Origin of the sequence: Sphaerotilus sp. (genome assembly GCF_013299175.1) — a bacterium.
Classification (GTDB): Bacteria; Pseudomonadota; Gammaproteobacteria; order Burkholderiales; family Burkholderiaceae_C; genus Sphaerotilus.
In genome coordinates this window covers 1-41,560 of record NZ_JAAFKF010000025.1, presented here as the reverse complement: position 1 = coordinate 41,560, position 41,560 = coordinate 1, and the positions used below count along the sequence as shown (strand labels likewise).

Sequence of the window (41,560 nt, the reverse complement as noted above, 5' to 3'; positions counted from 1 at the left end):
CACAGCCGGTAAGCGAGAATCCCCCCGTTGCCAAGGCCAGACCTCACCCACCGCCCCCGGAGCCGCCTCATGGGACACCCCGCCCGCCACCCCACGATGACCGCCGCCGACTACCTCACCTGGGAAGCCGCCCAACCCGAGCGCCATGAATTCATCGACGGCGAAGTCTGGGCGATGGCCGGTGCGGAGGATCGGCATGTGAGCATCGCCGGCAACGTCTACGTGGCGCTGCGCCAGCACCTGCGCGGCACCCCCTGCCGCACCTTCATCAGCGACATGAAGCTCCAGGCATCGACTGCCAACAGCTACTTCTACCCCGACGTGTTCGTCACCTGCAGCGACGCCGACCGCACCCGCCCGCTCATCAAGCGCGACCCCACGCTGGTGATCGAAGTCCTGTCCCACGGCACCGCCGCCTACGACCGGGGCGCCAAGTTCGCCCACTACCGCCAGATGCCGACGCTGGCCGAATTCGCCCTCATCGACCCGGACACCCGCACCGCCGACGTGTACCGGCGCGGTGCGGACGGGCTGTGGGTGCTGCATCCCTTCGCGCCGGGTCAGGGCATCGGCCTGGCCAGCGTGGACCTGCGCATCGCGGACACCGACCTGTATGCCGACCTCGACTGACGCCGCCCACCCCCCCTTCCGCCTCGACCGCACCCGCCAGGCCACCCCCCAGGTCTTCGAGCGCCTGCGCGAGCAGATCCTGACGCTGGTGCTCGCCCCCGGCACGGTGCTGTCCCGCGCCGATCTGGCCGCCTCGTTCGGCGTGAGCCAGACGCCCGTGCGCGAAGCCCTCATCAAGCTGGGCGAGGAAGGGCTGGTGGACATCTTCCCGCAGCACGCCACCGTCGTCAGCCGCATCGGCCTGAACGCGGTGCGGCAGGCGCATTTCCTGCGGCGCGCCATCGAGCTGGAAGTCGTCGCCACGCTGGCCGCGCAGGACGCCGACACCGTGGCCGCACTGACGCCCAAGCTGCACACGCTGATCGCCCAGCAGCAGCAGGCGATGCAGGCCGAGGACGGGCCGCAGTTCGTGCGCGCCGACCGGGCCTTCCACGCCGCGATGCTGGCCGCAGCCGGCGTGGCGGAACTGGCCGACCTGATCCACCAGCGCAGCGGGCAGGTGGACCGGCTGCGGCTGCTGCACCTGCCGGCCCGAGGCAAGATGCAGGCGATCCTGGCCGACCACCGCCGCATCGTCGCCGCCATCGCTGCCCACGACGCGCCCGCCGCCCAGCAAGCCCTGCGCGACCACCTCAGCGGCACGCTCCTCGTCGCCGACGCGATCCGCCAGCGCCACCCCGGCTACATCACCGACTAGCGTTGCGTCAAGCATCGATGGACGGTTGGCGCGACCCGAACCCCCACCCCAACCCTCCCCCGCTGGGGGAGGGAGCAAGACCAGATCGCCAAGCCTCTGTTCTCCTCCCCCCAGCGGGGGGAGGTCGGGAGGGGGGCTTCGGGGTCAGCAGACGTATCAACCCACTTGAGCAGCAGATCAACCTTCAAAGACCCATCAGCCGCACCAGCCGCGCGCTTTCATCATGAAGAAAAAAATGCCCCCCAGGTAATTCCTGCAAGTGGAACTGCGCGTGCGTCGTGCAGGCCCAAGCCTGCATGCGGGCGACGCTGGTGGACGGATCATCCCGACCATGGACCGCCAGTACCGGGCAGGACAGGATGGGTGCGGACGGTGCGGGTCGGTAGTCATCCACCATCCCGAAGTCGGCCCGCAACATCGGCAGCAGCAACTGCATCAGCTCGGGCTGGTTCAGCACGGCCGCCGAGGTGCCGCCCATGCGGCCCAGCAGCGCCAGGAAAGCCGGGTCGTCGAGCGTGGCGACCGGCGGCGCGGTGGCCGGCAGGTGGGGTCCGGATCGCCCCGACACGACCAACTGCTGCAATCCCCAGGCCGGTGGCAGACGCAGTGCCGCCTCATACGCCAGCAGCGCCCCCATGGAATGCCCGAAGAACACGGTCGGTCGCCATGGCAGCCGCTGCAGCCGTGACACGAGCTGGTCGGCCGCTTGCGTGAGCTGGCGCAGCGGCGGCACCAGCACCCGGTTTTCCCGGCCCGGCAACTGGACCGCCAGCAGCTCCACATCGGCCGACAGGTGCTCGGCCCATCGCTTGTAGAGGCTGGCCCCGCCGCCGGCGTAGGGGAAGCACACCAGGCGCCGGCGAGGGATTTCGGGCCGGGTGTGCGTGACCAGACAGACGCCCCGGTCATCGCCGCCAGATCTGGCCCCTTGGGGAATCGTCAGCATGTTGTCGGCACTCCTTGGCCTGAAGCGGCCCACCGGGCCAGCTCGACGAGATCCAGGACATGGTGCTGAACCACCAGTGGTTCGGACCCGCTGTATGCAAGCGCCAGCGCCAGCGCATGCGCGTCAAGGCACCACTGCCGCAGTTGAATGCGGGGGTCTTGCCGCCATGGTCCCGATGGGCTGGGACTGGAGACCCGCCACAGGATCGGCGCTTCCTCGTGCAGCTCGATGCCAAACGATTGGAGATCCCGTGACAGACCCTCCCCGCAAGCCTTGACCACCGCTTCCTTCAAGGTCCATAGCCGCATGAACGTCCAGGCCATCGGCCCGCCCGTCACCGCGAGCTGCGCCTGTTCGGCCAAGGTCAGCACGTCGCGGGCCAAGGCCAACAGGTCCAGCTCGTCGCCCCGGTCAAGCGGCTCGACATCCACCCCCACTGCCCCTTGCGCGGACACCGCGATGCAGACCATGGAGCGGCAGTGCGACAGGTTGAACTGCGGACCCGGACCTTGCAGCGCAGGCTTGCCGAAGGAACCAGACTCGAAGTGCAGCGCATCGACCGGCCGCCCGACCACCTCGCCCAGCCTCAGGCGCAGCAAGGCGTGCGCAGCGGCATAGGCCACCCGATCCTCCGCAAGGCGAAAACGATCGGCCTGGGCCTGCTCCTGCCTGGAGAGCACCGCCCAGACCGGTGCCTTGATCACATCCCCCGGTCTCAGGGACAGGCGCCAGACCTCGCAGGCAGGGGACTCGGTGCCCATGGTTCGATTCAACGCAGGGGGGCCGATGCGGGCAACGCGGCTTCGGCGAGGCTGTTGGCCGACCGGGCGGCAGAAGCCGCCGGCGCCGGCACGGGAACGCCTGCCGCACGCGCGCCAGTGTCGGGTGCCGCATCGCCCGCCACCGAGGCGGCCTTGGCCACCTTGGCGGCCTTGGCCGGCGAAGACGCAGGCTGAGGTGGCGCCAGTCGAGGCGGGACGCGCGATGGATCAGCCGCGGGTCGGCTGCTGCTGCTGCCCTGGTCACCCGCCTCCATGCCGTCCAGCGCATTGGTGTTGAGGATCATCGGCATGCTGCCACCCGTGCCGGAACCCGCCCCTGTGCCCGTCCCCAGCACCACCAGCTTCGCGTTGGGTGACTGCGCCAGCGCCTGGGTGTTGACCACGCTCGCCTCGATGCCCTTCCATTTCAGATAGGACTCCGACAGGCCCTGGTTCACGACTTCCTGGAAATTGCGGATGCCCAGCGCCTCGACCATCTTGCGCTCGACTTCCTTCTGCTCGGCGACGATGCGGAAGTTGTACTCCTCCACCAGCGCACGCGCGGTGTTCTTGCGCACATAGGCTTCCTGCACCGCGGGCGGAAAGCGGACTTCCTTGATGAGCAAGGCGTCCAGGGTGACCCAGTCAATGCCTTTTTCTTCGTCAGGGGTCTCGGCGCTCGGAGGCCGGTAACCGGCGGTGAGGCGGTTGATCGCGCTGAAGCGACCCATCTCGGCCGTGATGCCGGTGTACACGTTCCTTTCGAACGTCAGGCGCTCCGGCGAGTGCAGCTCCTCGGAGCGAAACAGCGAAATCTTGTCGCGCACGACCGATTCGATGACACGGGCCACCACCTTGTCCCTGTAATCCGGGCCGATGCCCTTGTGGACCATGCCGGCCGCCGTCGGCACCAGGTAGAACGCCCAGGCCAGATCGACTTCGACCTTCAGGCCATCGGCACTCAGGGCGGACACCTGCTGGTCCCCGCTCTGCAGCCGGGTGTCATACAGGAATAACTGGTTCCACGGCATCACCACGACCGTCCCTTCCGTCACGAGGGTGTTGGTGTCCGTGCCGCCTTCGAAGCGTTTCCAGATCACGCCCACCGAACCCGCCGGGATGGTGTGGACCGCGATCGGGATCATGAGCACGATGCCCAGCACCGTGGCCAGGCCGATGATCCACATGTCCTGGAACCAGGCACGAAGCTGGTTCCCCAAAAACCGGGGATAGGCCAGGAGTCCCCGCCCGATCCGGCGACAGGCCGCGGTGATTCGATTGGGATGCGTAGGTATCGACATGGGCAAACTTCACAAGGTGACCGTGCCACCCGCCACATGGATGCGACGGTCGGCCAGATGGAAATAGGCATCGTCGTGCGTGATGGCCACGACGGTGCGGCCCTCGGCACGGATAACAGGCAGCAGCTCCAGATAAAACTGCTTGCGGAAGGTCGGATCCTGGTCGGCCGCCCACTCGTCGAGGATCAGCAGCGGTCGCTGTTCGGCCAGTGCGGCAAACAGCGCCAGGCGCTTGCGCTGGCCCGTGGACAGCGACACCGAGGAGAATCGGCCGTCCTCGATGCGGACCTTGTCCTGGATCTGCAGCCGCTCCAGCCATTGGCGGCACCATTCGGGGTCGAGGTGCTTCACGCCGTGGAGCTGGCTGAACAGATAGAAGTCCGCGAACACGGCCGACATGAGGGACCGGTACTGCACCGTGCAATCCGGCCACACCGTCCGGCCGTCCACGCTGACACCACCGTCCGTGGGCCGGTACAGCCCGGCCAGAACCTTGAGCAGCGTGGATTTTCCGGAACCGTTGTCCCCGGTGATGAAAATCAGCTCCCCTTTGCGCACGACGAGCGAAACGGGGCCGATGCCGAAATCCCGCCCTTGGCCGCCGTAGCGGAAACGCACGTCGTCCAGACGGATTTCGGCAAAATCCTTCATCCCTGCCTGAGGCGCCTCGAACGCCTCCTCAGGACAAGGTGCATGCACGGTCTTGACCGAGTCGAACAGCTTCTCCAGTTCGACCAGGTTCTCGGCCGACACGTTGGCGAGGGCGATCTGCGGCACCGCGCCGAGCACACCGAACAGCGGACTGGTGAGGAACATCACGGCCGTGACGCTCTGGCTCACGGATTCGCTGAACGCCGACCGGACCCATGGCATCAAGAACACGATCGTCCCCAGCAAGCCGAACATCGCCAGACTGGACAGCACGAAGTCGCGGGACAGCGCCTGGTGCGCCACAAGCTTGTACGCCGTCGCCTCTGCCGAGGCGGTCACGGCCGCGGTTCGGGCATCACGGGCCTTGTCATCCGACAGCTTGAGTTCCTTGAATCCGGCCACCAGCGCCATGACGTGGGCCTGCATGTCGGCCGAGCGGGCACGCGCACTGTCCAGCGCATCCCCGACCACCTGGGAATGCGCCAAGTAGGCCCACCCCGCCAGCGCCGACACGATGAAGGTCAGCACCAGCGCGGTCGGCGAGATGAGCGCCAGATAGACCGAGGCGAACACCACCATCATCAGGGACTGGCCCGCGAACGCGATCGGGGCGGCCGATTGCGAAATGATCTGGGTGTCCGTGGACAGGGCGGCGTTGATGCGCGCCGTGCCCACGCGCTCGGCATCGCGCAGCTCTACCGCCTGGAGTCCCTCCACCAGACGAACGCGCACCCGGTGGACGGCATGCTCGACGATGGGACCACTCAGGCCCAGTGCCTTGAGCTGCGCGATGCAGAACACGACCAGCGCCACCATGAACTGCAGAACACTCCAGAACCCGCCCTCCCCCTGTGTCAGCGCACTGGGAGCGGCGGCGGCCTGCATGACGAGGTAGAAGCAATACGTGCTGCCCAGACCGGCCAAGGCGGAAAACTGGAAAAAACGGGTGACCGACTTGCGATCGCCGTGTGTCAACAGAGAGAACAGGATCACTTGGCGACCTCTTGGCGATGCCACCGGGACGGCTTGGGCTTGGGCTCACGCACCAACCGGCGGGCACGGAAAAAGAAGAACAGCACCAGAAACGCCAGGACGGGCGTGACGATGAGCGACAGCATCAGGCTGCGGAAAAACCCCAGCCGTGTCCGCCGCCCCAGATAGGCGACGGCCAGCGCGAGGTAGACATACGCCGTGATCAGGTACATGGAAAGCATGTGTTGCCCCTGGGAGTACAGGTACAAATACAGGTACAGGTACAGGTGGTGGCCTGCACACCGCTCATGGGGTGGTCTCGGCTTCGGTGTCCTGCATCGGGATCTGGCCCGAATCGGAGAACACCACCCGGTCGTGGCACTCCGACCGGTCACGCCACAGGCAGACCGAGACGGATGCGCGTGCCGTGATGTTGTCGCAGGTGTCCGTGGACAGCCGGTAGAAACCGGTCACCACCGTGTCGCCCGGATCGACGTTGAACCGCGTGTGGGTGTTGCCGACCTTTTTGGCAACACCGTTGAGGGTCTGGGTGTATTCGGCCGCGATCATGACGATGCTGATGCTCTTGCTGGCCTGGTTGAACACCGAGATTTCAGGCGAGCAGTAGCGGTCACGTCCCTGCCCGAACACATAGGCACGCCGCACGGAAACGATGATGGAGCTGGGGGGAATGCGCATCGCCTTGACAGACGAGGCCGCATGCGCCGGGGCGGGCACCGAGGCGGCAGCCGCCAATGCGACGGCTTTGAACCCCAGCCCGCCTCCCAGCAGCAGAACCTGGATCGGAAGGGGGCAGGAAGAGAAGATTTTGGCGAGCAATCGGAGAATCATGGACAGGTCAGGGTTGGGTGTTTTCGAGCGGTGGCAACGTCGGCACAACGCACAGCAGCAGACTCACCATTCGTCATCGGACAAGGGCATGCAGGCATGCGCTGCAGCAGGTGGGTGGGTTTGCACAGGCGGCGCGAGCCATTCCGACAAAACCTGATCCGGGGCCTGGACCACCGCCGCGGCCAGTTCAGTCATCGCCCGCGCCATGCGCAAGGCGGTGGATTCGTCGAACAGGTCCAGTGCGTACTCCAGGTGCAGGTCCAGCACCTCCTCCCCCTCGACCATGTACATCAGGTCGTATTTGGCACTGACGCTGCGGTCGTGGACCAGGTGGGTCTGTGCGTCCACCAGGTCCAGGTGCATCGGCGCGAGGTTCTGGAGGATCAGCACCACATCGAACAGTGGTTGCCGTCCGGGCAGGCGCGCAGGGTCCAGCGCCTCCACGAGTTCGTCGAACGGGTAGTCCTGGTGCTGGAGCGCCTCGCGGGCCGTACCGCCCATCTGCCGCACCAGCGTGCGCATCGAGTCCGACGGGTCGATGCGGACGCGCAGGGGCAGCATGTTGACGTAGAACCCGATCTGGTTCTCCAGCCGGTGGTCCTCGCGCCCGGCCACGGCGGTGCCCAGGATCAGGTCACGGCTGCCCGAGAGTCCGTGGAGCTGGGCCATGGTCAGTGCCGCCATCACGGCAAACAGCGTCACGCCCTCCTGCCGGGCCAGCGCGTGCAGCCGCTGGCTGGTCTGCGCCCCGAAAGACTGCACCACCATCCCGCCACGCCCGCTCAGGCGCTCCGGTCTCGGGCGGTCACAGGGCAGCGCCAGAACCGGCAGGTCGTCGGCATCGAACCGTGACAACCAGTAGCGGCGATGGGCCGGCGGGATGGCTCGGCATTGCCAGTGGGCGTGATCGGCGTACTGCAGCGTCAGTGAGGGCAGTCCGCTGCGGCGCACGAGATCCGCCGATCCACCCTCACGGCCCCCGGCCCGGGCGGCGGCGTACAGCACCGCCAGATCGGAGAACATCACGTTGGCGGACCAGCCATCGAAGGCCGCATGGTGGACGTTGATGACGAGCAGGTGGCGCCAGCCGTCGGACGCCTTCGTCTCGCGGGTGCTCAGCAAGCGCATGCGCAGCGGCAGCTCGGACTCCAGCAGGAAGGGCCGGTTCAGCTCCTCGGCCAGAACCGCTTCTTCCTGGTGCTCCTGGTGCTCCTGGCGTTCGGTGTCGGTGGTCTCGCATTGCAGCGCAAACCCACCCTCGCCCGGAAGGATGTCCTGCACCAGACTGCCCGCCCGCATGACCAGCCGCGTGCGCAGCACTTCATGCCGCCACACCACGGCCCGACAGGCTGCAGCCAGCGCCGGCACATCCAGTGCCCCAGTGATGCGCAGTCCCGCCACCATGTTGAACGCCACCAGATCTGGCTGGCGGGCCTGCAGCAGCCAGAGCCGGCGCTGGCCCGCCGAGGCCGGCAGATCCTGCGTGCGCGACACGGTGGGGAGGGTGCCTTTGGCCGTGACGTCAGGGGCGGCCCCATCGGCGATGGCCGCCAGATCCGCCACCGTCGCGCTGGCGAAGAGGTCGCGCAACGACAACGCCACCCCGAGACGCTCGCGCACACGGGCCAGCACCTGGACCGCTTTCAGGCTGTGCCCGCCGAGGGCGAAGAAATTGTCACGGGGCCGAACCTCGGCCACCTGCAAGACCTCGCCCAGCAGCGCACACAGCACCTGCACCGTCGGGGAGAGGGTCACGGGATTCGGCCCGGCATCGTCCTGCAGCGCGCGCATGGGCTGCGCATGAAGCGCCGCACGGTCCAGCTTGCCACCCTGCGTGACCGGCAGGTGATCGATGCACTGGTAACGTGCCGGCACCATGTGGGCCGGCAGCCGGTGGACGAGCTGCGCCACGACCTCCGCCCGTGTCAGGGCCGCACCCGGGGCCGCGACGATCCAGGCCAGCAGGCACTCGCCCTCGGGCGTGTGTTCCAGGGTCACGGCGGCGTCCACCACATCGAAGCAGTGCCGCAGCGCATCCTCGATCTCGTCGGGTTCGATCCGGAATCCGCGCAGCTTGACCTGTCGATCGGCCCGGCCCAGGAATTCAAGCTGCGCATCAGGTCGCCACCGGGCCAGATCCCCGGTGCGGTACCAGCGTTGCCCATCGGCCGTGGTCACGAACTTCTGGTCCGACAGCGCGGGCTGGTGCAGGTAACCGCGCGCCAGCGATGCGCCGCCCAGCCACAGCTCCCCGGCTTCACCCGCAGGGGCATCGCTCCCGTCGGGCCGCACGACACGCGCCCGCCGCCGACCGACCGGCTGGCCGATGGGGATGCGGGTCTGCCCGGCGGCCTGGGGGGCGATCCACGCGGCCGTCGGCGTGATGGTGGCCTCGGTCGGGCCGTAGGCATTGACCAGACGGGCACAGTACAGCGGCAGGGCGTACCAGCCGGCCACCCGCGCCGGGGTCATGTCCTCTCCGCCCACCAGCAGCGTCTTGAGCATCAGCCCCCGAACCGTGTCGGCGTCGCGCTGCCCCAGCGCGATCAGCTCGCCCCAGAACACGGGCGGCAGGTCGAGGATGTTCAGGTCGAGGTCACGCCAGCGTTGCACGAGTGCCTCGGGCGAGTAGCGTTCCTGATCGGCCACATGCAGGGCCGCGCCATTGAGCAGCGGCAGCAGCATCTGCTCGATCACCGCATCCACCCCGGCCGAGGCAAACACCAGGCTGCGGTCCCCGGGGGTGATGCCCACGATCGGCGTCATGCCCGCCAGATGATCGGCCAGGGCGCCCTGCTCGACCATCACGCCCTTGGGCTGGCCGGTCGAGCCGGAGGTGTAGACGATGTACGCCAAGTCGGTGGGCCGGCAGGTCGGTAGCGCCACCGATGCGGTCGGCCCAGGGGCGGCGTCCAGCCTCAGCAGCGAGAGGGCGCCATCCTGCGTCCACTGCCCTGCCCGTTCGGCGTGCTCGGCATCGGTCACGAGCCAGGTGCAGCGTGCATCCCGCAACAGGAACGACAGCCGCTCATCCGGGTAAGCCGCATCCAGCAGCAGCACGGCGGCCCCCGCCTTCATGACGCCCAGCGTGGCCACCGGCAGGTGCCAGGACCGCCCGACCAGCACCGCGACCACCTCCTCGCGCCCAGCCACCGCCCCGACGCCGTCCTGCACGAGACGCCGGGCCAGGCCATCCACCGCCAGACCCAGCGCCTCGTAGCTCAGGCCAGACGGCCCCAGCACGGCCACCGCCTGCGGCTGACGGCGCCGCCAGACCTCGAATGCCGCCACCACACCGGCCGACGCATCGGGCACGACCAGATCGGCCGGCCGGGCCAGTGTGGAAAGGCACTGGCCGGGGTCGGTGCAGGCAGCACCCAGCAGCGCATCGACCTCCCGCAACCAGCCTTCGATGATGGCCGCATCCCAGAGTGCCGTGCGGTACTGCATCCGCAGCTCCAGCCCCTGCGGATGCTCCACGCCGGAGAGCGTCAATTCGAACTGGCTGACGGGCAATTCGACCTCGTGGACCCGGCAGCCGGCCTGATCGACCCAGGTGTCGATGTCCTGCCAGTCGTCCATGGTGAGCATGACCTCGAACAGCGGATTGCCCCCCACCGACCGGGGCAACTGCAGCCGCTCGGCCAGGACGTTGAACGGCATCTCGGCATGCTCGAAAGCGTCCAGCACGGTCTGTCGTGTCTGGTCGAGCAGATCGAAGAACGACGCCTCCGGCACCAGTGTGTCGCGCAGCGGCAGCGTGTTGACGAAAAACCCGATCTGATCGGCCAGTGCGGGGTGGTCCCGACCGGCGTGCAAGGTGCCGATCACGGCATCACGCTGGCCCGTCCGCGCCCAGAGCCACAGGCGCCAGGCGGCCACCAGCACCATGAAACCCGTGAGACCTCGGCTCGCGCACAGGGTCTGCATCGCCGCCACGGCCCGCGACGACAGCGGGTGCGTGCAACTGCGCCCGGCATCGCGGGCGGACGTCGGCGCATTCCACGCCTGTCGCGGCCGGCAGGTCGGCAACTGCAGCACGGCGGGGGCATCGGCCAGCCGGTCGGACCAGTAGGCCAGCGACAAGGCGTTGGCCGCGACCCGGGCGTTGTGCCATGCAGCGTAGTCGCCGTACTGGACCTCCAGCGCAGGCAGGGCCGGCGCGCCTCCACCGGTCTCTTCCTGCTGCAGCAACGCGAGGAAATCCCGCACCCAGACCGCGATCGACCAGTTGTCACCGATCGCATGGTGCAGACCCACGACCAGCGCATCCCCGGTGTCCAGGCGCAGCAAGGCACAGCGCCACAGCGGCGGTGTCTCCAGATCGAAGGGCGTCCCCACGACCTGTTGCGCCACCGCATCCATCCGGGCCGGAGCATCCGCCAGGCCGCGCAGGTCATGCACCGGCAACGCGGGCACGAGCGCCTGCGCCACCTGCATCCAAGGCGCGGCATCGCGTTCCACGAGGGTGCTGCGCAGCGATTCGTGCCGCTCGGCCAGACGCTCGAACGTGGTGATCAGCCCCGACGGTGACAGCGGGCGGGTGCGCCTGAGCACGAACCCCATGTTGTACGCCTGCTGCCCGGGATTGAGCTGCTCCAGCAGCCACAGGCGACGCTGGGCATGGGATGGCGCCGACCACTCGGCGGGCACCCGGCGCGGGATGGGGTCCATCTCGTGTGCGGACGCCAGCAGCTCGGCCAGGGCCGCGATGGTGGGGGCCCTGAAAAAAGCCCCGACCGGAACGCTCTTGCCGAAATCCCGGGCGATGCTGTTCACCAGCGCCACCGCCTTGAGGCTGTGACCACCGAGCACGAAGAAATCGTCCGTGACCCCGGGCGGCGCCGACAGGCCCAGCACCTGCGCCCACAGCCCCGCCAGACGAGTCTCCAGCGCATTGCGTGGGGCGACCTTCGCCTGGGCCGGTTGCCGCATGGACGCATCGGCCCGCAGCGCCGCACCGTCTGGCCGACCGCCGCGGTCCAGCGGCAGGGCGGTCAGCTCGACATACGCTGCCGGGCAGGCATGCCCGGCCAGCAGCGGACGCACATGGCCATCGAGCACCGCCGGCCTCAACCCCTGGGCGATGTGCGGGACCACGAACGCGGTGAGTGCCCCGGTCTCCACCAAGGCCACGGCCTGGCGCACCGAGGGATGGGATTGCAGGGCCTGCTCCACGGCGTCCAGGTCCACCCAGCCGTCGGCCAGGCGCAGGTAACGGTCGGCGAGGCCCAGCACCTGCACACGCCCGTCCGCCTCGACATGGGCCAGCGACCCGGTGTCTTCGAACCCTGTCGAGGGCCCTTGGCGCCACAGCCGGGCCGGAATACCGACCGCGGCATCGCCACCCAGGCCATCGAGCAACCGAAGCCCGGGCTGCGCCACCACCCCTGTCAGCGGTCCCAGCGTCAGGGTGGCGATCGGTGCGTCTGGTTGGTCCAGGGCATGCCCCAGCAAGTGCAGCCACCCGTCCAGCCACAACCCCGCCCGCGCCGGCGAGGCCAGCCCCGCATGACAGTCGAAGTCCAGGAGCACCTCGCCATTGAGTTCCAGCAGGTTGAGGAACAGCTCGGTCTTCACATGCGTCAGCGGCAGCGGCAGCGGCAGCAGACGCAGCCCGTCGAAGTCGAGTCGAACACCCGGGTCGATGTTGAACAGCACGGACACCGGGGACACCGATCCCGACCCGTCGGCAAAGAGTCCGGCGGCGGTCGAGCGGGCTTGGGCCAAGGACTCGCTGACGGCGCGCAGGACATAGTGGAAGGTCGGATCGGCCCCGAGATCGACCTCCAGCGGCATCACGGCAGACGCCATGCCCACCATGACCGGCATCTCGGCAAAGCTGTGCCCGGCGAACGGCAGCCCGATGCGCAAGCGGCGCTGTCCCGACAAGCGGCCGAGCAAGACGACGAAGCTGCCGAGGAGGACCACCACGGGCGACACCCCCAGCGTCCGGGCACACCGCCGCACGCGGGCGAAAAACCCGTCGGCCGTTCCCTCGGCCTGTCCCGGCAGACGCGGGCTGCGCCGATGCAAGCGGAAACCCTGGAATCCCTCGCCCACCGGGCCACTGGCGTCGCCGGGCAGGATCAGGCGAGAGGCGTCACGCACCGGCGTGGCACCGCGGGCCTGCGGCGGCTGTCGATCCAGCCAGTCGGCATAGTCCTTGAACGAGCGGGCCGGCGGCAGCGCCGGTGTCGCCCCCTGACGCAATGCGTTGTACACCGTGGCCAATTCAGCCAGCACCAGGCCCAGCGACCAGCCATCTGCCACCAGGTGGTGGACCGCGATCACCAGCACATGGCGGTCCTGCGGACCCCGGTACAAGGTGGCCCGCGCCAGTGGCCCGTGCGCGGGATCGATGGCTTTTGCAAGCTCCACGCGCAGCAGGGCCTGGTCATCCAGTGGCCCGCCCGTGCCATCGACCACGGCCCACGGCGGCATGGCCGAAGAAACCCGAATGGCATCATCGGCCATCGACTCCACCCGAAGTGCATCGTGGCGACGGGCCAGGAAGCTCCACGCCTGCCCCAGCGCCGCGACATCCGTCCAGCCTTCCAGCGCAAAGGCCAGACACTCCGTGTAAGCCAGACCCGCTTGCGCGTCCTTGGCCAGCAGGAACAGCATCTCGCGCTGACCCCGTACCGGCGCCACCACGCCCTCGTAGAGGATCTGTTCCGGCAGCGCCGTCGGCATCGACCAACCGGCCCCAGGCGTGACCCGTTCATATCTCCTTGCGACCAGGGACAGTTGCTGCTCGAAAACAGCCGCCATCGTGTCAATCTGGGACGCCATGGTTCGGATCGCAGCCAAGGAAATATCGGACATATTGGTTCTATTTAATAGATCGGGCACTTTGAGCATGAACAAGCGTCGCCGCTTTATTTCACATGCTCGCTATCGAGCAACCGATCGGAAACGCTGCGTATGACCGCCATCTTGACATCCAATGGCATCGGCACGAAATTAATGTCATCCGCGATCTGATCACCGTGACCAGCCGCCCATTCAAAGAATGCCAAGGCCTGCTGCATATGGACAGCGGTGTTGTTGTTTTTATGTCGGTGACGCACGATGACGTAGGATGGGCTGGCAATCGGCCAAGCTGATGGATCGGGTGCATCGGTCGTGGTGTTGTCCATTGCCCCCTGCCAGGGGAAGCCGCGGGCAGCGGCCTGGAACGATCCGAAATCAGGCGCGACAAAATGCCCTGTCTTGTTCTGCAACTGCACATAGGTCAGGCGATTTTTTCGTACAGTGGCATAGTCTACAAAAGCGATCGAATTCGGGTGCTGAATTAACTGCGCCAGCGTACTGTCCAGCCCGTTGACCGCCAATCCAACCGGAAATTTGACATCCGGACCCACGCCGATTCTTGATTTCCACTCCGGATTGGACCGAGAAAGATAATGACTCAGCAGATACGTCATCCCCGAAGAATCTTGGCGGGTGAGGACGGTGATGGGGGCGGCGGGCAGAAAGACATCCGGATTGAGCTGGCGAATGGCGGGATCGGTCCAGCGGGTGATCTTGCCCGTGCAGATGCCCACCAGCACCGCGCTGCTCAGCCGCAGCCGCCCGGGCCGCACGTCCGCCATGTTCACCACGGGCACCACGCCACTCATGACGACGGGAAACTGCAGCAACCCGTGTGCCTCGAGTTCCTCCTCTTTCAGCGGACGGTTGCTGGCCGCGAACGTCGCCAATCCTTTCTTGACGCTGTCCAAGCCTGCTGTGGTGCCGATGTCGGTGTAGTCTATCGTCACGCCAGTCTGCTTCTGGTAGATGGCGGCCCATTTCAGGTACAAGGCCAGCGGAAACGATGAGCCTTTTCCCTGGATCGTCTGAGCATGCCCGACCGACAGCGCGACGACAAAATTTAGCATCAGGGCAAACAGGAATTTCATGTCATGTGGCCATCACAGAATGGTCGTGAATTTTGACAATATTTTGACAATTGATACTGGGCGGTGTGAACAACGGCTCAGGGGTAGCCGCCCCTGAGCCAGCCGTCAACCATGCATGACCACATGGGATGGTCAACGGCCACAGGTGTCCGAATAACCTAGGTCACGCCGCAGGTGCAGACTTGGACTTGGCCTTTTCGAATTCCGCAGTGAAATAATCGCGCGTCTTCTTGGGGTCAAAATTCAGGAAAGTGCCACCCGCCTCGAAGTGCGTCACGAACACGCGACCGATCGCGTACGTCGCCGCAGCGAACGCGCCCGGCGCGGCGGCGAAGCCCACATAGGTACCGATGATGGGAACCACCTTGACGAGGGATCCCAGGCTGGCACCGGCACTGCTGGCCAGAACGGTTCCCAGCATGGCCGATACCGTGCTCTTGACACCGGTTTCCATGAAGGGAATGTCGTACATCTTGCCCAGCTTGGACAGCATGCGCAACTGCAGCACCAGCAGCGCAGCGAGGTCCACCGACGGGACCGGGATCATGCCAGCACTGGCGGCCCAGGGCACGTAGCTGGAGACCAGCGCCATCGCGTGTTGATCACGGCGCAGCTCGGGATGCGCGGAAACCGCCGCAGGTGCGGCTTCGACCTCCGGAATCACCGCCTGCACTTCAATCGTTTCATTGCTCATGGATTCACCTCGTTAAAAGATCAGGAATTGCTCAGGACCATCGACCGCCAATGGTCGTGGTCCAGGGCCCGGGCCGGGGTCAGGGCCGGAAGAGACATGGACCCACAAATCAAATTCATCCTCAGTCCAGGTCGAGGAGTTCATCCAGGTCCTCGTCGGACATCTGGTAGGTGAAGGATGGCCCCGAGGGGACGGACACGCTGCCGGGGGTGAGTGCCTGCACCACGGCCCGCAGCAACTGCCGTGCGTCGGATGGCGCCACGGAGGCAGGATCAAACGTCAGCGAAAACTCGAGCTGCCCATCGGCGACCAGGCACAGCACATCCATCGCATGCGGGCTGCGAGTGTCCGCACCGATCGGCTCGCCTGCCGGGGACCAATCCACCGGGAATTGGCCAGCACCGGCGGCACCGGCATCGACAACGCCCAAATAATTGAACCCCATGTCCGCTTGACGCCGACTGCGGCTCGGGGCCATGTCAGGAAGCTGATCCAGCAGGCTGTAAGTCCAGCCGCCATCCGGAATGGCCGCCCGGCTGGCGCGCACTCCAGCGGCCACCGTGACCAGGTCTTGCCCGTGGGGCGCCTCCAGCCGCAGGGTCGCGTAGGTCGTGAACCAGCCGACGGTGCGGGAAAGATCCAAGGATGGCGCCATGTCCGAGAACCGTTCAGGCCACTGACGGCCATGCGATTCCAGCGTCACCAGCGTGCCACCACGGTTCAGACCGTCGCGCAGCGCGATGGCCAGCCCCGCCAGCAGCAGATTCTCCAGCCCCCCCCCTTCGACCGCCGCCGCACGGTGCATCAAGGCCCGGGTCGCGCCGGCCTCCAGTTTGTCTGACAGCGTCACCATGTCGCCCGCACGGCGCGCGCACGCCACGGCCAGCGGTGGTGGCGCCGCACTCAGGCCGGACAGGTAAGCACGCATGGCCGACAGGTCGGCGTCCTGCACCACACGGCCCAGAAAGGCGCCGTAATCGAGCACCGAGGAGCCCTTGAACGGAAGCACCACCGCCGCCCCCTGTCGCGTGGCTTCGTAGGCCGACTCGAAATCTTCCGCCAGGATGTCCCACGACACCCGGTCAACGACCAGATGGTGGGCCGCCAGCAGCAGATGGTCTTGCACCGGGCCGTGCATCAACAGGGCACCGAAAAGGGGCGCCCCGCTGTCGAGCCGGAAACCAGCATGCAGCCGCAGCACGGCGGCCTCGGCACCCGCCGCGTCGGACGGGTCGAGCGTGACCTCCAGGAATGCCGGGCCACCGTCCGCCGTCGTGATGACAGGCACCACCTGCTGCGGAAAGCCCGGCAGTTGCAGGCGCAGGCCGTCATGGTGTCGCCACAGCGCCTGCAGGGCCTGGCGCAGTGCCGCAGTGTCCCAGCGACCGGCATGCTGCAGCCCGATGGCCTGATTGAAATGGTGCGGTGCCTCCTCCGACAGCCGCAGGAACCACTGCTGGATGGGCGTGAGCGGGGCAGCGCCGGACACCTCGCCCTGCTCGGCCAGGGTGTCCAGCGGCCGCAACTCGGACGCCAGCGCGGCAATCGTCGGGTGCTGGAAGATGTCCTGGATCTCGGCGCGCAGCTTCAGGCGGCGCAGCCGTGACACGATCTGGATCGCACGGATCGAGTCCCCCCCCAGCATGAAGAAATCCTCGTCGAGTCCGATCGGGTCACGCCCCAGCACGGCTTGCCACACATGGCGCAGCATCCGCTCCACAGGCGTTTCCATCCGCGTCACGGCAGAGGCGGCGGTGGCCGTCGGGCTGGGCAGCGCCTTGCGGTCCACCTTGCCGCTGACGGTCAAGGGCAATTGCGCCAGCTCCACGACATAGGCGGGCACCGCATACGCCGGCAGCCGTCGCGCCAGCGCAGCGCGTATGTCCTGCACGCCACTGCGCGAAGCGCGGGGAACACCCTCGGCCTCGAACAAGCGGGCCATGAAGGGGGTGGCGCGGTGGCCATCGCCAAAGTGCAGGCTGTTGGCGTAGAACTCGAACGAGCGCCCCGATGCGCACTGGACAAAGCCGTTGAGGTGGAAATCGGGGTTGAAGCCGTTGTGCGCCAGGGTGCGGTGGACCGCAAGCTGCAGGCGGTCGCCCGGCTCGAAGGTCACCTCCCCCAGATCCAGCGGGATATACACCGGCAGCCAGCTCGCCGGATTTTCAAGGATGTCCACCACATGGTCGGCATCGACATGCAGTTGCAGCCAGGCCAGCAGCCCCGTGACCGGGCCGGGCCGTTCGATGACCAGCTCGTCCATGTGCGTGGCCTCCAGCGCCATGGGCTGCGTGTAGTCGAGGTCTTCCAGCACGCCGACGGTGGACACGATGGCCCGGGCCGGCAGGTTCTTCACGCACAGGCGCAGGTCGAAGGGGCGACCGATGTCGGAAAAGATGCGCTCGACGTAATGCGCCGCCACCTCCGGGAAGCCCCAGTCGAAACTGCCTGCGGGCAGGTTCACGGCCGCCAGGCGGGTCACGCTGCGCTGGGGCAGCATCGCCGCCGGGTTCTTCAGCAGCCGCCGTGCATGGTTGATGATGTCGGCAGCACCTTCCGAGCCACCGATGGCCCCCACGATTTCCGAGATGCACACGTCGGCCAGCTCGGGCAGCGCGATGGTGCGGGCATCGCCATGCAGGACCGTGATGCGGTCGGCCAGCCCCAGCCGCTCCACCGTCTGGCGGGCCTTCTCTGCGGTGGACTCCAGCAGATCGACGGCATAGACGCGGGCCGCCCCGGCTTCGATGGCCAGCCGGGACAGGATGGCGAAGGGTCCGGTGCCGATGTCGAGCACCACCTTGCCCTTCAGGTGCGCCGAGAAGGCACCGCTGTAGCGGCGGTTGCGCTCCACGTCGTTGGCCATGCTCGAATAGACCACGTCGTCGTAGACATAGAACTCGGCCACCGAGGGCCACAGCTCCACGCGCGGCGCGCTGCTGTAGTAGGCCGCCAGCGCCAGCGAACCGTCTGCACGCGCCACCGGCACCACCACGCCATCGGCCACGTCGGCACAGCCACGCAGGGCGTGCTCGACCTCCATCGGCTCGATGCGGAAGCCCGAGATCTTGACCTGGTCATCATCGCGGCCCAAGAAATCGAGCGCGCCATCCTCCAGCCAGCAGACGCGGTCCCCGCTGCGGTAGGTTCGCGTGCCCGACGCCGCGTCGGTGCCGAAGCGCAACCGGGTCAGGGCCTCCTCGCCGTGGTATCCCCGCGCGACACCCGCCCCGACAATGACCAGTTCGCCCGGGACACCGACGGGCACCCACTGTCCCTGGGCGTCCACGACCTGACACGCCGTGTTGGGCAGCGGACGGCCGATGGGCAGGCGGACACGCGCCCCGTCCTGCGGTGACACACGCTGCAGCGTGGCGCACACCGAGGTCTCGGTCGGACCATAGGCGTTGAAGGCGGCCAGGGTGCCGGCGTAATGGCAGAGTTCCCGGACGGCCGCCGCCTCGCCAGCCGTGATCAGCACGCGCAGCGTGGGCAGCGGCATGCCGTCCAGCGTGCGCAGGAAAGCCGACGGCAGGGTCACCACCGTCGTGCCGGTGCTCGCCAGTGCCTGCGCGAAATGCTCGGCCGATTCAAGGGCCGCGGGCTCCGGTTGCACGACGGCCGCCCCGGCCAGCAGGGCCATGAAGAGGTTGGCCAGCGAAGCATCGAACGCGGGCGAGGCGAACTGCAGCACCCGGTCCTGCGGCGTGATGCCGAAGGCTTCGATCTGGCCCAGCACCATGTTGACGAAGCCACCGTGCTCGCACAGCACCCCCTTGGGTTCGCCCGTGGAGCCGGACGTGAAGATCATGTAGGCGGCATCGCCCGGCGCCGGAGGCACCAGCGGCAGGGGTGGTGTCGCCGGCGTCGGGGCGTCGAGCAGGGCGAGCACGTCGCACACCGGTGTCCCGCAGTCGGGCACCTGGGCGGCCTGTGCGGGATCGTCGGCCAGCACGAGGCGGCTGCCCGATTTGGCCACCAGCATCCGGACCCGGTCCACCGGATACGCGGGGTCCAGCGGCACGTAGACCGCCCCCGCCTTCAGGATGCCCAGCAGCGCCACCAGCGACGCCCGCGAACGCATGGCCCACACCCCGACCCGGTCGCCGGGTGCCACGGCCATCCGGTCACGCAGGACCAACGCCAGGGCATCGCTGTCCGCCTGCAACTCGGCGTGGCTCCAGGTTCGGCCATGCGCCACCACGGCCGGGCGGGCGGCGTACACCCGCACGATCGCGTCATGCCAGGCCGTGATGCCCATGGGGGCGCGTGGCTGCACCGGACCACAGGAGAAACCCTGCAGCCGCTGCCACTCGGCCGGCGGGATCAGCGCCAGCTCGCCCACCGGCGTGTGCGGGGCCAGTGTCACCGCGTCGGCAAGCGTCTCGAAATGGGCGCACGACCGCTCGATGCGGGAACCCTCGAACAGATCGCTGTTGTAGTTGAGGTCCAGCACCAGGTGCCCGTCCTCGATCTGGAAGTGGAACACCAGATCGAAGCGACTGAAATTCCAGGCGTTCTCCGAACCGCAAGGACGCACCGTGGTGGACTCCAGCACCAAGGCCACAGGCTCGAAGGCATCGACCACGACCATCACGTCGAACAGCGGCGAACGGCTCATGTCCCGCGCCAGGCTCAGCCCGTCCACCAGCAGGTCAAAGGCATAGCCCTGGTGCGTCAGCGCGTCACGCACCGTGCGGCCGACCTCGTCGAGCAAGGTGGCGAATGGCTGGGCTGCGTCGAGGTGGTCGCGCAAGGCCAGCACATTGACCAGGTAGCCGATCTGGCCCTGCAGATCCGCATGCTCGCGGCCCGCCACGGGCGTGCCCACGACGATGTCCTGCTGCCCGGTGTAGCGGAACAGTTGGACCTTGACCAGCGCCTCCAGCAGCACGAACAGCGTGCAGCCTCGGTCCTGCGCCAGGGCCTGCAGGGCGGTCGTGGTCCGCTCCGACAGGCGGCGCCGGCAGGTGCTGCCTCGGAAGGTCTGGGTGGCGGGTCGGGGGCGGTCGGTGGGCAGGTCCAGGGCCAGGGGCACCGTGGCGAACTGCTGCAGCCAATAGGTGCGGTCCCGGTCGATCTGGCCGGTCTGCAGCCGATCCGACTGCCACGCCACCACATCGCGCTGCTGCAGGGACAACGGCGTCCAGTCGGGTCCGGCCCCCAAGCGCCGGGCGGCATAGGCTTGCGCCAACTCTGCGGCGAGCACCGACAACGACCACACGTCGCTGACGATGTGGTGAATGTTGAACAGCAGGCGCTGGCGTGATTCGCCGTCCGGCGCGGCCGGCAGCCTCACCACCACCACCCGCAGCAGCGGCCCGTGCGCCAGATCAAAGGCATGGCCGTCGTTGCGCGCCAGCAGCCGATCGGACTCCCGCTCGGCGGCGGCGGGCAGGTGCCCGCGCAGGTCCACCACCGTCAGCGGGGCGTCCACCGCGGTCAGCACCCGCTGGTGTGCATGGCCTTCGACCTCGATGAACACCGTGCGCAGCGATTCGTGGCGACCGATGACATCCTGCAGCGCCGCGCGCAGTGCCACGATGTCCACCTCGCCAGCCACCTCGTAGGCCGTCGGCAGGTTGTAGGCCGTGGGGGCGATGCCCATGCGGTCCAGGCGCCAGAGCCGGTCTTGCGCGGGCGACGCCGGGTAGCTGGCCTGATCCGGCACCCGTGCGATGGCCGCAGCCAGGGCGGGGGTGGCCGAGGCGCCCGACAAGCGGTCGATGTGCGCGGCCAGTGCGCGGATGGTGCTCAGGGCGTAGAAGTCGCGCAGGCTGACCTCGACGCCACAGCCCTGGTAGAGCTTCATCAAGGCGCGGATGGCGCGCAGCGAATCACCCCCCAGCGTCTGGAAATCGGTGGTGACGCCCACCTCCTGCAGGTCGAGCAGCTCCGCCCATATCGCCGTGAGCGTGTGCTCGGTCGGCGTGCTGGCGGCGACGAAGCCACCGGCCTCGTAGTACACCTCGCTGGGTTTGGGCAGGGCCTTGCGGTTGACCTTGCCGCTGACCGTGGTGGGCAGGGCCGGCAACCGCACCACGCGGTGGGGCTGCATCGCGGCCGGCAGGTGCTGGTCCAGGTGATGGCGGAGCAGCTCCGGCGCCACCGCGTCGGTCATCCCGTCCTGCAGGACGTAGTAGCCCACCAGCAGCGCCCGCTGGTCGGACAGCACATGCACGGCGCATGCGCACTGCGCGACGCCGGGCACCTGGCGCAGCACCGACTCGATCTCGGCCAGCTCGATGCGGACCCCGTTGAGCTTGACCTGCCCGTCCTGGCGACCCAGGCACTGGACGGTGCCGTCCGGCAACACCCGCCCCAGATCTCCCGTCCGGTAGATCACGTCGGCAGGGTCCTGGCCCAGCGGATTGCGCACGAAGGCGGCGGCGGTGAGGTCGGGATCGTGGAGGTAGCCCAGCGAGCGGTAGGGCGTGGCGATGCAGATCTCGCCGATCTCGCCGGGCAGGCAGGCTTGCGCATCGCGCAGGACATGCACCACCGTGTTGGGCAGCGGCCGGCCGATCGGCAGCACGGATCGGTCTTCCTCGGCCAATGCCCCGACCCGCAGGAACAGCTTGGCCAGCGTGGTCTCGGACGGGCCGTAGAGGTTGAGCACCTGGGTGTCCATGCCGGCCAGACGGCGCCAGGTGGTCACGTCGGAGGCCAGCAGCGGCTCTCCGGCGACCAGCAGGTGGCGCAAGGCGGGGAAGGCAGGCGATGGCCCGTCACCCCCGGGAGCGGCATCGGCCATCGCGCGGTTGAGCAGCCGCAGCACGGTCGGCACGCAATGCACCAAGCTCACGCGCTGCTCGCGCAACCACGCCACCAGACGGTGCGGCTGGGTCCGGATGTCCTGCGACGGCCAGCAGACCGTTCCGCCGCACATCAGCGGCACCAGCACGTCACGCAGGCTCACGTCGAAAGTGATCGGCGCCAGCCAGGCGCCACGCACCTCGTGGTCCAGCCCCAGTTCGCCCATCTCCCAGCGCAGGAAGTGGCTCAGGCCCCGGTGCTGGCCCAGGATGGCCTTGGGCTCGCCGGTCGATCCCGAGGTGAACATCACGTAGCACGGGTCGGCAGGACCGATGGCGATCCCCGGCCCCTGCCCTGCAGACTCCGCGGCCCAGTCGGCCGGCGTGAGGCAGCGCAGCGCCGATCCGTCCACGCCGTCCAGTCCGTCCAGCAGGGGCTGGTGCTCCGCCAGGGTGATGACGAAGCGACACCGCGCCCGGGCGAGGTAGGCACGCAGCCGTGCCGGCGGCAGGTCGATCGGCAGCGGCAGGAAGGCTGCGCCGGCCTTGGAGACCCCCAGCAGCCCGGCCACATAGTCGGCCCCGGCCGGCAGCAACAGGCCAACCACCTCGCGCTGACGCGCAGGCATGCCGTTGCGCAGGAGTGCATGGGCGATACGATTCGACTCCTGGCTCAGCCAGGCATACGTGAACGCCCGGTCAGCGGTGTCGATGGCCGAGCGGTCTGCATGGAGACTGGCCTGAAGCTCGAACTGTTCAAAAAAGACGGGACGTTGCATGGACATGCGAAATTAAAAATGAGTGAACGGGCAGGCCATCACCAGGCGTCGGCGTCACACGCCAGTGCCGCTGACAGGTCGTCGGACCACCCTTGTGGATCTGGTGCAGGGGCAGGGGCAGGTGCTGGTGCTGGTGCGGGAACCCGGAGCTGGAACAAATCCACGAACAGGTTGAAGGTCAGCACGACCATCAGCACGTCGTCATCGAAGGTCTGGTTCGGCTCGGCTCCGGGCACCAGCCCCTGGCGCTGCAACTGCGCCACGGCGGCGGGATCGAAGACACCATCGCGTGCGATGCGCTGTGGCGACAGCAGCGCCTGCACCTGCGGCGTGGCCTGACGCGCCAGGCTGCTGCTGCTGGGCGCCACGAAGCTGAATTTCTGGCGGTCCACGATGGCACCGGGCAGGTAGCGCCGTGCCAACTGCTTGAGCACATGCTTCTCCTCGCCCTCATGCACCATGAGGTGCGGGGGAATGCGGCTGGCCACCTCGATGACCTGCACGTCCAGGAAGGGGTAGCGCGCCTCCACGCCGTTGACATAACTCACCCGGTCGCCATGGTCCGCCAGCAGGTGGTCCGCCATGCGCAGCTTGAAATCCAGGTACGAGCGTTGATGGAAGGGGTGGCGTCCGCGCAGCCGGCTGGTGTCCACCAGGCCGCTCTTCAGGCAGTCGATGTCCGCGAAACTGCCGTGGCGGGGGGTGGCGTAGAGGGCACGCTTGGTTTCCCGGAAGGCGTGGTACGGCTTCTCGTAGAAGAGCTTGCCATCGCCCCACAGGCGCTCGCGCATCTGGCGCTCCAGGATGTCGGCCAGCTCGTCGGCTTCGTCGGCCGACCGGGACTCCTGGCGCAGCATGTCCAGCCGGTAACCGACATAACCGCCGAAGAGTTCGTCCGCCCCCTCCCCCGTCAGCACGACCTTGACCCCCGCATCACGCGCCAGACGCGACAGCGCCAGCGTGCAGGCGTTGTACGACTCGCGCAGCGGGGCCTCGGCACAGCGGACGATGTCGGCCAAGCGGGACTCGATGTCGCCCGGGCGCATGCACATGGCGTGGTGCCGGCTGCCCAGCGCCTGCACCATCATCTGCTGGTAATGGCTTTCGTCGATGCGCGCGTCATCGAAGGTGATCGAGAACGTGTGGCGGCGCTCGCCCGGGGTCAGCGTCCGGGTCATCGCCGCGATCAGCGAGCTGTCGAGTCCGCCGCTGAGGTAGTTGCCCACCGGGACATCGGCCTGCAAGCGGTAGCGGATGGACTGCGTCAAGGCGGCGTCGAGTTCATCGACGCAGTCCTCCAGGCGCCTGCCATGGTCGATGTCGTCGGCCAGCGGGTAGTCCAAGTCCCAATAACGCAGCGACCGCCGGCTGCCATCCGCCTCGAAGACCATCACCGTGCCCGGCGGCAGGCTCTCGATGCCCCGGATCAGCGTCTGCGGACTGACCAGTCCCGGAAAGGTCAGGATCTGGTCGAGACCGCGCAGGTCCACCTCCCGCGACACGCCGGGGTGTGCCAGCAGCGCCTTGATTTCGGAACCAAACACCACGCCCGCCTCGGTCTGCGCGAAGAACAGCGGGGCGATGCCGATCTGGTCGCGCCCGAGCACGAGCCGGTGCCGGACCTGGTCATAGACGGCGAAGGCGAACTGGCCATTGATCCGGCGGGCGAAGTCAAGGCCGAAGGTCTGGTAGAGCGCGGGAATGATCTCGGTGTCCGAGCGCGAGACGAAGCGGTGTCCGGCCGCCTCCAGCGCGCGGCGCAGGGCCACATGGTTGTAGACCTCGCCGTTGCACACCGAGACCACTGTCGCATCCTGGCTGCGCACGGGCTGGTGGCCGGCCGCCAGATCGACGATGGACAGCCGCCGGAAACCCAGCCCGACACCGGGGGCCAGGAAGCGCCCGTGGTCGTCCGGCCCGCGGTGCCGCACCGCCTCGGTCATGGCGTCGAGCACGGACGGCGCCATCGGCGTGGTCCGATCGGGTGTGTAGATGCCTGCAATGCCGCACATGGTGGTTCAGCGCACCGTGTCGCGGTCCAGCGCCGGCAGGTAGCCGCCAACCCGCATCTCGCGCACGCCCTGGCACACGGCCTGGACCAGGAAGTCAATGTCCTCGTCACTGTGCGCGGTGGACAGGAAACAGTTGCGGCCCTCCCAGACGAACACGCCTTGCCGGAGCAGGTGGTAGTTGAGCACCTCGGTGTCCTCGGCGAACTCGAATCGGAACAGCGAGCTGAAATGCACGCAGCGGATGGGCGCCTGTTCCTGCTCGAACACGGTGTTGAGCCGTGCGGCCAGGGCAGCCGTGCGGGCGTTGAGCCGCTCCTGCAACGCGGGGCCGGCGTCGCGCAGATGGGTCAGCACGGCGGCCGCGGCGGCCATGCTCAAGGGGTGGCTGTTGAAGGTGCCGGCCACGAAGGCCGTGCGGGCACTGGGCACGCTGTCGTCGCCGTACTGCCAGGCCCCGCCGTCGATGGCGTCCAGGAAACGCGCCTTGCCCGCCACCACGCCGATGGGCAGCCCACCGCCGACGACCTTGCCGTAGGTGCAGATGTCGGCCTGTATCCCGAAGTGGTGCTGCGCCCCGCCCGGGTGGACCCGGAACCCCATGATCATCTCGTCGAAGACCAGGGCCGTGCCGCTGGCGGCCGTGATCTGGCGCAGCTCGTGCAGGAACTCGGTCGGCTGGATCGCCGGATCGCGGCTCTGGACGGGTTCCACCAGCACGGCCGCCAGCTCGTGCGCCATGCCGCGGATCACCTCCAGCGACCGGGCATCCCCGTAGCGGAGCACCACCACGTCCTCCACCATGCCTGCTGGCGTGCCATCGGCCAGCGGATAGGTCCGGGGCTGTCCGTCATCGACCCAGCCCATGGCCAGGAAGCCGTCGAAGGTGCCGTGGTAGGCGTTGGTGAAGATGACAATGCGCGTGCGTTGCGTCACCGCACGGGCCAGCCGGGCCGCCACCATCACGGCCTCGCTGCCCGTGGTGAAGAAGCCGACCCGCTCTGCACCGGTCATGTCGGCGATGAGCTGTGCCACGCGCAGCGCATGCGGCGTCTGGGGGCCGAGCGGGGCGCCCCGCTGCAGCTCCTCGGTCACCGCCTCGCGCACAAACGACGGGTTGTGGCCCAGCAGCGTGGCCCCGAAGCCCATGGTGATGTCCACGTAGCGGTGGCCATCGACATCCCAGACATGGGCGCCGTCGGCGCGGTCCACATGCAGCGGATAGGTCAGCTCCTTCCACTCGGGGCGGAAACCGATCACCGCGCGCGGATTGGCGTAGACCGTGCGCCCCTCGGTGGCGAGCCGCTTGGAGCCGGCGGTGCGGGCGTTGTAATCGGCCGCCAGGCGGCGGACGTGCGCCAGCTTGTCCGCCCCCCAGTTCGCCTTCTGGCTCGGGATTTTCTTGTACAGGCCCTTGATCTCGCGGGTTGGCGGCCTGTCGATCGGATCAACCGCCTTGGCCGTGGTGGCCACTGGCGCGGCGACCACAGGGGCGCGGGCCGGGGTGCGCACGGGCGCCGCCACGGGGGAGTCCGTGCCCGTGGCGCCGAGTCCTTGCAGCACCTCGAGCTGCTGCCGGAACAGGTTGCCGAGCGCGTCGATCTGCCGCGCCAGCAGGGCCTCGACATCGCCACCCGGCATCGGCAGGGTCACGGCGGCAGGTGCCACAGGCAGGCGGTCAGGAGCGACCGAGGCGGTGGGCACGACCGGCGGCGGCGCGCGCAATGGTGAATCGGCTGGCAGACGCTCCATGACCAGCGCGCTCAGGTCGTTGAGCGTGGTGCCGTGCTCGAACACGTCCTGGAGCTTGATGTCCACGCCGAAGTCCTTGCACAGCGCCAGTTGCAACTGCAGCACCAGCAGCGAGTCGAGTCCCAGGGCAAACCAGTTGGCGTCGGGCGTGATGTCCTCGTCCTGGAGTCCGGCCACGTTGCGCACCAGCTTGCGCAGGGCCGTCTGCACCGTCGCATGGGGTGCTGGCACTGGGGCCGGGGCCGGGGCCGCGGAGAAGGACGAGAACGCGGAAGGGGACACCCCCATGCCGGCAGGCAGGTGGGAAGTCTCCGGGCGGACAGTGGGCAGCATCGGAGTCAAACCTTGAAAGGGATAAGAGGGCACGTCGGCGAAGCGGCCGGGGCGGTGGCAGAACACGGCCGTCCAGTCCACGTCGCCGCCGAGGTCATGGACCCGACCCAGGCTGGTGCGCACGGGGTGAAGCATGTGCGCGGCGCCGTCGGCACACGTCAGCCAGGGGGTGTCGGGCAGGTGCAGGGCGGCCAGCGTGGCGAGCACCGGGCGCGTGCCCAGCTCGATGTGGATCGCCCCCGGCAGGGACAGGCCGAGCAGGGCATCGTGGTAGCGCACAGGCTCGCGGGCATGGCGGGACCAGAAGCCAGGTGGTGACAACAGCGCCGCATCCACCCGCTCGCCGGTCACGCCCGAGTGCAGCGCGATGCCCGGTTCGATCGGTTGCAGCCGCTGTGCCGCCACGTCCAGCTCCGCCAGGATCGGGTCCATCATGGCCGAATGGAAGGCGCGCGTGACATCCAGCCGCGAGTGCCGAAGTCCGCGCGCCGCCAGCATGTCCGCCGCCGTGGCCACGGCCTGCGGTGTGCCGGACAGGGTGAGCGCGCGCGGGCCATTGATCGCCGCGATGGACAAGTCCGCGCCACAGGCTTGCAGCACGTCCCGGACCTCGGCCACGCCGCAAGCGACGGCCAGCATCGCCCCCGTGGGCAACCGCTGCATCAACGCCCCGCGTTCGGCCGCGAACCGCAGGGCGGCTTCGGGCGTGATCGCGCCGGCGACAGCGGCTGCCGTGATTTCCCCGACCGAGTGACCCAGGACCGCCTGTGGCTGGATGCCCCATGAGCGCCACAACGCCGCCAAGGCCAGCCCGCAGGCCACGACCACCGCTTGCGTGACCCCGGTTTCGGCCAATTCCTCGCTGGTACCGTCTTGCAGCAGGTCCAGCAGCGGACGAGGCAGGTACGTGTCCAGCACCTGCTGTGCCTGTTCCAGGGCGGCCCGGAAGACCGGTTCGCGGTCGATCAGGTCGCGCACGGCCCCTGCCTGCTGCGAACCCTGTCCCGGAAAGACGAACACCACGGGGGGCGCCGTGCCCGTGGTCGGGCGTCGTGCCGGGGCGATGCGTTCGAGGGCCTGCGCCACGTCCGCCGCGTCCCGACCGACCACGCTCTGGCGCACCGGCCAGCGGGTGCGGTGGCAGGCGACGGTGCGCGCCAGATCGTCGAGCCGGTCGGGATGGGCGCGCAGCCAGGCAGCGTGCCGGTGCGCCATGGCGACCAGCGCCCCTTCGGTTCGGGCCGACAGCGCCACCAGCACGGACTCACCTGTGTGAGCTGTGTGAGCTGTGTGGTCACGCTCGGGCATGGCCGACGGCGGCGATCGCTGCAGCAGGACAGGCGCCGCTTCCAGCAGCAAGTGGACGTTGGTGCCGCTCATCCCGAAGGCGCTCAGGCCGGCGCGCCGTGGCTGGTCCGGCGATCTGGACGGCCAGGGCATCACCTGGTCCACCACCCGCACGGGCACCGTGTCCCACGGGATCATCGGATTGGGTTGCCGCTGGTGCAGCGTCGGGGGCAGCGTGCCGTGTTCCAGCGCCGCCACCACCTTGCACAGCGAGGCCATGCCGGCGGCCGCCTCCAGGTGGGCCACGTTGGTCTTGACCGACCCGACCCACAGGGGATGCCCATCGCCATGTCCGCTGCCATAGGCCGCCGCCAGCGCCATGACCTCCACCGGGTCGCCCAGGGCCGTGCCGGTGCCGTGGCACTCCACGTAGTCGATGTCGCCTGGGGCCAGTCCCGCATCGCGCAGCGCGGCGCGGATCACCTTCTCCTGCGCCCGGCCGTTCGGCGCCGTCAGTCCGTTGGAAGCCCCATCATGGTTCATGGCGCTGCCCTTGATGACGGCCCGGATCGGGTCACCGTCACGGAGGGCGTCCTCCAGCCGCTTGAGCACGACGCTCGCACATCCTTCGCCGCGCGCATACCCGTCGGCCGCCGCGTCGAAGGTCCGGCAGCGCCCATCCGGCGACAGCGCGTTCATGCGCGACAGGCCCACCTGCATCTCGGGACTGAGGATCAGGTTCACGGCACTGGCCAGCGCCAGGTCACACTCGCCGGCCCGCAGCGACCGCACGGCCCCATGCACGGCCGACAGCGCCGAGGAACAGGCCGTGTCGAGCGCCACATTCGGCCCTTCGAACCCATAGAAGAACGACAGCCGGCCCGAAGCGATGCTGGTGGCGCTGCCGGAAAAGGCATAGGGACCGATGTCCGCCAGGCGCGCGCCGCGGGCTTCGGCCTGGGCATAGTCGGAGCCGCTGATGCCGGTGAACACCCCCGTGTCCGATCCCTTGAGCCGCAGGGGGTCGAGTCCCGCACTTTCCAGGGCTTCCCAACTGACGCTCAGCAGGAGCCGCTGCTGCGGGTCCAGCCGCTCGGCCTCGACGGGCGTGAGGCGGAAGAAGCGGTGATCGAAGCGGTCCAGTCCCTGGAGATAGGCGCCACGGTCGGTGGTAGCGGAGGCATTGAGGGCGGGATTCCAGCGGTCGGCCGGAAACGGCCCGGTGGTGTCCGTGGACTCGACCAGCAGCGTCCAGAAGGCTTCCGGCGTGTCGGCCTCACCCGGGAAGCGACAGCCCAGACCGATGATGGCGATGTCCCTGCCCTTGCTGTCCTTGGAATGCACGGCCAGAGGAGGTACGACGGGGTCCGGCACCGGCACCAGTGAAGCGCCTCGCTGCGTCAGCAGGTGTTCGGCCAAACGGTCCACGCTGGCGTGGTCGAACATCATCGACACCGGCCACTGCTGCTGCAACGCGAGGTTGAGACGGTTGAGGAATTCCACGACCCGCAGCGACCCGAAACCCAGCTCCATCAGCGGCGCTTGCGCCGTCTCGGGATCGGTCCAGTCGGCCCAGGGCGCCAGCCGAGCGGCTTCGGCGACCAGGGCTGCCCGGAATGCCACCCGCTCGCCGCGGTCCCATGCCTGGCGCAACCGGCCGCGTGCCATGTGGTCACGCGAGGCTTGCACGTCCGCGTCGAACGTCCCCGCCTGGAATTGCTGGGCCAGCAGGAAACGCCGCAGCTTGCCGCTGGTGGTCTTGGGAATCTGCTGCACCGGCAGACAGTGGTCCACCGGCACGCCCATGTGCTGCAGCACATGGTCGCGCACGCGGTCGGCCAGTTCCAGGAACGCCTCGCCCTCGACACGGGTGCGCACGAAGATCGCCAGACCTTCCCGGTCCTGCTCCGGCAGCGGGATCGCGCAGGCCAGCACCATGTTGAGGTCCAGCGGCGGCACCTGCGCAGCGATGTTCTCGATGTCGTGCGGGTAGTAGTTCGCCCCGTTGATGATCACCAGGTCCTTGCGCCGTCCGGTGATGTAGAGGTGTCCGTCGCTGATGAAGCCCAGGTCACCGGTGTCCAGCCACCCCTCGGCGCTGATCGTGGCCTGGTTGAGTTCGGGCATGCCGTGGTAGCCGAGCGTGACACACGCCCCGCGGGTCTCGACGGTGCCGATGACCCCGTCGTCCACGGGCTGGCGATGGGCGTCGGTGATGCGCAGCTCGACGTTGTCGCTGGCCGGGCCGACGTTGGCACACTCGATGGCATCGGGATGGCCGAACTCCAGGCGTGCCAGCCGGGTGCCGGGCGCCAGACGGTAGCGATCGAGCACGATCGACTCGAAGGGCACTTCGGGTCGGTTGAGCGTGACCATCAGGGTCGCCTCGGCCAGCCCGTAGCCCGGGGTCGCGGCCAGAGGCGACAAACCATAGCGGTGCAGGGCCTGGAAGAAGCTGCGCGACAGGCCGCACGAGATCGGCTCAGCCCCGTTGATGACCAGACGCAACGCGCGGAGATCCCAGGCGTAGTCCTGGTCCGCCCGGAATCGCTTGAGAAAATGCTGGTAGGCGTAATTGGGACCGGCCGACACCGTCGCACCGAGTTCCGAGGCTTTCTGCATCCACATCAGCGGGTGACGCATGAACACCATCGTGGGGATCAGCGCCTGCTCGATCCCGAAGAGCACCGGCAGGACATGGCAGAAGACGATGCCGAAATCATGGGTCAGCGGCATCCAGTTGAGCATCAGATCGCGGTCGGCCGCCAACTGGCACCGCTGGACAAAACCCGAGGTGTTGGCCAACAGGTTCCGGCTGGTGATCCGCACCCCCTTGGGCTGGCCCGTGGAACCCGACGAGAACTGCAACAGCACGACATCGTCCGGCCCGGCCCCTTCGTGCAAGCAGCCCGGCGTGGCCTCGAACATCGTTCGCCCGAGCGCCAGGAGGTGTTCCGGCGCCATGGCCCCTGCGGGCAACCGCACCAGAAGGCGGTCAAGCTGGTCCGAGGCCAGCCAGGCACCGGGCAGGGTCTCGACCACGTTGGCCAACTTGGTGTGACCGTCCTCGTTCGCCGGCGTGGCAATGGGCGCGACCACGAACCCTCCCAGCGCGCAGGCCCAGAACACGGCCGTGAACAGCGCCAGATCTTCGGTGACCAGCACCACCGTGTCGCCGGGCACGACACCGCAGGCTTGCAGGTGGCCCAGCGTGGCGATCGCTCGGTGTCCCAGCTCGGCATAGCCCACGCGCTCGTGCTCGGTGCTGGAATGGAGGTAGGTCACGCCGCGCGTGCCTTGGCCGCTGCGCAGCAGGGCCTCTCCCACAGTGCGGCAGCGGTCCAGCGGCGCGAGGATCGGATGGGAAAGGGACAGCAGGGTCATGTCGCTCGAAAAGTGAGGGGGGAGCGCGGCGTGGTCACGGCCCGTCGTCTGCGTCGCAGCCATGGCCATGGTCAAGTTCACAGGTAGTAAGTGACGTTGACCAGGTAGCGGTTGTTCGAGAACGGATGCACGAAGTCCTGCAAGCTGTCCGAGACCTGCCGGCGGGTGCGCGAAAAGGCGAAGGCCACCAGCACGCGGGGTTCGGGTTTCCACAGCAGCGCGGCGTAGAACTTCGAATCGATCACGCGGCCGTCGAGTTCGAGGGTCGTCACACGGGTGCGATCGAAGCTCATGGTGGTCGCGAGCGTGGGGGAGATCCGTTGTCCCAGCCCCAGCGACCAGGTGCCGGTCTTGAGGTTCGACACCCCGGTGTCATTGAGTTCCTCGACGCCGGCGCTGTAGGCCAGCGACGCTTCGGTCTGCTCGGAGGGGGTGTAGCCCGCCTTGAGGGAACCCACGCCGTGGGTGGCGGCCGGCACGAGATCCGTCCGCCCCGACGACTTGCGGGCACGCCCGATGTCGGCGGCCAGCGCCACGGCTTCGGTGAGCTGGTGCTGGACGCCCACTGTCGCCGTCATGACATCGGATGTCGGGTTGACCGGGTCGCCTGCGCCGGTGCTCCGGTAGGCATAGGACTGGTTTTGCGCCAGCAGGACCATGGCTGTCGCCGCTGACACGGGCTGCGTCAGTTTGGCGCGCAGGGTGTGCTGGGAGTTGCTGTTGGTGCTGCGGTAGGTCACGCCATCGGCGGTCGCGATCGATCCGATGCGGACATCGCTGAAACGCCATCCCAATCCCAGCTTGGTCTCGCCCCACTGGCGGTTGGCATCCAGCCCTGCGCTCTTGACGGTCACGCCGAGTTCGGTGTTCACCTTGCGGGACAGGAAGCTGGAGCGGCTGATCACGTCGTTGTTGTAGCCCAGGCGCACCGGCAGGCTCCAGCCCGCCACGGAAAACCGGTCCTGGTAGGTGAGCACCCGGCGGGGGTCGCTGCCCAGGCTCAGATGGTTGAACTGGGTCTGCGCCGCAGCGGCGAACACCTTGCGCGGACCACCTTGTGCATCGGAGATGGTGAGGGTGGCGTACAGAACCCGTGCTTCGTCGCCAGGCCCGTTGGCGGCCACCTTGGTCGGATTGGTCTCGTGGTAGTACGCCAGGTTGATGTCGGGCACATAGCGCATGCCGCCCCAGACATGGCCTTGCGTTTTCGTGTCGTTGAACGGGTCGTTCGGGGGACCGAGCGGCTCCGAAAGACCGACCGGGATCGCGGTGCCACTCTTCGCATCGCGGTCTGCGGCCTGATCCTGTGCGATGGCAAGACCGCTGATCGCCAACAGGCCGAGACCGATGCGCAGAGAACGGGCAGATGCAGGGATGGTCATGTTGAAGAGGCGGAAGAACCGGTCTGAGGAGAGGAAGAGGAGGAAAAGGAAGAGGCCGCAGAACGGAAAGTGCGCTTGGCCCCGTCGGTGACAAAGTTCCTGACCAGCGACAGGAAGGCGGTGCGTGCCACCGCCTCCGTCAGGCCACTGAGGTCCGGATGCTGGTGCAGGTGCTGCTCGACAATCCGGGTGGTGACCCAGGACACGGAGGCGGCCGTCAGTGCCGACAGGGGCAGAAAACCCCCGACGTAGCTGACCACCATGGCGCCGTTGAACAACCAGCCCACCCGATGGCCCGACGCAAGCGCCTTGAAGATGGCACTGCGGCAGGCCACCACATCAGCGTCCCGGGGTTGTATGCCGGCGTCGAGGCAGGCGCGGCGGATGGCCTGCTGTGCCAGTTCCCGCTCCAGTGCCAGATCCCACAGCGGCACCGGAATGCACATCGCCAGCCCGGCAGCGATCGGCAACCCCCAGCGTGGAGATGGCGACTGGCCCGACCCTTTCGCCGAGGACATCACACGGCCCCTGCCGGGTGGTCCGCAATGCGCTTCACTTGCACGCGCTGCCGGACCTGGAACTCGAAATAGGCCCGCACCTGCTGGGGATCGAAGGTCAGGAAGGTGCCCCCCGACTCGAAATGCTGGATGAAGACCTTGCCGATGGCATAGGTCATCGCACCGCCAAGGCCCGCCATCGACAACGAACCCGCGAGCTGGCCCAGCAGCGGCACCATCTTGAGCACGCTGGCCGTGGACGTGGCCATGCGCAACGGCACGAAACCACCCAGCAGCACCGCCACCAGCTTGCGGGCAAGATCGTCGGAGAAATCGATGCGATAGAGCTGACTGAGCCGCTGCAACTGCCCCATCTGGGCCAGACCCAGCGCGGCCACATCCAGCCCGTGACCCGGCAGAAACCCCGCCCCTGCCGCCAGCAAGACATGGGTGCGCACGATGGAATGCGCCACGCGCAGCCGGTCTGACTGGACCGTGTCGAGTGTGTCCGTGTCCAGGACTTCCACCGGCGGACACGACACCGCCTGCCTGTGGTGACCGGGTCTCTGCGCGTCAACACCCGTCATGCCGCGAGCACCGTTTGTCGCTGAAGATCGACCCGGACCCGGGCAGGCATGGCCTCGTGATGCCGACGGCCCTCCAGGAGTGGGCGCAAGGTGGTCCAGTTCGGCTCGGTCAGCATGCTGTAGTGGTCACCCGCGATCACCCGGTGCTCGAAGCTGGCCAGCGTCCAGGCCGCGAACGCCTGCATGTTGGCCCGCATCGCGCCATCGCGTGCCTCGACGGCGAGCACCGGGCAGCTCAGTGGCTGTGTCAGGCGATAGGCGTCCAGCAGCCGGTAATGGTGATGCACCAGGGCCTGCAAGCGCGCCACGGCCTGCGGGGACAGGTCGGGGCCGAGTTGCTGGTGGATGTCGGATTCGAGCACCAGCGGGCTGAACTCCGAGGGCCGGGCAGCAGCGGCAGCGGCGGCGGTGCGCGCCGGGATGTCGAGCAACACCAGATCCAGCCCGTCGATCTGGCCGCCAAGGTGGCGGGCCGTCTCGCAGGCCAAATGGGCACCGAATGACCACCCCACCAATGTCAGCTTCATGCCGGTCGCACGCGGCAGTGAACGCAGCAGCAGATCGGCGAACTGCTGACCCAGCGCCTCGATCGACGCCACAGGCGCGGATGGTGCGTCAAAACCAGGGCACTGAAGACCCCAGCAGCGCACCCCGGCCGCCAGCGTGACACCCAGGCCACGGAACTGGGCTGGCGTTCCCAGCACCGTCGGCAGGAACACGACGTGGTGGTGGCCGGCTCCGGCATCGCGCAGCGCAATGAGTGCAGCCTCACCGGTCGTGCTCTGGGCTTGCGCTTGCACTTGTGTCTGACCCGACGGGCCAAGCCGCTGCGCGAGCTGGCGCGGCGTGGGGTGATCAAACACCGCCAGGATGGGCACCTCCACCCCCAGCGCCCGCCGCAGCATGGAAGACAACATGACGGCCTTGATGCTGTGTCCCCCCAGGTCGAAAAAGTCGTCGTCTGGCGCCACCTGATCGCGCGCGAGGGCCTTGCAGAACGCATCGCACACCGTGCGCTCCAGTGGCGTGGCCGGTGGTGCCCGCCGCACGGCAGGTGACTGCGTGCCATGGGACTGCGTGCCATGGCGAAGCGTCAGCTCCGCCAGTGCGGCGCGGTCCACCTTGCCATTCGGCGTCAACGGAATCCGTTCGACGGGAATGAAATGGCTCGGGATCAGCGCCGGCGGCAATTGCGGCGCCAGTGCCGTGCGCAGCACCTGGGCACACACGGTGGCACCCGGTGAAGGCGCCACGTAGGCGGTCAGCGTCTGGTCTCGGCCCATGCCCGACAGCACCACGACGGTGTCGGCGACCCCGGGCAGTGCCCTCACCCGCTCGGTGATGTCCGACAGCGAGGCCCGGTAGCCCCGGACCTTGACTTGATCGTCGCGGCGGCCGTGGAACACCACATGGCCGTCCCCGGTCCATTCGGCGAAATCGCCAGTCCGGTAGACACGCACGCCCGGCAACCAGGGCAGCGTCATGAACCGCGCATCGTCCAGGGCCGCGGCGCCACAGTAGCCCTGGGCGAGGATGTCGCCACCCAGAAAGACCTCGCCGATCACCCCGATCGGCACGGGCTGCAGGGCCACGTCGCACAGGAGGACACGCGCTCCCGCGATCGGCCGACCAAGCCGCTGCAGCGAGCGGCCCGACACCACGAGATCGTCCAGCGCCCCGGCGATGCAGCCGATGGTGGCCTCGGTCGGCCCGTAGTGGTTGTACAGGCGGACCTGCGGCTGGCTGGCATGAAACGCGGCGAGTTGCTCGAAGTCCTGGGGTTCACCGCCCAGCAGCAGCAGCGAGAGATGGGGCAAGGGCGCTTGCTGCCACACCTGGGCGGCCCCCAGCATCGCGAAATACGAGGGCGTGGCCTTCAGGAAGGTCAGCTTGTCCTCGACGAGACGGCGCCGCACCACGTCGGGATCGCGGCGCTCCTGCTCGTCCAGGACCGAGAGGCACCCGCCCGTCAGCACCGTGCCGAACAAGGCGGTGTAGCCCAGGTCGTAGGCGGCCGATGTCAGCAACGCACTGGCCGAACCCGAACCGATGCCGAACTCGTGCTGCATCCACCGGACGTAGTTCAGCAACGAATGCACGCCAACGGACACGCCCTTGGGTTGTCCGGTCGTGCCGGACGTGTAGATCACATACGCCGCACCGGATCGGCCCACGCAGGGGGGCATGGCGGCGAGTTCCGGCGCGTCGCCCAGCGGCACCTCGACCACCACCGTCCGCACAGCGGGTGGCAACAGGTCGCTCCCGCCGCACGACATGGACGGACTCGTCACCAGCCAGCCCGCACCGCTGTCCACCAGCACGCGCCGACGCCTTTCGAGCGGCAACTGCGGGTCCAGCGGCAAGAACGGCACGCCCAGCAGCAGACACGCCAGCATGGCGCTCACCAGATGCTCGTCAGGGTTCGCCAGCAAGGCCACGGTGTCGCCATCGCGCAGACCGTCCCGGCACAACTGCCCGGCCACGGTGACCGCACGGGCGTGCAACTGGCGATAGTTCAGCTCGACGAGGCGGGTGCGCACCGCCGGTTGCTCGCCGTGCCGGTCCAGCAGTCCACACCACCAGCCGCGGATATCGGACCCGCGTTCCACAGGCACCGCGCCAACGCCCCAGCCCTGCACCAGCACCTCCCGCTCCGGTGCCGAGACCAGCGCCACGGCGTCCAGGCTGGCGTGCGGGAGGTCCGACAGCCGCGCCGCGAAGTCGGCGAAGCGGTCGGCCAGGGTGCCCATCACCTGCGGATCGAAACGGCGGCTGTCGTACTCGAAATCGATCTGTGCATCCGCATCACCCTGACCCGGTGTGGCGCGGACAAAGAACTCGTAGTCGTTGACGGCCCAGAAGGCCACGTCGGAGACCGTGACCTCACCGGCAAAAACCTGTCGTTCGCCTTGAAATGCCTCGGCCAGCGGATAGTTCTCGACCACCAGGAAGTGCCCGACCGCATCGTGCGCCAGCCCAGCGGCGGCCAAGGCGTCGGGCAGGGGACAGGCTGCGTTGTCCAGCCAAGCCCGTCGCTGAACGCCCATCTCGTCGAGCAGGCTGACCAGGCTCTGGCCTGCCGCGTAGCACACGCGCAGCGGCACCATGGCAATGCAGGGTCCGACCATGTCGTCGATGCCCGGCAGCTCCACCGGTCGCAGGGACCGCACCGTGCCGAACAGAACGTCCCGGCTGTGGTTGTGCTTGGCCAGAAACACCCCCCACAGCGCCTGCAGCACATCGCTGAGCGTGCTGCGGTGGGTCGCGGCCAGGTGCTTGAGGCGTGCGGAGGTGCCACCCCGGAGGTGCCGTGTCTCGCTGGCGGGTACGCGCGCACCGGGCAATGGGTCAAGACGCCGCCCAGGCAAGACCGGAACGCTCTGGAACCCCTGGAAATACGTTTTCCAGAAGGTCGGGCTGGCGCGCTGGCGGCACGTCTCCAGCCACGACACGTAACGGCCGAACGCCAGCGGCTTCGACGCCGGAAGCGGGGTTCCGCTCTGCAGCGCCTGGTACAGCGCCGACAGTTCCTGCTGCACGACGCCGATGCACCACCCATCCATGAGGATGTGATGGAAGTCCCAAATCACGGCATGGTCCTGTGCTGCAAAACGCAGGCAGGACACCCGCATCAAGGGAGCACGGTCCAGTGGCAGCGGCACCAGCCGGCTGGCTTGACAACGCGCCAGAAAAACCCCCTCGCGCTCGGCAGCGTCCAGCCCCTCATGCCGCTCATGCAGCAGATTCAGGCCACAGTCACGGAGCACCACCTGCAGCGGTCGGTCCCGGAATTTGCTCGGGAATACCGTGCGCAGCATGTCGTGGCGATCCACGAGCAATTGCCAGGCCCGCTCGAAGCACGCAAGGTCCAGCGGGCCACGGAGCCTGAACGCCAGTTGCTGGAAATAAGCATGTTGCCCTTCCCGGCCCTCGCTGGCGTGGTCCACCATCTCACGATAAACCAGCCCCTCCTGAAACGGCGTCAGGGGGTAGACATCGGCTATGTTGTCTCGTTTCAGCATTGCTCATCCCCGCCCTGAAGCCCTGTCTGGTCTGGTGCCGTGAAAACCCGGATCGGGTCATCACTGCATGTAGAGCGGGGGCAGTTTGCGAGCGTGCGACGCACTCATTGCCTGGGCCGCCGGGGCGGCGACGGCAGCGAGTTTCGTGATGTCTGAGCCGTCGGCCAGCTTGGCACCATTGGCCAGCACGACACCACCAGAAACCGTTCCGCTGCCGGTGATTTTCACGTTGGTCCCGGATACCCGCAGGGTTCCATTGACCGTGCCATCCAGTTGGATCACTGCGCTGCCGGCCAGCACCATGTCACCTTGCACCTGCGCCGTCTTGGAAACAGTGATGACACCGTTCTTGGCAGTATCGGCCACGCGCAGAGCCACCGTGTTGCGGCCCATGGAACGCACCACACCCGAAACCGTCACATTGCCGCCAGTGCCCGTGACGGCGATGCCATTGGAATCCACGCCGATCGTTTCCAGGATGGCACCCGCCTGCAATTCCACCTTGCCGTTGTCGCCCACGGCCAAGCCGGACAGTTGGCTGCCGTAAGTCACCAGGCTGGGACGCGCATCCGTCGTGGACTGCAGCGTCGCGTTCCAGTCCGCATCCGTCACCATGTTCATTGAATTGAACACCCGTCCGGACGGCTTGATGGCCAGCGAACGCCCTTGCACGGACAAGGAATGCGTGCGCACGCTGTCGCCATCGCAGGAACCCGACGATCCGTCGCCAGTCGCCGTGCCCAGAGTCGAACAGGAACCCGTGTTCTCGATGGCCAGCCGCAGGTTCCGCTCCAGATTCCACACCAGGGTCTGGGTATTGAATCCGCCAGCAAACCGGAAAGCGCCGTCATAGGAATCCTCCGCACCGTACAGCGGGAACCAACTGGCGGGATTGGCCAACACCCCCGTGATGTTCACGGACAGTGCCAACTTCAGCGACGGGCTGTAAAAGATGGACGTGTTGTAGCCCCCGACCAGACCACTGTGCCCGATGAGTTCGCTGCCCGTGGCCAGCGACGGCAGGTGGTACACCCCCATGCCATACCGCACCGGGATGTAGCTCACGGAACCGTCGGACTTCGCCGTCAGGCGCTCCTTGAACAGGGCATCGCTGATCAGCTTCTTTTCGTTGAGTGCCAGCTCGCGTGCCCAGACCAGCTCATCCGTCGGTGTGGACAGCATGGCACCCGCCGCCCATGGCACACGCGAATCGGTGAAGGTCATGTCGATGCGGGCGCCCTCGGGCACGCGATAAAGTTCCGCATCAAGAACCTGCTGATACGCCTCGGCATATTTTGTGCTGGTGAACTTGTTGTCGCTCGGGAAATAGGTTCCAGCCATGCCCAAAGGCTTGACAATGCCATCATTGATGAGCGTCTCGACACTCCGACATCCTTTTACCGCCTTGCAGGAGGCTTTCTCCGCAATCAGCCCAAGCAGAACATAGTTGGTGTTCGAATACCGCATGGCGGTACCTGACGCAAAATATGGAACACGCTTGGATGCGGCGTTGACCAAGTCCGTCGGGGAATAATTTGCATTCCCATGAACGCCCGTTTTCATGACGTCGTCAAAATTCGACCATTCCTGCAGGATGGTCGTGCCAGCAATGCTCTTGGACGCAACGGCCAAATAATCGCGCAAACCGCTGCGCATTTCCAGCAAATGGCGTACCGTGATCGTGCTGTCATTGGGAACCGCGAGTTCGGGCAGCCATGTGGCCACGGTGTCATCCAAACCGATCAGCCCCTGATCCACCAACTGCAACACTGCCGTGGCGGTGAAGGTCTTGGTCGCGCTGCCGATACGGTATTGGAGATCGGCATTCATCGCGGTGGTTTTGGCGATGTCACGATACCCCCCCGAACGGAACCACACTTCACCGCTGTCCTTGCGGAGACCAACGGTCAGCCCCTGCACATTGTCCTGCGAAACGGCCATGTCCACCACAGCGCCGAGCACTTGCTCGATACTGGAGCTGGTACCAGCCTCCTCATTGTCGGCACCGCCACAACCAGACAAGGCAAGGGTCAGCACAGCCAAGGCCGTGGCCTTGAATTTCCATGTCGTGGGGAATGCGCACAAAGACGACTGAACGCTCAAAACAGCCCGCTTTTTCAAGATGCTCTCCAGTATTTTTGCCAAATGATCAAAAATGTCAGTCGCAAAAATCCGGCACGACACACCAAGCCAAGTGTGCGCGCACATTCGAAACACAGATTTTTCCGCCCGACTAATAATTAGTGCCTACACAAGCGCCACGCTGATTTTTTTGGTACTTAATTTTTTTTCTTTTTCTTTGCAAAATTATAATTTTTTCTATAATTAAATATGTATTTTTTTGTTTTTTGTATTTTTGTGAATTTTGCACGATATCAGGAAATGACATCCCCTAATTTCGCTCTAGCGATGCATAAGTTCAGCAATTTTTCGTGGTATTTGATTTGGCCGTCTATTTGCTGGCACCGCATCGGCCGTGCTGAAGGATTCCGACCCATTGCCGTTTTCCTGCATGATCGGCCCCTGTGCCTCGACAACCGGCGTTCACCTTCACCCGAAGCCACCCAGCCTGAGCCCCGTGTGATGCCGGTGCCGCATCCCTTCGAGCCGGACCAGGGGATCGACCTCGCCAGCGTGGACCTGCGTGTCGCGGACAGGGATCTGTATGCTGACCTCGATTGACCCAGCCCCCTCGGCCCTCGCCCGCCCGACCTTCCGCCTCGACCGCACCCGCCAGGCCACCCCCCAGGTCTTCGAGCGCCTGCGCGAGCAGATCCTGACGCTGGTGCTGGCCCCCGGCACGGTGCTGTCGCGCGCCGATCTGGCCGCCTCGTTCGACGTCAGCCAGACGCCGGTGCGCGAGGCGCTGATCAAGCTCGGCGAGGAGGGGCTGGTGGACATCTTCCCGCAGCACGCCACCGTCGTCAGCCGCATCGGTCTTGGCGCCGCCCGGCAGGCGCATTTCCTGCGGCGCGCCATCGAGCTGGAAGCCGTCGCCACGCTGGCCGCGCAGGACGCCGACACCGTGGCCGCACTGACGCCCAAGCTGCACACGCTGATCGCCCAGCAGCAGCAGGCGATGCAGGCCGAGGACGGGCCGCAGTTCGTGCGCGCCGACCGGGCCTTCCACGCCGCGATGCTGGCCGCAGCCGGCGTGGCGGAACTGGCCGACCTGATCCACCAGCGCAGCGGGCAGGTGGACCGGCTGCGGCTGCTGCACCTGCCCGCGCAGGGCAAGATGCAGGCGATCCTGGCCGACCACCGCCGCATCCTCGCCGCCATCGCTGCCCACGACGCGCCCGCCGCCCAGCAAGCCCTGCGCGACCACCTCAGCGGCACGCTCCTCGTCGCCGACGCGATCC

21 protein-coding genes are annotated in these 41,560 nt (G+C 67.4%); 4 read left to right on the top strand and 17 right to left on the bottom strand.

Annotation, left to right across the window (positions count from 1 at the left end; all coding sequences use genetic code 11):
• Nucleotides 1-69 precede the first annotated feature (69 nt).
• Together QZW52_RS06555 and QZW52_RS06550 are read left to right on the top strand one after the other, a co-directional pair.
• On the top strand, nucleotides 70-630 hold the full coding sequence (locus tag QZW52_RS06555) for a Uma2 family endonuclease (protein WP_293996538.1): 561 nt from the start codon (nucleotides 70-72) through the stop codon (nucleotides 628-630).
• Nucleotides 614-1,327 (top strand): GntR family transcriptional regulator, encoded by a 714-nt coding sequence (locus QZW52_RS06550; RefSeq protein ID WP_293996537.1) that lies wholly within the window; start codon nucleotides 614-616, stop codon nucleotides 1,325-1,327. The genes QZW52_RS06555 and QZW52_RS06550 overlap by 17 nt, the downstream gene beginning before the upstream one ends.
• A 184-nt stretch (nucleotides 1,328-1,511) precedes the next feature.
• Here QZW52_RS06550 and QZW52_RS06545 read toward each other — a convergent pair whose 3' ends face one another.
• The 17 genes from QZW52_RS06545 to QZW52_RS06465 all read right to left on the bottom strand — a co-directional run bounded on the left by QZW52_RS06545 (nucleotide 1,512) and on the right by QZW52_RS06465 (nucleotide 40,406).
• The gene (locus QZW52_RS06545) at nucleotides 1,512-2,273 is read right to left on the bottom strand and encodes a thioesterase II family protein (protein ID WP_293996535.1); all 762 of its coding nucleotides are present in this window, start codon (nucleotides 2,271-2,273) and stop codon (nucleotides 1,512-1,514) included.
• The gene (locus tag QZW52_RS06540) at nucleotides 2,267-3,034 is read right to left on the bottom strand and encodes a 4'-phosphopantetheinyl transferase family protein (protein ID WP_293996533.1); all 768 of its coding nucleotides are present in this window, start codon (nucleotides 3,032-3,034) and stop codon (nucleotides 2,267-2,269) included. The genes QZW52_RS06545 and QZW52_RS06540 overlap by 7 nt, the downstream gene beginning before the upstream one ends.
• Nucleotides 3,035-3,042: 8 nt before the next feature.
• The gene (locus tag QZW52_RS06535) at nucleotides 3,043-4,221 is read right to left on the bottom strand and encodes a prohibitin family protein (RefSeq protein WP_293996531.1); all 1,179 of its coding nucleotides are present in this window, start codon (nucleotides 4,219-4,221) and stop codon (nucleotides 3,043-3,045) included.
• A 123-nt stretch (nucleotides 4,222-4,344) separates the two neighbouring features.
• Nucleotides 4,345-5,979: a cyclic peptide export ABC transporter gene (locus QZW52_RS06530; protein ID WP_293996529.1), complete on the bottom strand. Its 1,635-nt coding sequence runs from the start codon at nucleotides 5,977-5,979 to the stop codon at nucleotides 4,345-4,347.
• Nucleotides 5,976-6,200, bottom strand: a complete 225-nt coding sequence (locus QZW52_RS06525) for a hypothetical protein (protein WP_293996527.1) — start codon at nucleotides 6,198-6,200, stop codon at nucleotides 5,976-5,978. Before QZW52_RS06525 ends, QZW52_RS06530 begins: the two co-directional genes overlap by 4 nt.
• Before the next feature lie 64 nt (nucleotides 6,201-6,264).
• Entirely contained in the window at nucleotides 6,265-6,657 is a 393-nt protein-coding gene (locus tag QZW52_RS06520) for a hypothetical protein (protein WP_293996525.1), read from the bottom strand.
• 216 nt (nucleotides 6,658-6,873) lie between these two features.
• Complete coding sequence (locus tag QZW52_RS06515) at nucleotides 6,874-13,605, bottom strand: non-ribosomal peptide synthetase (RefSeq protein ID WP_293996523.1); 6,732 nt, start codon at nucleotides 13,603-13,605, stop codon at nucleotides 6,874-6,876.
• Between the two features lie 86 nt (nucleotides 13,606-13,691).
• On the bottom strand, nucleotides 13,692-14,717 hold the full coding sequence (gene pstS, locus QZW52_RS06510; RefSeq protein ID WP_293996521.1) for a phosphate ABC transporter substrate-binding protein PstS: 1,026 nt from the start codon (nucleotides 14,715-14,717) through the stop codon (nucleotides 13,692-13,694).
• A gap of 163 nt (nucleotides 14,718-14,880) precedes the next feature.
• Entirely contained in the window at nucleotides 14,881-15,390 is a 510-nt protein-coding gene (locus QZW52_RS06505; RefSeq protein ID WP_293996519.1) for a YcjF family protein, read from the bottom strand.
• Nucleotides 15,391-15,532: 142 nt separating this feature from the next.
• The gene (locus QZW52_RS06500; protein WP_293996517.1) at nucleotides 15,533-22,945 is read right to left on the bottom strand and encodes a non-ribosomal peptide synthetase; all 7,413 of its coding nucleotides are present in this window, start codon (nucleotides 22,943-22,945) and stop codon (nucleotides 15,533-15,535) included.
• 38 nt (nucleotides 22,946-22,983) lie between these two features.
• Entirely contained in the window at nucleotides 22,984-24,957 is a 1,974-nt protein-coding gene (gene asnB, locus QZW52_RS06495; protein ID WP_293996515.1) for an asparagine synthase (glutamine-hydrolyzing), read from the bottom strand.
• 6 nt (nucleotides 24,958-24,963) lie between these two features.
• Nucleotides 24,964-31,710, bottom strand: coding sequence for a type I polyketide synthase (locus tag QZW52_RS06490; protein WP_293996513.1), 6,747 nt, complete (start codon nucleotides 31,708-31,710; stop codon nucleotides 24,964-24,966).
• 77 nt (nucleotides 31,711-31,787) lie between these two features.
• A complete protein-coding gene (locus tag QZW52_RS06485; protein WP_293996511.1) occupies nucleotides 31,788-33,092 on the bottom strand; it encodes a hypothetical protein in 1,305 nt (434 codons plus the stop codon).
• Nucleotides 33,089-33,562 carry a hypothetical protein gene (locus QZW52_RS06480; protein ID WP_293996509.1) on the bottom strand — a complete coding sequence of 158 codons (474 nt, stop codon included), beginning with the start codon at nucleotides 33,560-33,562 and terminating at the stop codon, nucleotides 33,089-33,091. The genes QZW52_RS06485 and QZW52_RS06480 overlap by 4 nt, the downstream gene beginning before the upstream one ends.
• A gap of 47 nt (nucleotides 33,563-33,609) precedes the next feature.
• Complete coding sequence (locus QZW52_RS06475; protein WP_293996507.1) at nucleotides 33,610-34,176, bottom strand: YcjF family protein; 567 nt, start codon at nucleotides 34,174-34,176, stop codon at nucleotides 33,610-33,612.
• Nucleotides 34,173-38,198 carry a non-ribosomal peptide synthetase gene (locus tag QZW52_RS06470; protein ID WP_293996505.1) on the bottom strand — a complete coding sequence of 1,342 codons (4,026 nt, stop codon included), beginning with the start codon at nucleotides 38,196-38,198 and terminating at the stop codon, nucleotides 34,173-34,175. Before QZW52_RS06470 ends, QZW52_RS06475 begins: the two co-directional genes overlap by 4 nt.
• A gap of 60 nt (nucleotides 38,199-38,258) precedes the next feature.
• Nucleotides 38,259-40,406, bottom strand: a complete 2,148-nt coding sequence (locus QZW52_RS06465) for a serine hydrolase (protein WP_293996503.1) — start codon at nucleotides 40,404-40,406, stop codon at nucleotides 38,259-38,261.
• A 201-nt stretch (nucleotides 40,407-40,607) separates the two neighbouring features.
• Between QZW52_RS06465 and QZW52_RS06460 the strand changes: the two genes are divergently transcribed.
• Complete coding sequence (locus QZW52_RS06460) at nucleotides 40,608-40,880, top strand: hypothetical protein (protein WP_293996501.1); 273 nt, start codon at nucleotides 40,608-40,610, stop codon at nucleotides 40,878-40,880.
• On the top strand, nucleotides 40,864-41,560 hold a 697-nt coding region (locus QZW52_RS06455; protein ID WP_293996499.1), incomplete at its 3' end, for a GntR family transcriptional regulator. The genes QZW52_RS06460 and QZW52_RS06455, both read left to right, overlap by 17 nt.

What these genes read in the sequence shown, in the direction of transcription:
- QZW52_RS06555 (WP_293996538.1), top strand. Translation starts at nt 70, where the DNA reads ATGGGACACCCCGCCCGCCACCCCACGATGACCGCCGCCGACTACCTC.
- QZW52_RS06550 (WP_293996537.1), top strand. Translation starts at nt 614, where the DNA reads ATGCCGACCTCGACTGACGCCGCCCACCCCCCCTTCCGCCTCGACCGC.
- QZW52_RS06545 (WP_293996535.1), bottom strand. Translation starts at nt 2,273, where the DNA reads ATGCTGACGATTCCCCAAGGGGCCAGATCTGGCGGCGATGACCGGGGC.
- QZW52_RS06540 (WP_293996533.1), bottom strand. Translation starts at nt 3,034, where the DNA reads ATGGGCACCGAGTCCCCTGCCTGCGAGGTCTGGCGCCTGTCCCTGAGA.
- QZW52_RS06535 (WP_293996531.1), bottom strand. Translation starts at nt 4,221, where the DNA reads ATGTGGATCATCGGCCTGGCCACGGTGCTGGGCATCGTGCTCATGATC.
- QZW52_RS06525 (WP_293996527.1), bottom strand. Translation starts at nt 6,200, where the DNA reads ATGCTTTCCATGTACCTGATCACGGCGTATGTCTACCTCGCGCTGGCC.
- QZW52_RS06520 (WP_293996525.1), bottom strand. Translation starts at nt 6,657, where the DNA reads ATGCGCATTCCCCCCAGCTCCATCATCGTTTCCGTGCGGCGTGCCTAT.
- QZW52_RS06515 (WP_293996523.1), bottom strand. Translation starts at nt 13,605, where the DNA reads ATGGCGTCCCAGATTGACACGATGGCGGCTGTTTTCGAGCAGCAACTG.
- pstS (WP_293996521.1), bottom strand. Translation starts at nt 14,717, where the DNA reads ATGAAATTCCTGTTTGCCCTGATGCTAAATTTTGTCGTCGCGCTGTCG.
- QZW52_RS06500 (WP_293996517.1), bottom strand. Translation starts at nt 22,945, where the DNA reads ATGCAACGTCCCGTCTTTTTTGAACAGTTCGAGCTTCAGGCCAGTCTC.
- asnB (WP_293996515.1), bottom strand. Translation starts at nt 24,957, where the DNA reads ATGTGCGGCATTGCAGGCATCTACACACCCGATCGGACCACGCCGATG.
- QZW52_RS06490 (WP_293996513.1), bottom strand. Translation starts at nt 31,710, where the DNA reads ATGACCCTGCTGTCCCTTTCCCATCCGATCCTCGCGCCGCTGGACCGC.
- QZW52_RS06485 (WP_293996511.1), bottom strand. Translation starts at nt 33,092, where the DNA reads ATGACCATCCCTGCATCTGCCCGTTCTCTGCGCATCGGTCTCGGCCTG.
- QZW52_RS06475 (WP_293996507.1), bottom strand. Translation starts at nt 34,176, where the DNA reads ATGACGGGTGTTGACGCGCAGAGACCCGGTCACCACAGGCAGGCGGTG.
- QZW52_RS06470 (WP_293996505.1), bottom strand. Translation starts at nt 38,198, where the DNA reads ATGCTGAAACGAGACAACATAGCCGATGTCTACCCCCTGACGCCGTTT.
- QZW52_RS06465 (WP_293996503.1), bottom strand. Translation starts at nt 40,406, where the DNA reads ATGTGCGCGCACACTTGGCTTGGTGTGTCGTGCCGGATTTTTGCGACT.
- QZW52_RS06460 (WP_293996501.1), top strand. Translation starts at nt 40,608, where the DNA reads ATGCATAAGTTCAGCAATTTTTCGTGGTATTTGATTTGGCCGTCTATT.